51 protein-coding genes (1 of these 51 only partly in view) are annotated in these 56,493 nt (G+C 70.0%); 26 read left to right on the top strand and 25 right to left on the bottom strand.

Annotation, left to right across the window (positions count from 1 at the left end):
• Together H5398_RS12580 and glsA are read left to right on the top strand one after the other, a co-directional pair.
• Positions 1-1,399: the 3' portion of an AbgT family transporter gene (locus H5398_RS12580; RefSeq protein ID WP_182800228.1), read on the top strand. It extends 251 nt beyond the left edge of the window; 1,399 of the gene's 1,650 nt are visible here — the last part of the coding sequence; its start codon lies beyond the left edge, outside the window; the stop codon is at positions 1,397-1,399.
• Positions 1,396-2,442 (top strand): glutaminase A, encoded by a 1,047-nt coding sequence (gene glsA, locus H5398_RS12575; RefSeq protein ID WP_182800227.1) that lies wholly within the window; start codon positions 1,396-1,398, stop codon positions 2,440-2,442. The genes H5398_RS12580 and glsA overlap by 4 nt, the downstream gene beginning before the upstream one ends.
• 19 nt (positions 2,443-2,461) lie before the next feature.
• Here the strand turns inward: glsA and H5398_RS17840 are convergent, their stop codons facing one another.
• From H5398_RS17840 to H5398_RS12560, 3 genes are all read right to left on the bottom strand, one after another.
• Positions 2,462-5,134 (bottom strand): LuxR C-terminal-related transcriptional regulator, encoded by a 2,673-nt coding sequence (locus H5398_RS17840; RefSeq protein ID WP_182781253.1) that lies wholly within the window; start codon positions 5,132-5,134, stop codon positions 2,462-2,464.
• A gap of 74 nt (positions 5,135-5,208) precedes the next feature.
• Positions 5,209-5,697: a hypothetical protein gene (locus tag H5398_RS12565; protein ID WP_182781254.1), complete on the bottom strand. Its 489-nt coding sequence runs from the start codon at positions 5,695-5,697 to the stop codon at positions 5,209-5,211.
• A complete protein-coding gene (locus H5398_RS12560; protein ID WP_182781255.1) occupies positions 5,667-5,891 on the bottom strand; it encodes a lipopolysaccharide assembly protein LapA domain-containing protein in 225 nt (74 codons plus the stop codon). The genes H5398_RS12565 and H5398_RS12560 overlap by 31 nt, the downstream gene beginning before the upstream one ends.
• Positions 5,892-6,054: 163 nt before the next feature.
• Here H5398_RS12560 and H5398_RS12555 point away from each other — a divergent pair, with 163 nt between their 5' ends.
• The 5 genes from H5398_RS12555 to H5398_RS12535 all read left to right on the top strand — a co-directional run bounded on the left by H5398_RS12555 (position 6,055) and on the right by H5398_RS12535 (position 12,868).
• Positions 6,055-6,546, top strand: a complete 492-nt coding sequence (locus tag H5398_RS12555) for a DUF1269 domain-containing protein (RefSeq protein ID WP_182781256.1) — start codon at positions 6,055-6,057, stop codon at positions 6,544-6,546.
• 78 nt (positions 6,547-6,624) lie between these two features.
• Positions 6,625-8,187: an SLC13 family permease gene (locus tag H5398_RS12550; protein ID WP_182781257.1), complete on the top strand. Its 1,563-nt coding sequence runs from the start codon at positions 6,625-6,627 to the stop codon at positions 8,185-8,187.
• 187 nt (positions 8,188-8,374) lie between these two features.
• Complete coding sequence (locus H5398_RS12545; protein ID WP_182800226.1) at positions 8,375-9,583, top strand: hypothetical protein; 1,209 nt, start codon at positions 8,375-8,377, stop codon at positions 9,581-9,583.
• 64 nt (positions 9,584-9,647) lie between these two features.
• Positions 9,648-10,007 (top strand): SHOCT domain-containing protein, encoded by a 360-nt coding sequence (locus H5398_RS12540; RefSeq protein WP_182800225.1) that lies wholly within the window; start codon positions 9,648-9,650, stop codon positions 10,005-10,007.
• 404 nt (positions 10,008-10,411) lie between these two features.
• Positions 10,412-12,868: a glycoside hydrolase family 3 protein gene (locus tag H5398_RS12535; protein WP_220489425.1), complete on the top strand. Its 2,457-nt coding sequence runs from the start codon at positions 10,412-10,414 to the stop codon at positions 12,866-12,868.
• Positions 12,869-13,200: 332 nt separating this feature from the next.
• On the opposite strand, the gene H5398_RS12530 is transcribed toward H5398_RS12535, so the two are convergent.
• The 7 genes from H5398_RS12530 to H5398_RS12500 form a co-directional block, all read right to left on the bottom strand.
• Positions 13,201-13,935 (bottom strand): FMN-binding negative transcriptional regulator, encoded by a 735-nt coding sequence (locus H5398_RS12530; RefSeq protein ID WP_182800224.1) that lies wholly within the window; start codon positions 13,933-13,935, stop codon positions 13,201-13,203.
• Between the two features lie 70 nt (positions 13,936-14,005).
• The gene (locus H5398_RS12525) at positions 14,006-14,461 is read right to left on the bottom strand and encodes a GyrI-like domain-containing protein (protein WP_182800223.1); all 456 of its coding nucleotides are present in this window, start codon (positions 14,459-14,461) and stop codon (positions 14,006-14,008) included.
• 59 nt (positions 14,462-14,520) lie between these two features.
• Positions 14,521-14,760 (bottom strand): helix-turn-helix transcriptional regulator, encoded by a 240-nt coding sequence (locus tag H5398_RS12520; RefSeq protein WP_182800222.1) that lies wholly within the window; start codon positions 14,758-14,760, stop codon positions 14,521-14,523.
• Positions 14,760-15,500: a hypothetical protein gene (locus H5398_RS12515; RefSeq protein WP_182800221.1), complete on the bottom strand. Its 741-nt coding sequence runs from the start codon at positions 15,498-15,500 to the stop codon at positions 14,760-14,762. Before H5398_RS12515 ends, H5398_RS12520 begins: the two co-directional genes overlap by 1 nt.
• Positions 15,501-15,666: 166 nt before the next feature.
• Positions 15,667-16,581: an alpha/beta hydrolase gene (locus H5398_RS12510; RefSeq protein WP_220489424.1), complete on the bottom strand. Its 915-nt coding sequence runs from the start codon at positions 16,579-16,581 to the stop codon at positions 15,667-15,669.
• A gap of 5 nt (positions 16,582-16,586) precedes the next feature.
• Entirely contained in the window at positions 16,587-17,576 is a 990-nt protein-coding gene (locus H5398_RS12505) for an alpha/beta hydrolase (protein ID WP_182800220.1), read from the bottom strand.
• Positions 17,577-17,656: 80 nt separating this feature from the next.
• Entirely contained in the window at positions 17,657-18,118 is a 462-nt protein-coding gene (locus tag H5398_RS12500; protein ID WP_182781264.1) for an Lrp/AsnC family transcriptional regulator, read from the bottom strand.
• 98 nt (positions 18,119-18,216) lie between these two features.
• Here H5398_RS12500 and H5398_RS12495 point away from each other — a divergent pair, with 98 nt between their 5' ends.
• From H5398_RS12495 to H5398_RS12485, 3 genes are all read left to right on the top strand, one after another.
• Positions 18,217-18,837: a LysE family translocator gene (locus H5398_RS12495; RefSeq protein ID WP_182800219.1), complete on the top strand. Its 621-nt coding sequence runs from the start codon at positions 18,217-18,219 to the stop codon at positions 18,835-18,837.
• A 128-nt stretch (positions 18,838-18,965) separates the two neighbouring features.
• Positions 18,966-19,940, top strand: coding sequence for a squalene cyclase (locus H5398_RS12490; RefSeq protein ID WP_182800218.1), 975 nt, complete (start codon positions 18,966-18,968; stop codon positions 19,938-19,940).
• Positions 19,941-20,092: 152 nt separating this feature from the next.
• Positions 20,093-20,968: a hypothetical protein gene (locus H5398_RS12485; RefSeq protein ID WP_182800217.1), complete on the top strand. Its 876-nt coding sequence runs from the start codon at positions 20,093-20,095 to the stop codon at positions 20,966-20,968.
• 25 nt (positions 20,969-20,993) lie between these two features.
• Here H5398_RS12485 and H5398_RS12480 read toward each other — a convergent pair whose 3' ends face one another.
• Both H5398_RS12480 and H5398_RS12475 read right to left on the bottom strand, forming a co-directional pair.
• On the bottom strand, positions 20,994-21,713 hold the full coding sequence (locus H5398_RS12480) for an NYN domain-containing protein (RefSeq protein ID WP_182781268.1): 720 nt from the start codon (positions 21,711-21,713) through the stop codon (positions 20,994-20,996).
• A gap of 48 nt (positions 21,714-21,761) precedes the next feature.
• Positions 21,762-22,805: a LacI family DNA-binding transcriptional regulator gene (locus H5398_RS12475; protein WP_182781269.1), complete on the bottom strand. Its 1,044-nt coding sequence runs from the start codon at positions 22,803-22,805 to the stop codon at positions 21,762-21,764.
• Between the two features lie 224 nt (positions 22,806-23,029).
• On the opposite strand from H5398_RS12475, the gene H5398_RS12470 reads away from it, so the two are divergent.
• The 4 genes from H5398_RS12470 (at position 23,030) to H5398_RS12455 (ending at position 29,174) form a co-directional block, all read left to right on the top strand.
• Complete coding sequence (locus H5398_RS12470; protein ID WP_182800216.1) at positions 23,030-24,334, top strand: ABC transporter substrate-binding protein; 1,305 nt, start codon at positions 23,030-23,032, stop codon at positions 24,332-24,334.
• A gap of 70 nt (positions 24,335-24,404) precedes the next feature.
• On the top strand, positions 24,405-25,364 hold the full coding sequence (locus H5398_RS12465) for a carbohydrate ABC transporter permease (protein ID WP_182800215.1): 960 nt from the start codon (positions 24,405-24,407) through the stop codon (positions 25,362-25,364).
• Positions 25,357-26,169, top strand: a complete 813-nt coding sequence (locus H5398_RS12460) for a carbohydrate ABC transporter permease (RefSeq protein ID WP_220489422.1) — start codon at positions 25,357-25,359, stop codon at positions 26,167-26,169. Before H5398_RS12465 ends, H5398_RS12460 begins: the two co-directional genes overlap by 8 nt.
• Positions 26,166-29,174, top strand: a complete 3,009-nt coding sequence (locus H5398_RS12455; protein WP_182800214.1) for a glycoside hydrolase family 2 TIM barrel-domain containing protein — start codon at positions 26,166-26,168, stop codon at positions 29,172-29,174. Before H5398_RS12460 ends, H5398_RS12455 begins: the two co-directional genes overlap by 4 nt.
• Positions 29,175-29,515: 341 nt before the next feature.
• On the opposite strand, the gene H5398_RS12450 is transcribed toward H5398_RS12455, so the two are convergent.
• The gene (locus H5398_RS12450; RefSeq protein WP_182800213.1) at positions 29,516-30,913 is read right to left on the bottom strand and encodes a nucleoside kinase; all 1,398 of its coding nucleotides are present in this window, start codon (positions 30,911-30,913) and stop codon (positions 29,516-29,518) included.
• A gap of 129 nt (positions 30,914-31,042) precedes the next feature.
• A complete protein-coding gene (locus H5398_RS12445) occupies positions 31,043-31,945 on the bottom strand; it encodes a right-handed parallel beta-helix repeat-containing protein (protein ID WP_182800212.1) in 903 nt (300 codons plus the stop codon).
• A gap of 212 nt (positions 31,946-32,157) precedes the next feature.
• Between H5398_RS12445 and H5398_RS12440 the strand changes: the two genes are divergently transcribed.
• Entirely contained in the window at positions 32,158-33,045 is an 888-nt protein-coding gene (locus H5398_RS12440) for a VOC family protein (protein ID WP_182800211.1), read from the top strand.
• Positions 33,046-33,255: 210 nt separating this feature from the next.
• Here the strand turns inward: H5398_RS12440 and panB are convergent, their stop codons facing one another.
• The 4 genes from panB to H5398_RS12420 are packed head-to-tail and all read right to left on the bottom strand — an operon-like array spanning position 33,256 to position 36,142.
• Positions 33,256-34,155, bottom strand: coding sequence for a 3-methyl-2-oxobutanoate hydroxymethyltransferase (gene panB / locus H5398_RS12435; RefSeq protein WP_370586121.1), 900 nt, complete (start codon positions 34,153-34,155; stop codon positions 33,256-33,258).
• Between the two features lie 9 nt (positions 34,156-34,164).
• Positions 34,165-34,554 (bottom strand): aspartate 1-decarboxylase, encoded by a 390-nt coding sequence (panD, locus tag H5398_RS12430; RefSeq protein ID WP_182800210.1) that lies wholly within the window; start codon positions 34,552-34,554, stop codon positions 34,165-34,167.
• Positions 34,554-35,408, bottom strand: a complete 855-nt coding sequence (panC, locus tag H5398_RS12425; RefSeq protein ID WP_182800209.1) for a pantoate--beta-alanine ligase — start codon at positions 35,406-35,408, stop codon at positions 34,554-34,556. Before panC ends, panD begins: the two co-directional genes overlap by 1 nt.
• Positions 35,408-36,142: a Rossmann-like and DUF2520 domain-containing protein gene (locus H5398_RS12420; protein ID WP_182800208.1), complete on the bottom strand. Its 735-nt coding sequence runs from the start codon at positions 36,140-36,142 to the stop codon at positions 35,408-35,410. Before H5398_RS12420 ends, panC begins: the two co-directional genes overlap by 1 nt.
• Positions 36,143-36,327: 185 nt before the next feature.
• Between H5398_RS12420 and H5398_RS12415 the strand changes: the two genes are divergently transcribed.
• Positions 36,328-38,055 (top strand): hypothetical protein, encoded by a 1,728-nt coding sequence (locus tag H5398_RS12415; protein WP_182800207.1) that lies wholly within the window; start codon positions 36,328-36,330, stop codon positions 38,053-38,055.
• Positions 38,056-38,073: 18 nt separating this feature from the next.
• Here H5398_RS12415 and H5398_RS12410 read toward each other — a convergent pair whose 3' ends face one another.
• Positions 38,074-38,598 carry a DUF6328 family protein gene (locus H5398_RS12410; RefSeq protein ID WP_182800206.1) on the bottom strand — a complete coding sequence of 175 codons (525 nt, stop codon included), beginning with the start codon at positions 38,596-38,598 and terminating at the stop codon, positions 38,074-38,076.
• 326 nt (positions 38,599-38,924) lie between these two features.
• Between H5398_RS12410 and H5398_RS12405 the strand changes: the two genes are divergently transcribed.
• The 4 genes from H5398_RS12405 to H5398_RS12390 all read left to right on the top strand — a co-directional run bounded on the left by H5398_RS12405 (position 38,925) and on the right by H5398_RS12390 (position 44,422).
• On the top strand, positions 38,925-40,340 hold the full coding sequence (locus tag H5398_RS12405) for a phage tail sheath subtilisin-like domain-containing protein (RefSeq protein ID WP_182800205.1): 1,416 nt from the start codon (positions 38,925-38,927) through the stop codon (positions 40,338-40,340).
• Positions 40,341-40,348: 8 nt separating this feature from the next.
• Positions 40,349-41,239: a hypothetical protein gene (locus tag H5398_RS12400; protein ID WP_182781282.1), complete on the top strand. Its 891-nt coding sequence runs from the start codon at positions 40,349-40,351 to the stop codon at positions 41,237-41,239.
• Between the two features lie 95 nt (positions 41,240-41,334).
• Positions 41,335-43,275 (top strand): acyl-CoA dehydrogenase family protein, encoded by a 1,941-nt coding sequence (locus H5398_RS12395; protein WP_182800204.1) that lies wholly within the window; start codon positions 41,335-41,337, stop codon positions 43,273-43,275.
• Between the two features lie 268 nt (positions 43,276-43,543).
• Positions 43,544-44,422: a DUF4389 domain-containing protein gene (locus H5398_RS12390; RefSeq protein WP_255443719.1), complete on the top strand. Its 879-nt coding sequence runs from the start codon at positions 43,544-43,546 to the stop codon at positions 44,420-44,422.
• A 9-nt stretch (positions 44,423-44,431) separates the two neighbouring features.
• Here the strand turns inward: H5398_RS12390 and H5398_RS12385 are convergent, their stop codons facing one another.
• Both H5398_RS12385 and H5398_RS12380 read right to left on the bottom strand, forming a co-directional pair.
• Complete coding sequence (locus H5398_RS12385; protein ID WP_182800203.1) at positions 44,432-45,154, bottom strand: DNA alkylation repair protein; 723 nt, start codon at positions 45,152-45,154, stop codon at positions 44,432-44,434.
• Complete coding sequence (locus tag H5398_RS12380; RefSeq protein WP_182800202.1) at positions 45,147-46,229, bottom strand: hypothetical protein; 1,083 nt, start codon at positions 46,227-46,229, stop codon at positions 45,147-45,149. The genes H5398_RS12385 and H5398_RS12380 overlap by 8 nt, the downstream gene beginning before the upstream one ends.
• Positions 46,230-46,392: 163 nt before the next feature.
• Here H5398_RS12380 and H5398_RS12375 point away from each other — a divergent pair, with 163 nt between their 5' ends.
• Positions 46,393-46,827 (top strand): SRPBCC family protein, encoded by a 435-nt coding sequence (locus H5398_RS12375; protein WP_182800201.1) that lies wholly within the window; start codon positions 46,393-46,395, stop codon positions 46,825-46,827.
• 220 nt (positions 46,828-47,047) lie between these two features.
• Here the strand turns inward: H5398_RS12375 and H5398_RS12370 are convergent, their stop codons facing one another.
• The 4 genes from H5398_RS12370 to H5398_RS12350 form a co-directional block, all read right to left on the bottom strand.
• Positions 47,048-48,106: an alpha/beta fold hydrolase gene (locus H5398_RS12370; protein ID WP_182800200.1), complete on the bottom strand. Its 1,059-nt coding sequence runs from the start codon at positions 48,104-48,106 to the stop codon at positions 47,048-47,050.
• A complete protein-coding gene (locus H5398_RS12365; RefSeq protein ID WP_182800199.1) occupies positions 48,103-48,432 on the bottom strand; it encodes a hypothetical protein in 330 nt (109 codons plus the stop codon). The genes H5398_RS12370 and H5398_RS12365 overlap by 4 nt, the downstream gene beginning before the upstream one ends.
• An 18-nt stretch (positions 48,433-48,450) precedes the next feature.
• Complete coding sequence (locus H5398_RS12360) at positions 48,451-48,948, bottom strand: GMC oxidoreductase (RefSeq protein ID WP_182800198.1); 498 nt, start codon at positions 48,946-48,948, stop codon at positions 48,451-48,453.
• Positions 48,949-49,328: 380 nt separating this feature from the next.
• A complete protein-coding gene (locus H5398_RS12350) occupies positions 49,329-50,153 on the bottom strand; it encodes a tryptophan-rich sensory protein (RefSeq protein ID WP_182800197.1) in 825 nt (274 codons plus the stop codon).
• Between the two features lie 208 nt (positions 50,154-50,361).
• Between H5398_RS12350 and H5398_RS12345 the strand changes: the two genes are divergently transcribed.
• The 5 genes from H5398_RS12345 to H5398_RS12325 all read left to right on the top strand — a co-directional run bounded on the left by H5398_RS12345 (position 50,362) and on the right by H5398_RS12325 (position 56,256).
• On the top strand, positions 50,362-50,571 hold the full coding sequence (locus H5398_RS12345) for a hypothetical protein (RefSeq protein WP_182800196.1): 210 nt from the start codon (positions 50,362-50,364) through the stop codon (positions 50,569-50,571).
• Positions 50,572-50,636: 65 nt separating this feature from the next.
• Positions 50,637-53,576 carry a LuxR family transcriptional regulator gene (locus H5398_RS12340; RefSeq protein WP_182800195.1) on the top strand — a complete coding sequence of 980 codons (2,940 nt, stop codon included), beginning with the start codon at positions 50,637-50,639 and terminating at the stop codon, positions 53,574-53,576.
• 110 nt (positions 53,577-53,686) lie between these two features.
• On the top strand, positions 53,687-55,057 hold the full coding sequence (locus H5398_RS12335) for an FAD-binding oxidoreductase (RefSeq protein WP_182800194.1): 1,371 nt from the start codon (positions 53,687-53,689) through the stop codon (positions 55,055-55,057).
• 105 nt (positions 55,058-55,162) lie between these two features.
• Positions 55,163-55,747: a DUF4956 domain-containing protein gene (locus H5398_RS12330; RefSeq protein WP_182800193.1), complete on the top strand. Its 585-nt coding sequence runs from the start codon at positions 55,163-55,165 to the stop codon at positions 55,745-55,747.
• Positions 55,744-56,256, top strand: coding sequence for a VTC domain-containing protein (locus tag H5398_RS12325; protein WP_182800192.1), 513 nt, complete (start codon positions 55,744-55,746; stop codon positions 56,254-56,256). The genes H5398_RS12330 and H5398_RS12325 overlap by 4 nt, the downstream gene beginning before the upstream one ends.
• Positions 56,257-56,493: the final 237 nt, after the last annotated feature.

Genomic DNA, 56,493 nt, shown 5'->3' with positions numbered 1-56,493 from the left:
CACGCCCCCCTATGACGAGGACTGGACCATCGTCGAGGAGACGATTCCCATCAAGAGCCTGCTCTCGGTGGAGGGCATCCGGTTCATCTTCTCCTCCTTCGTGAGCAACTTCGCCGGGTTCGGCGTCGTCGCGGTGACGTTCATCGCCATGATGGGCGCAGGCGTCGCGGAGGAGTCAGGGCTCCTGGGGTCACTGATCCGCAAGCTGGTGGGCGCCGCCCCGAAGTGGGCGCTGACGTTCATCCTCATCCTGGTGGGCGTGGTGTCGTCGGTGGCCTCGGACGCCGGGTACCTCATCCTCATCCCGTTGGCGGCGGCGGCGTTCGCCAGCGTCGGTCGACATCCCCTGGCGGGCTTGGCCTCGGGGTTCGCGGGTGTCGCGGCCATCTTCATGGTCAACATCTCGTTGACCCCCACCGATGCGATGATCACCGAGATCGCCAACGAGTCACTTGCGCTGGCAGGCGGCGAGCCCATCACCATCGTGGCCAACTATTACTTCATGGTGGCGTCGTCCCTTGTCATGGCCATGGTGGCCGCGGTCATCACCGAGAAGATCGTCGAGCCGAGGCTGGGGCCCTGGACGCCCGAGCCTGGGGCCGTCGTCCACTCCGACGCGGGCGACATCCCGGCGGACGCGGACAAGCGGGGCAGCCGGTTCGCCCTCATCGGATTCCTGATCGTGATGGCCATCGTGTCCCTGGCCACGTTCCTGCCCGGTGCCCCCCTGCGGGACCCCGAGACCGGAAACATCATCGGCAACACGCCGTTCATGGACAGCCTGCTGTTCATCATCATGCTGGCCTTCCTCGTCTCCGGCGTCGCCTACGGGGCGGGTGCAGGCACCATCAAGGGCAGCACGGACGTGATCAAGGCCATCACCAAGACGTTCGCCGGCCTCGGCGGCATGGTGCTGATGCTGCTGATGATCAGCCAGTTCATCGCCTACTTCAACTGGACCAACCTGCCGCGCGTCATCGCCGGCTCGCTGGCGGAGCTGCTGGAACAGGCCAACATCGGCGCCATCCCGCTGCTCATCGGGTTCGTGCTGGTGATCGTCCTGCTGGACTTCATCATGCCGGGGTCGCTGCCCAAGTGGGCCATCTTCGCGCCCATCTTCGTGCCGCTCTTCATGCGTCTCGGTGTGGCACCGCAGACCCTGCTCGCCGCCTACCGTGTCGCGGATTCGCCCGTCAACGCGCTCACGCCGCTCATGGTCTACCTGCCCTTCATCGTCACCATCGCCCAGCGCTACACGAAGAAGGCCGGCATCGGCACGGTGGTGGCGCTCATGCTGCCGTACTCGGTGATCCTCCTGGTGGTCTGGACCGTCATGTTCATCGCGTGGTTCGCGCTGGGCATCCCGCTCGGGCCGGGCTACCCGCCGAGCGTCCCATGACCCGCGCCCGGGAGGCGTCCCTCATTCCCTCCCATGTCTCGACGGGAAGCCTCCCGGGTGCGTCCACCGTCTCGGCCCTGGTGGCCGAGGCCCACCGGAGTTACCGCGACACCGTCGAGGGTCGGCCCTCCCAGGTGTACCCGGCGCTCGCCGCCGCGGACCCGGAGCTGTTCGGCGTGTGCGTCGTGGGCGTCAACGGCGCGGTCTTCACGGCGGGGGACGCGGACCATCCGTTCACCATCATGAGCGTGGCCAAGCCCTTCGTCTTCGCGCTCGTGTGCCGCGCGCTGGGGGCCTCGGAGGCCCGTCGACGGGTGGGCGCCAACGCCACCGGCCTGCCGTTCAACTCCGCCGCCGCCGTCGAACGCTCACCCGACGGCCGGACCAACCCGATGGTCAACCCAGGGGCCATGACCGCCACCAGCCTGGTGCCCGGCGATGGCGAGGCGAAGTGGACCGCCATCGTCGACGGGCTGTCAGCCTTCGCGGGGCGTGAGCTGGAGGTGGACGAGGAGACCTACGCGTCGGCCTCGGCCACCAATCACGTCAACCGGGCGGCGGCCAACCTGCTGCACAGCCGGGGCGTGCTGGGCGCAGACCCGGACCTCGCCCTGGACCTGTACACCCGCCAGAGCTGCCTCCGGGTTACGGCTAGGGATCTGGCCACCATGGGCGCCACGCTGGCCGACGGCGGGGTCAACCCGGTCACGGGCGTCCGGGTGCTCGACGAGGACCTCTGCCACCCGGTGCTCGCGGTGATGCTCACGGCGGGGCTCTACGAGACCTCAGGGGATTGGCTCTACGAGGTGGGCCTGCCCGGCAAGAGCGGCATCGGGGGCGGGATCGTCACCATCTCCCCCGGCAAGGGCGGCCTCGCCACGTTCGCGCCGCCGCTCGACGAGGCGGGCAACAGCGTCAAGGGCCAACTGGTGGCGCGCCACCTCGCCAGGGGGCTGGGGCTGGATCTGCTGCAGTCGCGGGCCGAGCCCGCACCCGCCCCCGCCCCCGCCCGGCCCCGCCACGGGAGCCTGGAGATCAGATGAGCCCCGGCCCCGCGGCCGGTCAGGGAGACGTGGGGCGCGTCAGCCCGTCGAGCAGCCCGGCGTCGCGTGCCACCCGCACGGCCTCCCGGCGGCTGCTGACCGTCAGCTTCCGGTAGATGGACTTGAGGTGCTGCTTGACCGTGTTCTCCGACACGCTGAGTGCCGCGGCGATCTCGGCGTTGGACCCCATCGTCGGCAGGTAGGACAGCACCGCCCGCTCGCGTTCGGTGAGTGGCACGAGGGCCCTTGGCCCGGGCGGGGGAGCTGAGCCCTCGGCGATCACCAGGGCGCGATCCACCAGCGCCCGGTGAGTGCCCACCACGTCGCGATGGCGGCGCAGCGCGGAGGCCAGTTGGCGCGACTGGCGCAGGAGGAACAGCTCGGCGCCCTCGCTCTCGGCGAGGTCCAGCGCCCGGCCCATCGCCTCGATGGCGAGCGAGTCGTGCCGCAGCCGGTCCTCGGCCGCCGCGACGGACAACCACGCCTGCACCGCCTCGGCGCCCTCGATGTCGAGCAGGTGGGCGACGGCGGCCCGCACCCGCTCCGGCTTCCCGGTTGCCAGGAGGAACCGGGCGCGGCAATTGGAGACGGCGTCGGGCCGGGGGGCGGGGGCATCGCCACGGCCGATGGGTGGGGCGTCGTACTCGGCCAGGGCTGCGCGGGCCGCCTCGGGGTCCCCCTCGGCGAGCGCGAGATCGACGCGCAGCGACGTGAGCAGGGCGGTGGGCGAAAGCATTCCGGGACGTCTCGTCACGGCGGCCCGGGCGGCGGCGGCCCCACGCCGCGCCCCGGGGAGATCCCCGGTGCCCAGGCACTGACGCGCCGCGATGATCTGCAGGGTCACCGCGACGAAGGGGTTGATGGCCTCCCCGCCGGCCTCGGCGCACTGGCTCCGAGCCGCGGCCGAGCCCTTTGCGTCCCCCGCGTAGAGCAGGGTGACGGCGAGGGCGAGCCAGGCCCACTGGCTTTCGTAGGAGCGCGACCGGCCGTGCGTGCGGGCCACCTCCAGCGCTGCCTCAGCGGTGCGGCGCGCCAGCGACAGCCGGCCACCGCCTGCCTGGGCCAGCGCGAGGATCCCGCCGTAGTAGACGGCCCCGTAGGCATTGAACGGGCCCGCCGGGTAGTTTTCGACCGCCTGCGCCAGCAGTCCGGCGGCCAGATCCGGGCGTCCGGCCCACAGCTCCGCCACGCCGCGCAGCGCGTGGGAGACGCCGCCGTAGGCCGCCCAGCCGGGGGCGTCCGCCGCGCTGATCCCCGAGAGCAGCTCGTCGGCTCGGGTGGAGGCCTCCCGCATGACCAGGGCGTCGCCGTCGCGGTGGGCCTGAGCGGCCCTCAGAGATTCGATCGTGATGGTGGCCAGGTCCCTGCGGCGCTCGGGCAGCGTCGTGAGGTCCGCCCTGGCCAGAAGCGCCTCGACGGCGCCGCGGTCCCCGCGACAGTAGGCTGCCACAGCGTGCGCGACGGCCAGCTCGGGGTGGTCCGTCGTCACCGCCGCCGGGACCCGAGACACGGCCTCGACGTAGGGCTGCCGGTCCGTGGTGAACAGGGCCACCGCGCCGGAGCGCATCGCCATCCGGCCCGCGAAGTCCCAGTCCCCGGATGCCGTGGCGTGGGCCAGCGCCTTGGTCCACGCGCCGTTGTCCTCGAACCAGCGCGCGGCGCGGCGATGCAGCTCCTGCGCCAGCTCGGGGCTGGTGGACATCAGCCGTGCCCGCAGCACCTCGGTGAGCAGCGAGTGGGTCCGGTACCAGCCGGTGCCCTCCACTTCGTGGGCGAGAAGCTGCTCCCTGGCCAGCGTCCGCAGCATCTCGTCGGCGCGCGGTTCGTCGGTGAGCGCCACGGCCAGCGGCGCGCACAGCCGGCCGGTGATGGAGGTCTTGAGGAGGAACTCGCTGTAGGCAGTCGGTAGCAGCCGGAGCACCTCATCCCACAGATACTCGGAGACCAGGAACGTGACCCCCCCGAAGCGCTCGATGGCCTGGGCTGGATCCTCGGCGACCTGCAGGGTCAGGGCTGCCATCCGGAGCGCTGCGGCCCACCCGGCCGTGGTCTCCATGAGCCGTCCCAGCGCGGCGGGGGTCAGCGTCACCCCGGACCCTGCCATCAGCTCCTCGGACTCGGCAAGGGTGAAGGCCAGATCGGCCAGGCGCAGCTCGCCCACCTTGCCCTCCAGACGCAGGCGATGCAGCGACACCGGGGGATCGTGGCGAGCCACCAGCACGAACCGGATCCCGGCGGGCGGCCAGCGCAGTACCCGGTCCAGCCAGTCCAGGGCCGTGCCGCCGTCGAGCTCCTGCACGTCGTCGAGCACCAGGACGAGGCCGCCCGCGTTGCCGGCCAGCGACTCCAGGAAGCTCTGGTCCGGCGCGTCGGGGATCTCCAGTCCGCTCAGGGCCGCGGGGGCGGCCACGGCCAGCGCCGCCGTTACGGAGGCCCAGAACCGGGCGAGGCCGGCGTCGCCCCGGTCGAGCGACAGCCAGGCCACCACGCCGCGGGGGTGGCCAGTCATCGTCCAGTCGGCCACGGCGAGGGTCTTTCCCGTGCCGGCCGGGCCCGTGACGAGCGTGACGGGGCGGGAGACGTGTGAGTTGAGAAGGGCCGTGATGCGGGGGCGGCGGACGAACCGGTCCGAGGGGACCGGGACGCCGAAACGCGTCTCGTTGAAGGGACGGATCTCTTGACCTGCACTCACGCTGGCCTCGCTCCTGTCAGGTGGCGTCTTTGCGGTCATCCTAAACGACGCCACGTAGCACAACGGACCAGAACTCAGCCGTCGACGTGGATCCCCCGCAGGGTGAGCGCCAGGTCTTCGAGGGTGTCCAGGACCTCGAAGAGAGCGTCCTCGGTGCCGAGCCGGAAGACCAAGGTGGTCGACGGCGGATTCTGGTAGACGTCCGCGGCGCCGAGGATCACCGACACGACGCCCGCGGCGTGGCCGTCCACCTCGACGCGGGCCAGCAACGGTTCGCCGGGCGGCTCGCTGTCCGGGCCCGCATGGTCCGGCGCCGGGCCGGCGCAGGGCCTCTCCAGCGAGCGCAGCCGCAGCCCCGCCCGGTGGAGGCGGTGCAGAACCCCCCACAGCTCGGCCGCGTCCACCACCGTGCCCCGCAGGAGCGTGCCGTCCGCCAGAGGTGTCGCCACCAGTCCGCCCAGCTCCGCGGTGAGGTCCGCGCCCACCTCGCCGTCCGCGTGGATGCGGATCTCCAGGGGCGCCGCCCGGCCGCCTACCGCCGACGACGGCTGATCAGCCAGCATGTTGCGAACCCTGCGAGGAAGACACCGCTCAACGTGATCCAGAGGGGAGCCTGGAACGTGAAGGCTAGCAGCTCGATGCCGACGATCTGACGGTTCTGGACGATGAACGCGATCGCCAGGACCGCGATGGCCACGCCCACCCAGGTGCGGGGCGAGCGGAGGAGACTGCTGCCGGTTTGCTGGGCGTCGCTCATCGTGCGTCCTCTCCGGCCCGGCGGTCGCCTGGGCACACCCCATCCTCCCGCGCCGCGGCCCCGCGCGGATTACCCGTGAAGGGTGATGCCCGGGTGAGGGGCCGGGGGGAGGGTGGGCCCTGACGTTCCGCGCGCCCGCGCGGTCAAGGTTCAAGGAGCCACCATGTCCGAACTCATCATCATCGGCTACGACGATCACGCCACCGCCGAGCGCGCCCAGTCCAAGGTCATCGAACTTCAGCGGGACTTCGTCCTGAACCTCTCGGGGCTCGCCGTCGTGCGCGTCGACGAGGACGGCAAGAAGCACATCGACACCCCCGGATCCATCGTCGGGGTCTCCGCCACGGGCGGAGCGTTGTGGGGCATGATCATCGGCCTGCTGTTCCTCGTCCCCGGGCTGGGCATGCTGGTCGGCGGCGCGTGGGGCGCCCTCGCCGGCGTGGCGAGCAAGGCGGGCGTGAACCGCAGCCTGCGTGACCGCGTCGACGGCCTCCTCGAGCCCGGCAAGGCCGCCCTCGTGGTGATGGCCACCAAGATCACCGAGGACAAGTTCTCGGCCGCCATGGGCGAGTTCGGCGGCACCGTCCTGAAGACCTCGCTGTCCGACGCCGACGAGTCCGCCCTGGCCGAGGAGCTCTCCGGCTCGGAGGCCTGATCCCCCCTGGCCACCTCATCCCGCCCGGCTCATCCCCGCCGGGACCAGCAGCGATCAGCGAAGTCCTAGGAGCCCCCAGTGACCGACAGCGTCATCACACTCGTCGTCCTGGGGGCCACCGTCGTCCTCTTCGTCCTGGATCGCCTCCCCGTCGCCGTCGTGGCGTTGCTGGTCCCGCTGACCCTGTGGGCCACGGGCGTCCTCGAGCTGGGGGAGGCCACGGCCGGATTCGGCGATCCCACGGTCCTGTTCATCGCGGCCCTGTTCGTGGTGAGCGAGGCGCTGGACAAGACCGGGGTCACGGCCTGGGTGGGCAACTTCGCGATGAAGCACGGCGGGGACAGCCCCACCCGGCTGATGGTCACCGTGATGCTGGTGGTCGCGGTTCTGACGGCGCTGATCAGCCCCAACGGGGCGGTGGCGGCGCTGACCCCCGTGGTGGTGGTGATCGCCATCCGGGCGAAGCGGTCGCCGTCGGAGATGCTGCTGCCCACGGCCTTCGCCGCGCACGCGGGGTCCCTGCTAATGCTCACCGGGTCGCCGGTGACGGTCCTCGTGGCGGACTACGTCGAGGAGGTCACCGGCCAGCGGATGGGCCTGTTCACCATCGCCGCCGTCGGCGTCCCGCTGGTGCTCATCACCATCCTCATGGTCATCGGCTTCGGCTCGAAACTGATTCCGAGGCGCACCCCCGCCCGGGCATTGCGCGACTTCGGTGCCCACGGAGACACCCTGGCCGCGCACTACTCGGTTGCGGGCTCGCACGCCACGCTCATGGAGCGCGGCAGCGGCGCGGCCGAGTTCATCATCCCGCCCCGCTCGCAGTTCATCGGAGACGTGGTCCACCGGGGGATGGTGACCGAGAGCGGCGAGCTGGTGGTCGCCGCGATGCACCACCGGGGCCAGGACGTGCACGAGGAACTGACCCTGTCGGCAGGGGACACGCTGCTGCTCCAGGGGTCGTGGGAGGCGCTCGACAACGCCGCCAAGGACCCCGACATCATGGCCGTTGACGACCCCGACGCCGTCCGTCGGCAGGCCGTGCCCCTCGGCCTCGGAGCCAAGCGCGCCATCGGCGTCCTCGCGGCCATGGTGATCCTCCTGACGACGGGGCTCGTTCCGGCCTCCGTGGTGGGCATCGCCGCGGCCCTGGCGATGATCCTGCTTCGCGTCCTGACGGTCGAGGAGGGATACCGCGGGATCTCCTGGACCACCGTGATCCTCGTGGGCGGGATGATGTCGCTGTCGGCCGCCATGGTGAGCAGCGGCGCGGCCCAGACGCTGGCCGAGCGGCTCGTGGCGCTCATCGGCGACGCCGGCCCCTACGCGCTGCTCGCCGGCCTGTTCGTCATCACCGCGGTGCTCGGGCAGTTGATCAGCAACACGGCCACCGCGCTGATCGTCATCCCGGTCGGCATTTCGGCCGCGGCCCAGCTGGACGTGTCCGCGGTGCCGGTGCTCATCTCCGTGGCGGTGTTCGCGGCCGGCGCTCTGCTGACCCCCGTCGCCACCCCAGCCAACCTCATGGTCATGGAGGCCGCGGGCTACCGGTTCGGCGACTACTGGAAGCTGGGCCTCCCCCTGCTGATCGCCTATGGGCTGGTGGGCATCTTCCTGGTCCCGCTCATCTGGGGATTCTGACCCGACGGTTGTCCGGCGCGTCCGGCTCGTGTCGCGGCCGGGTCCGCCCCCAGGGTGGCACTCGCCGCCGTGACCGCGACGGCGGCCAGGGCAGCCCCGGACTCACCCGCTGCGGGGGATGCCGGGGGGTGCCGATGGGGCAAGTGTTGCGGTGTTCGGTTGTGCCCAACGGGAGGAAGACACTCATATGAACGCGGTTCTCGCCTTCGCCATCGTCATGGCGGTGTGGACGGTCAGCGACTGGGTGGCGAAGAAGACCCAGTCGCTGCTGTCGTCGCTGTTCGTGGCCTCGATCATCTTCTTCATCGGCTTCCTCACCGACATCTTCCCCGACGACCTGCTGGCCAGCTCCTCGCTGCTGGGCCTGGGTGGCGTCGTCGTGGGGTTCATCATCGTCCACCTGGGGACGTTGATCAGCATCGACGAGTTCAAGCGCCAGTGGAAGACGCTGGTGGTGGGCATCTCCACGGTCGTCGGCATCGGCGTCCTGCTGTGGATCGCCGGCTTCGTCTTCGGCGGTGGCCGGCGCCAGGGTGCTTATGATGGTGTGTCGCAGGCGATGGACTACGTGGTGGCCGGCATCGGATCGCTCAGCGGCGGCACCATCTCGGTCCTGATCATTCAGGAGGCGGCGTTGGGCGTCGGCCTCACCTCGGTGGCGATCTTCCCGGTGCTGATCGCCGCCCTGCAGGGGCTGATCGGATTCCCGCTCACGTCGATCATCCTGCGCCAGGAGGCCACCCGGCTGAAGGGCGAGTACCGCGCCGGACGGCTGGAGGCCCCGGCTGCGGCCACCTCGACGGCCGAGGCCGCACCGTCGAAGATGCCCGCGTTCCTCAGCACCACGCCCGGCACGCTGCTCGTGGTGGGCGCCGTGGTGCTGGTGTCGATCCTCATCAACAACCTCACCAGCGGCATCCTCAACACGTTCGTGGTGGCGCTGATCTTCGGCATCGCGCTGCGCGCGTTCGGAATCTTCAAGCCCGGCATCCTCAACGGCATCGACGCCTACGGCCTCATGATGCTGTCGATCATGATCCTGGTGTTCGGCCCGCTCGCCACCGTCGAGCCGGCCGATGTCGCTGCGCTGGCGGTTCCGCTGCTTCTCGCCTTCCTGTTCGGAGTGATCGGCATCGCGCTGTTCGCCGGGATCACGGGGAAGCTGCTCGGGTACACCATCCCGATGTCGATCGCCATCGGCCTCACCTCGCTGTACGGCTTCCCGGGAACCATGATCCTGTCGCAGGAAGCGGCCAAGGGCGCGGGCGAGAGCCCGGAGGAGGTCGCGGCCATCGAGGGCGCGATCCTTCCCAAGATGATCATCGCCGGCTTCTCGACAGTCACCATTACATCCGTGGTCGTCACCGGGCTCATCGCGGCCCGCATCGGAAGCTGACCCAGGTCGGCACCACCGGGCCTCGGCGCCGCCGAGTGACCGTCTGCATAGAGGGAGGAAAGACATGATTCGACGCAACAGGCGCCCCGGGCTCCTCGGCACCGCGGCCCGCACGGCCGTCATCGCGGGCACCGCCACGAAGGTCTCCGGAAACGTGGTCGCCAAGCAGCAGGCGGCCGCCGCCCAGGAGCAGGAGCTCGCGTTCGCGCGGGCCCAGGCTCAGGATGCCGCGATCAACGACGCGGCGGCTCGCGCGGTCGCGGCGCAGCAGGCCGCCGTCGCACCTGCTCCGGCGGCCCCGGTCGCAGCTGAGGCCCCTGCGGATCCGCTGGCCCAGCTCGAGCGTTTGGCTGCCCTGCACGAGAAGGGTCTGCTGTCGGCTGAGGAGTTCACCGCGGCGAAGGCGAAGCTGCTCGGCCTCTGACTCGTTGCCGAACCGGTGCGCCGCGGCCAGGACATGACTGATCAGTGATTGCCTACGTTCGCACGGCGACGGCACCACCGCGACCCACCCCGGCCTGACGGCCCGGGTGGGTCGCCGGCGTTGCGTTCCGACGCCGGCGTTGCGTTCCGACGCCTGCGGAGTCGCCTGCCCTCGATTCGGCGGCCCGCACTGGGTATAGCGCGGGCCGCGCGAGCTAACACAGGCGCCGAGCCCCAGCCTGGCAGGAGTTGCGCAACCCGGGTGCGCTGGTCGGACGCTCGCAGCGAGACCCCCCTGGCGGCGTCGAAGCGTTTCGCCTAGGATGGGGGCTCCACACAGTGGTGGCTCAGGGTCGGTCTACCGTCTGAGAACCCACACTCTGAACAGCCCTCCCAGGAGCCCCCATGCCGCAGGAACTCTGGCGCCTCTACCGCAAGGCGATGCACACCGTCGTCAACGGCCTGACCCAACAATCGGCGGACCTCGTCGACACGGACCCGACCCTCTCAGACGCGCTCGTCAAGCTGTGCCGTCGCTCGGCCGCCGAGGGTCTGGTGTTGCTGCGCAACGAGCGCGGGGTGCTGCCGCTGTCGGCGGGCGCGGAGGTCGCGGTGTTCGGGCGCGTGCAGTGCGACTGGTTCGCCGTCGGCTACGGCTCCGGCGGCGACGTGAAGCCGCCCTACAGCGTGTCCCTGCTGGAGGCGCTGCGGGAGGCGGGTGTCGCGGTGAGCGGCGAGCTGGCCGCCGCCTACGAGGCCTGGTCCGCCGCCAACCCGCCCGACGAGGGGTACTGGGGCAACTGGCCGCGACACTTCGAGGAGATGCCGCTGGATCCCGGGCTGGTGTCGCGGGTGGCGAACACGGCGGAGGTGGCCGTCGTGGTGATCGGACGCGCCGCCGGTGAGGACCGCGAAAACGTCCTGGAGAAGGGCTCCTACTACCTCACCGACGCCGAGCGCTCCATGCTGGACGCCGTCGTCGCACGGTTCGAGCGGGTGGTGGCCGTCGTCAACACTGGCAACGTGATGGACCTGTCCTGGGTGGAGGAGTACGGGGATCGTCTTGCGGGCCTGGTCCTCGCGTGGCAGGGCGGAATGGAGGGGGCGCGGGCGGTGGCCGACGTGCTCGCCGGGGCGGTGTCGCCATCGGGGCGCCTCACCGACACCATCGCGCGCCACTACGAGGACTACCCCACGTCGGGCAACTTCGGCGCCAAGGACTTCAACAATTACGCCGAGGACGTGTTCGTCGGCTACCGCTACTTCGAGACCTTCGCCCGCGACACCGTGCAGTTCCCGTTCGGCTTCGGCCTGTCGTATGCCACGTTCGGGTTCTCGAGGGCCGAGCTCGTAGCCGACGACGAGGTGCGGGTCGCCGTCGATGTCACCAACACAGGGTCGCGGGCGGGGCGCGAGGTGGTGCAGCTCTACGTGCAGGCGCCCGACGGCGCGCTGGGGAAGCCCGCCCGGGCGCTCGTGGGGTACGCGAAGACGCGCGAGCTGTCGCCCGGGGAGTCGGAGCGGGTGCAGCTGACCGTGCCGGTGGACGCGCTGTCGTCCTACGACGACGGCGGGGCCACTGGTCACCGCTCGGCGTGGGTGCTTGAGCCCGGGGCTTACCGCTTCTTCCTCGGCGCGGACGTGAGGTCCGCCGTCGCGGTGGGGGAGTTCACGGTGCGTGAGCTGCGGGTCGTGGAGCAGTTGGCCGAGGCGTGTGCCGTCGATCCGGCGGCCGCATTCCGCCGGATGACGGTCTTTCGCGCCGGCGACGTGACGCGGCCGGGATGGGAGGACGTGCCGGTGCGCACCGTCGACCTCCGGACCCGGATCGCGGAGCACCTTCCGACCGAGGTGCCGGTGACGGGGGACCAGGGCATCGCGCTGGGCGATGTCGCGGCGGGGCGGAAGTCGATGGAGGAGTTCGTCGCGCAGCTCAGCGACGAGGAGCTCGAGGCGCTGACCCGCGGGCACGGCCGCATGAACAGCCCGCTCGGCGCCGCCGGCAACGCCGGCGTGTTCGGCGGGATTCTGGAGACGCTCCGCGCCAAGGGGGTGCCGCCGGTCACCTGCACCGACGGGCCCTCGGGGATCCGGCTGAGCGCCTACGCGTCGCTGCTCCCCTGCGGGACCGCGCTGGCCTCCACCTGGGACCCGGCGCTGGTGCGGGAGCTCGCCGCCGAGCACGGGCGCGAGATGGTCCGCAAGGGCTCCGACGTGCTGCTCAGCCCCGGCATGAACATCCACCGCGACCCGCTGTGCGGGCGCAACTTCGAGTACTTCTCCGAGGACCCGCTGGTCACCGGGCGGACGGGGGCCGCGGTGGTGGCCGGGGTGCAGTCGCAGGGGGTGGCGGCGTGCCCGAAGCACTTCGCCGCCAACAACCAGGAGACCAACCGCAGCAGGCACGATTCCCGGGTCTCCGAGCGGGCGCTGCGCGAGATCTACCTCAAGGGCTTCGAGATCTGCGTCAAGGAGGCGCGGCCGCAGACCATCATGACCTCCTACAACAAGATCAACGGCGTGTGGGCGCACTACAACTACGAACTCATCACCACCATTCTGCGGGAGCAGTGGGGCTACGACGGCATGGTGATGACCGACTGGTGGATGCAGCACTCCCGCGACCCCCACTTCCCGGAGGTGTGGGACTCCGCCTACCGGGTGCGGGCGGGGGCGGACGTGCTGATGCCGGGCTCCACCGTCGACTGGCTGCGCAAGGGGAAGGACCGCTCGCTACTGCGGTCGCTGGCGAAGGCCGACGGCGTGCGCCGGGCGGAGATCCAGGCGGTCGCGGGGCGGGTGCTGCGCTTCGCGATGGGGTCGAGGCCGGGGACACCGCGTATTGCCCCCACCGCTGGCTGAGGTGCCGCGTAGCGGCCTCGAAGCCTCAAAAACGTGAGCTGACAAGGAGCGTTTCTCAGGCTTCGAGGCTCGTCGCTGCGCTCCTCGCACCTCAGCCCGCGGGAATGGTCCGGTGGCCTTCGCTCCTCGCACCTCAGCCGGCGAAGGAGATCCGACTCGCACCAAGGTGCTCACGGCGCTCCTGGACACTGGGGGGGGGATCGACGAGGACGACCTCATCGCCGTGGGCACGCGGGCCATCAGCCAGGGCAAGACGGCGGCAAGGGGTTTCGTGAGTGGTGATCCGGGGAGGGTAGACCGTCCGCCATGCCACACTCTGGAAGGGGTCCGCTTCAGGCCCCGCCGCGGGGCAGCGGTTCCACCGCCTCGACGGCGTCCGCCACGCGGAGATCACGTTCCCGACCGCGCTCCCGCAGCCCCTCGACGACGCCCGCACGGTCGGCGTCGGTGCGGTTGCGCGAGAGCTTGAACCGCCCCACCACCTCGGTGATCTCGAGCTCCACCCCGACGATCCCCTGCAACATGGCCTTCATGAAGTCCTTCGGCGCCTCGGCGCGCGACCACGGGCCCCGATGCGCGTCCGCCGCGTGGGGCATGTCCAGGAGGCGGTCGGCGTCGAGGGCGGTGGCCTGGGCCATCACCTCGGCGCGCAGGCGGTCAGGGTCGCGGTGGACGCTCAGCCACCCGGCGACCTGGACCTGCTCGTAGTCCCACGTGCCGACGGCGCGGCCCTCGGCGCGCCCGCGCGCCACACCGCCGTGCTCGGCGGGCTGGATGTTCGGGTACCAGCGCGGGCTCACGTAAGCATGGGCCCCCTGGATCACCACCCGGCAGGGCACGAGCGCCCCGACGGGCAGGTCGAACTGCGGGTTGCTAGCCGACGCGTGGGCGATCAGGCGCCCCTGCCCCCAGACGGTGGGCAGCAGAGTGGCCGACGGGGCGCCGTCGCCCCCGGTGATCCACAGCCCGGCTCCCACCTCAGCAAGCAGCGCCTGACAACGCGCGATGTCGTCCACCCGCTGGCTACTGGGGACGTAGACCCCGCTCCGGGGCGGCTCAGGATGCATGTCGGAATGCTACCCCCACCCGGTCTCCCGCCCGCGGGCGACCCCCGCAGCGATCCCGGCCTCGGGGCCGTCAGGCCAGCGGCCAGACGATCAGCGTGCGCCACGTCGCCGGGTCGGGCTCGGCCGAGGGATCGCTGACGTACTGCTCCCACATCCCGTCGGCCAGCGCCAGGCCCTCGAGCTTCACCCAGGTCATCAGCTCGCCGTAGGTGCCCTCCAGCTGGTCGTAGGGCCCCACGTGGGTGCCGACGACCGCCTGCCCGCCGGGCAGCTCGAACGGCTGGACGTCGCCCGCCGAGACCGCCCTCGACACCGGGAACCCGACCGACACGTCGACGGTCTCCCCCGGCATCGAGTGGTAATAGCCGAACGGCGGCCCAGTGACGGTGGCGCCCTGCTCGGTGACTGCCCGCATCACCTGCGAGAAGCCGGTGTCGAACGCCGTCGTGAGCTCCGCCATGGGCACGTTCCGCCGGACGGCCGCCGCCTGCTGCGCATCGATGGTGCTGATGCTGAACTCGGTCATCGAAATCCTCCTCGGCCCCGACGTTGGAGCCCTCGTGTTCAGTATGCGCCGGAACCAGGTCAGCGTCGCGGCTCGGCGAGGACGAGCAGGTCGCCCACCTCGCAGTCCAGCACCCGACAGATGGCTCGCAGGGTGGAGAAGCGGACGGCTCGGGCACGGTCGTTCTTCAGCACGCTGAGGTTGACCACGCTCACCCCCACCAGTTCGCTCAACCGGGTCAGCGTCATGTCGCGGTCTGCGAGGAGCGCGTCGAGGCGACAGTGGATGCCCGTGTCCTCGTCGGGCTCGGCCGGGACCATCAGACGAGTCCTGCCGTGTCGCGCTGGAGTTCCTCGCCGTAGCGGAACGCCGCCGCGACGGCCGCGAGCGCGAGGCCGCTGAAGATCGGCCAGAACGCGATGGTCAGCCTCAGCTGCGGTGTGGGCATGAGCACAGAGGGATCCTCGAGCCCGAGGCTCTCGTCCCAGCCCCACCCAAGCGATCCGAGCACCTCCCTGGCCGCCATGAACTCGCCGACTCCGAAGAGCACCTGCCACAGGAGGCCGCCGCCGATGAGCGCGGCCGCAGCCACCAGGACCGCCTTGCGCACGACGGGGCGGAACGGCTCGCCGGCGAGGAGGCGGTGCGCGATGAGGAACACCGCCCAGGTGACGGCGAGCTGGGTGAGACCCTGGACCAGAGTGCCGGCGGCGAGCAGCGCCCTGGCGGCGATACCGAGGCCGGTCACGGACACCGGGGCCTCGGTGAAGCCGCCGCCCACGAAGCGGGCGTCGCCGCCGGGGAACATCTCCACGCCCTCAGGGAGCACCGGCCAGAACGTCTCGGTGGGGAGGGTCACCTCGACCGTGTCGACCAACAGCTGACTCCCCACCGCCAGGGCGGTGAGGATGAGGACGAGCAGTCCATAGACCACCGCCCCTCCGCGGACCACCCGGAGGGTGGCCGTGTCCCCGCCCAGCCGCTCGCGACCGACGAGCAGCACCGCCGCCGCGAGCATCACCACCGCCACCAGCACCAGAACTGCAGCCCCACCGAACATCACGTGCCCCTAACGATTGTCGATAACAACGATAATCGTTAAGGTACGCGCAGTGGAGGGAAAGCGCAAGGGGTCGTCTGCATCCTGCTATCCAGAGGGCGGGTTCTGTGTATATGCACACAAACCGCTCCCTGGATAGCAGGATGCAGAGCGCCGATGGCCCTGACTACCCCAAGGCGTGGCCGAGCCAGCGTCGCGCCCGCTTGAGGAGGCTCCGCGCGATCCCGCTGCCTGCCGCCCACGCCTCGACTCCGTGCGGGGCCCCGGAGATCACATCAAGCGTGGTGTCCACGCCCGCGGCCCGCAGTCGTTGCGCGTACGCGACGTCCTCATCGTGAAACAGCTCGATGTCGGAGGTGTACAGCCACGCCGGCGGCAGCCCGGAGAGGTCCTCGCGGCGGGCGGCGACGGCGTAGCGCGGCACGTCGTCGGTCCCGAAGGCTGCGCCCAGATAGGAACGCCACCCCACCAGGTTGGAGCGGTTGCTCCAGACGAAGTGGTCCTCGGCGTCGCGCGTGCGATCCCGCGCGGTGCGGTCGTCGAGCATGGGGCAGAACAGCCACTGCGCCGCGACACCCGCGCCCTCGTCGTGCAGGCGCTGGACCAGGCTGGCGGCCAGCCCGCCACCGGCGCTCTGTCCGCCGACGGCCAACCGCGCCGTCGAGATCCCCAACTCCCCGGCGTGGAACGTCAGCCACTCCCAGCCGCGATGCGCGTCGTCGAGGGCCGCGGGGAAGGGGTGTCGCGGGGCGAGGCGGTAGTCGACCGAGACGATCACGACCCCCAGTTGCCGGGCAGTGTCGCCGCAGAAGCGGTCGTCCATGGACGCGGCGCCCAGCACCAGCCCGCCGCCGTGGATCCACAGCAGCCCGGCACCCGACGGGGTCGCGGGTGTGTAGACCCGGAGTCGTGCGCCGTCGCCCAGGCGAACAATCCGTCGGATCACCCCGTCCACCCGCGTGCCCGGGATCGCCCGCGACACCCGCCCTACCGCGGCCAGGACCACACGGTTCTCCAGATGCATGGCGGGCATCCGGCCGAGCCGGGCGCGGAGCTCCGGATCAACCCGAGAGATGTCCACCGCGGTCAGCCGAGCTCGGCGAGCTCGCGCTCCAACGCCGCCAGGGCTTCGGGCGAGACCGCGCCCGGCTGATGCCCGAGCGCCTGGCGGATCGACGCCGACCCGACGAAGGGGTCGGTCTCCATCGCGGCGGCCAGGGCCGGGGCGTGCCGGCGGAGCGAGTCGGCTGCGCGCTCGTCGGCGACGAGGCGTCCGAGCGGCATGTCCAGGCTCACGCGACGGCGGTTGAGCAAGGTCTGGTAGGTCTCGGGCTCGCCCTCCACGGCGAAGTCCCCGAAGACGGTGCGGAGGAAGCGCACGGAATCCGGCAGCCACCCCGCGACCGACGACTCCACCATCGGCCCTTGTCCGCTAGCGGTCAGCGGCTTGGCGAGGCTGATCCCGTGCGGACCCAGGAGATAGATGTGCGACTCGAACGGCACGGCATGCTCGGCCAGCGCAGCGAGGAAGGCGATCGAGTTGCGGATGGGCACGACGGTGTCGTCTGAGGTGCTGAACAGGAAGGTGGGCGGGGTGTCGGCGGAGACGTGGCTGGGCACGTCGACGATCTCCTTGCCCACGGGCGGGCCGAACTCCTCCAGCGTCACTGGGTAGCAGGCCACCAGCGCGTCGGGCTTGTCCTCGGCGGCGGTGGCGAGGCTCGCGGCCAGGTGCCCGCCGGCGGAGAACCCGACGACGGCGACCTTCGCGGGGTCGATGTGCAGCTCGGCGGAGTTGTCGCGGATCCAGGCCAGCGCGGCCTTCGCGTCGTCGAACGACATCTCGAACGGCGACTCGGGCCCGACGGCGTAGCGCAGCACGAAGGCGTTGAAGCCCTCAGCGAGGTACGCGAGCGCGATGGGCTCTGCCTCGCGGTCCGAGGTGATGAAGTAGCCGCCGCCGGGGAGGACGAGGACGGCGGGGCGGACGGCTGCGTTGGCGAGCTCGGCGCTCGGCTCCTGGACGTAGCAGGTGAGGGGGGCGTCGTGGCCGACGGTCTGGGTGAAGATCTGCATGGCCCCATTCTTCCTGCACGCCCGAGCGCGGGGGAGCTGGGACCGTCCGACGCGTGTTCGGGCCTGGACCGGGTGCCCCGTCACCGCCTGCCGAGGGGTGGGGGACGGTTGTCCACCACCGTCTTCATCACCAGGGTCGAGACCAGCTTCTGCACCCCGGGCAGGGTGGAGAGTCCCTCGTCCCAGAGGCGCTGATACTCCGGCAGATCGGCGCAGAGGATGCGGAGCAGGTAATCGGGGTCGCCGAAGAGCCGCTGCGCCTGGACGACGGCGGGGATGGCGTGGACGCTGCGCTCGAAGGCGTCGATCGTCTCGTGATCCGCGCTGCGCATCGTGATGAACAGGAGCGCCTCGAACTCGAGGCCCAGGGCCTTCGGGTCCAGGGAGGCGTGATAGCCGGCGATGACGCCGTCGCTCTCGAGCTTGCGCACCCGTCGATGACAGGGCGACAGGCTGAGCTGCACCCGATCCGCCAGCTCGGTCAGCGAAAGGCGGCCGTCCTCGACGAGCTCAGCAAGAATCTTCCTGTCGATAGCGTCCATGGCGTGAAGTCTTCCACCGTCCAGCCGGTTCGACGAAGAAGTGGCAAATATTTCGGACGCTCGCGTGAGTAGCGTCGAGGCGACGGAGAGGCAACAAGATGGATCTGAGTGCGGCGGTGGCGTTCGCGGGCGTGTCGATGCTGTTCGTGCTGACGCCGGGGGCGGACTGGGCCTACGCCATCGCCGCGGGCCTGAGGCACCGCAGCGTGGCGCCCGCCGTCGTGGGGATGCTGGCGGGGCATCTCCTCGCGACGCTCATCGTCGCCGCGGGAGTGGGGGCGCTGGTGGCCCGGCTCCCGCTCGCGCTGGCGCTGCTCACCGGCGTCGGGGCGGCCTACCTGCTGTGGCTGGGCTACCGGACGTGGGCGGCGCCGTCGACGATCCGTGCGGGCGATGCAGACGGCGACGCCGGCGCCCTGCGCAACGCCGTCGCCGGGTTCGCCGTGAGCGGCCTCAATCCGAAGGTGGTGCTGCTGTTCCTCGCCCTGCTGCCGCAGTTCGCCCGAGAGGACGCCGCGCTGCCGATGTGGGCGCAGCTGCTCGCGCTCGGCGGGGTCCACCTCGTCAACACAGCCGTCGTCTACTTCGCGGTGGCCGCCTCAGCCAAGGCGATGCTGCGTAGCCGCCCCGCCGTCGCGCTGGCGGTCAGCAGGGCCAGCGGCGTGATCATGATGGCGCTCGGCGGGTTCCTCCTCCTCGAGCAGCTCCACCTGGCGTGACCTCCCCCTCCGCCGCGGCTTCTCCCGGGCACGACACGCCGTGCGAGTGCGCCCGCGATGCCGCAGTTGTCGTCGAGGTTCCTTCGCGACGGCGTGTCGTGCACGCGCGCGGCGCCTAGGCTCATCGCATGCCTGAGGACCCCGAACTCATCGATTGGCTGCTCGACACGGACCCGGCACTGCGCTGGCAGGTCCAACGCGACCTTCTCGGCGAACCCGACGCCGTCTGGCAGGCCACGCGCGCCCAGATCGCCACCAGCGGGATGGGCGCTCGCCTCCTCGCTCTCCAGGACGACGACGGGCAGTGGGCGGGCGGGGCGTACTTCCCCACCCGGGCGGACCCGCGAGCGCTCAACCACCCCGACAACGACGAGGGCCAGCCCTACACCGCCACCACCTGGACCCTGAACACGCTGCGGGAGTGGGGCCTGGACGCCTCGGCGCTGTCCGGGACCGCCGAGAAGCTGGCGGCCAACAGTCGCTGGGAGTACGACGACCTGCCCTACTGGGGCGGCGAGGTGGACTGCTGCATCAACGCGTTCACCCTGGCCAACGGCGCCTGGCTAGGGGCCGACGTGAGCGGGATCGCCGACTGGTTCCCGGCCCACCAGCAGGCCGACGGGGGCTGGAACTGCGAGTGGGTGGAGGGGTCGACGCGGTCCTCCTTCCACTCCACCCTGAACTCGCTGCGGGGGATCCTCTCGTACGAGCGGGCGGTCGGCGGCCACGACGGGCTCAAGGCCGCACGCCATCGGGCGCAGGAGTACCTGCTGGAACGCCGGCTGATGTACAGGCTGAGCACCGGCGAGGTGGTGGGTGAGTGGGTGGGCTACTTTGCCTACCCGTTCCGGTGGTTCTACAGCGCCCTCAACGTGCTGGACCACCTGCGGGAGGCATCGGAGTTCGACGGCGTGCCTCCGGACCCCAGGGCCGCCGAGGCGATCGAGCTGGTCCGGGCGGCACGGCTTGATGACGGCCGTTGGCCGCAGGGAGGGCGCTACAAGGGCCAGGTGTGGTTCGACATCGACGTCCCGAAGGGTGAGCCGTCACCGTGGCTGACCTTCCACGCCATCAGGGTGCTCCGCTGGTGGGACGAACTGTGAACAACCTCACGCAAGGGGAGCGAGGTTGTGGATAACCCCCCTATGGCCGAGAAATGGACCGACGTCACGGCTACGGTCAGTGCATGAGACCACTTGGGGGGCCCGCCCGGGCGCTTGTTCTTCTGCCATTGCTCCTCGTTGTCACCGGTTGCGTGAAGCTGGACGCCGACATCGAGATCACCGCGCGGGACACCGTGAACATGACCATGCTGCTCGCCATCCAGGACGAGTACGCGGACTCGCTGGACGGGTCCTGTGAGGCGGAGCCCGGCGTCACGGTCACGCCCTACAACGAGGGGGGCTTCATCGGCTGCGTGCAGGAGGCCAGCAACGCACCGCTCGATGCCATGGCCGGCTCGTCCGACACGCTCACCATCGTCCACCAGGACGGCGAATACACCTTCGTCATGGCTGGGAGTGAGCTGAGTGGGGAATCGGGCGCAGACTCGACGATGGCGGCTGCGATGTTCACGGACTTCAGGGTCGCGGTGACGTTTCCGGGTGAGGTGATCTCGCACAGCGGATCGAGCACGGTGGACGGCACCACCGTCACGTGGACAAACGCCACGGACCTGATGTCCGCCGAAGGGCTGAGGGCGACGGCGAAGGAGGCGAATGCGCTCCTCACGCTGCTGCCGTGGCTGGGGGCAGGGCTCCTGGTGGCGGCCGGGATCGTCGTGGGGCTTCTTCTGTGGAAGCGCACGACTGCCGGCGCGCCGCCTCCGCCTGGGCCCGCGCCGTGGTCTGGCCCGGCGCAGCCCGGTCCGGGCTATCCGCCACCGCCCGGGGGCTACCCGCCACCGCCCGGGGGCTATCCGGCTGCTCCCGCGTATCCACCCCCAGCTGATCCGGCAGGCGGCTATGCGCCCCCTCCGCCGACGGGTGGGTCAGCCGCCCAGCCGCCACAGCGCGATGTGCGCGACTATGCCGACACGTCCTACATGGACTCGCCGCAGCCGGAGTCGCCGCCCGCCCACGAGCCGCCACCCAACGAGCCACCACGCAATCCGTGGGGCCCGCCGGGCTGAGCCCGCCGTCGAGCCTCTGGAGCGGTCACTTGGGCTGGACCAGCACCTCGTTCGGCTTGGACTGGATGACGTACCCGGGGTGGGCCGCGAACAGGTCCTTGAGCTTGGCGAAGCCCCAGGTGCGGGAGTCGAAGTCCGACGCCAACCGCGACAGGTTGCTGCCCACCACGCCGAGGTTGGCCCAGTTGTCGTCGCCCGCGGCCGCGTTGACGGCCTCCGCCAGGAGCTTGTCCAGGAAAGCGTCGGTGGTGAGCTTCTGGGTGGTCACCGTCGCAGCCTTGTTGACCGACGGCGCCGCCGTCGTCAGGTTCTCGACGTAGATGAACGTGTCGCACGCGGCCACGAAGGGCTTGGGCGTCTTGCGTTCACCGAAGCCGTAGACCAACCTGCCGTCCTCACGGATCCGGGCGGCCAGGCGGGTGAAGTCGCTGTCGCTGGAGACCAGACAGAAGCCGTCGAGGTTGCCGGCGTGGAGGAGGTCCATGGCGTCGATGATGAGCGAACTGTCCGTGGCGTTCTTGCCGGTGGTGTAGCTGAACTGCTGGATGGGTTGGATCGAGTGCTGGAGCAGCTCGGTCTTCCACGAGGTGAGCTGCGTCGACGTCCAGTCGCCGTAGGCGCGCCGGACGGAGGCGCGGCCGTACTTCGCCACTTCGACGAGTAGCTGGTCGATGTGGGTGGCGCGCGCGTTGTCGGCGTCGATCAGCACGGCCAACCGTGCTTCCCTCGGTGTCTCTTTGCTCATCTGGGTTCCCCTTCGTCGTGCACGAACCTACCGCGTGCGCGTCCTCCGTCAGCGCGCGGGCGGCGGGGCGGTGGTGGCCCGGACGATCAGCTCGGTCGGGACGACGACGCGGTCGTGGCGCGTCATCGCACCCGTCGACCTGATCTGTGACAGCACCAACTTCACCAGCGCGTGGCCGATCTGATCGAAGTTCTGCCGCACCGTCGTCAGCGGCGGATACGCGAACTCGCTCAGCGCGATCGCGTCGAACCCCACCACCGAGACGTCCTCAGGCACCCGCCGCCCCGCCTCGTGGAGGGCGCGGATCAACCCGAACGCCATTTCGTCGTTGGCGACGAACACCGCGGTCACGTCCGGGTCCTGCGCGATCCTCCTCCCCACCGCGTAGCCGGACGCAGGCGTCCAATCCCCCTGCCACACCGGGGGCGCGTGGCTGCCCGCCGCCTCGAGCGCACGCTCCCAGGCTCCGCGTCGCATCAAGGCCGGCTCCGATTCGGCCGGTCCGGACAGGTGGTGGACCATCCGGTGCCCGAGACCCAACAGGTGGCGGGTGGCGTCGCGGGCCCCCTGCACCTGGTCCGCCATCACCGCCGGGTAGTGGCCCACAAGCCGCGAATCCGACACGGCCACCGGCATTCCGGCGGGCAGAGTCAGGGTCTCTGGGGTGGCTTCCTCTGCGCGGATGATGACCAGGCCGTCGATGGCCTGGTTGGAGATGCGGTGCGCCGCGCTCTCCCAGTCCTCGGCGACGGCCGTCTCGTCGTCGATGCTGAGGAGCGTGACGGTGTAGCCCTCCTCGTCGGCCGCCTTCACCACGGCGCCGGTGGTGAGCACCTCGCCGGTGCGCTCGTAGCGGTGGGCCAGGAGGCCGATGGTGCCGAAGGAGCCGTTGCGCAGCGCCCGGGCGGCCCGGTTGGGGGAGTAGCCGAGCTGAGCGATGGCGGCCATCACCTTCGCTTTGGTCTCCGGGCGCACGGGATCCGCGCCCGTCGACACGCGCGACACGGTTTGTGCGGAGACGCCGGCCAGCCGGGCCACGTCTTCGATCGACGGGCCGGTCTTGCGTCGTCCTCGACCCGAGACGGTCCCCATGGCCGGGAGTGTAGCCCGGTTCCGATGTTGACGTCACCATCCCAGCGAATCGCTCCTGCCATGCAGGCGAGCAAGTGTTATCAGACCGTTATCTGACCCCCTATGTCGGCCACTAGGGGACGTGCTACGTTTACGTAAACATTGGTCACCGACGTAGGCGAGGACGCCTTCCGGGACGCACCGACCCGTGCCTCGGTGCAGCCACAACAGACAAGGAAGTTTTCATGAATTCGTGGAAGAAGCTCGCGGCCATGGCCGTCGTGGTGCCTCTGGCGCTCACCGCCTGCGGTGGAGACAACGGCTCCACCGGCAGCAACGGTTCCGACGGGGACGCCGGCGACGGCAAGCTCACCGTCTGGGCCTGGGACCCTGCCTTCAACATCTTCGCCCTCGAAGAAGCGGAAAAGATCTACAAGCAGGAGAACCCCGATTTCGAGCTCGAGGTGATCGAGACCCCCTGGGACGACCTGCAGACCAAGCTCACCACCCTCGCGCAGTCGCAGGAGACCGGCGAGCTGCCGGACATCTTCCTCATGCAGAACAACGCGTTCCAGAAGAACGTCATCAACTACCCGGACCTCTTCAACGACTACACGGACACCGACGTCGACTTCGGCGAGTTCCCCGAGGGCGTGGTGGCCTACTCCACCCTCGACGGCGTCAACTACGGTCTTCCCTTCGACAACGGCACCGCCATCACGGCGCTGCGCACCGACGTGCTCGAGGAGGCCGGCTACACGGTCGCCGATTTCACTGACATCACATGGTCGGACTTCATCACCAAGGGCAAGGACGTGCTGGCCAAGACCGGCCAGCCGCTGCTCTCGGGCCTGGCGGGCCAGTCAGACCTCATCATGATGATCATGCAGTCGGCCGGCGCCAGCCTGTTCGACGACGAGGGCAATCCCACCATCGTGGGCAACGAGGCGCTGATCGCGTCCATCGAGACCTACAAGGAGCTCGTGGACTCGGGCGTCTTCGTGGAGGTCAACTCGTGGGATGAGTACATCGGCACCTTCGTGAACTCCAACGTGGCCGGCACCATCAACGGCGTGTGGATCCTGGGCTCCATCCAGTCCGCGCCCGACCAGAGCGGCTTGTGGGGCATCACCAACCTGCCCAAGCTGGACGGCGTCGACGGCGCCACCAACTACTCCGCCAACGGCGGCTCGTCCTGGGCCATCTCGTCGAACGCTGACAAGGCGCTGGCCGCTGACTTCCTGAACGCCACCTTCGCCGGCTCCAACGAGTTCTACGACACGATCCTCCCCGCCTCGGGCGCTCTGGCCAACTGGCTGCCCGCCGCGGAGAGCGACGTCTACTCCGAGCCCCAGGAGTTCTTCGGCGGCGAGCCGATCTTCACCCAGGTGCTGGACTTCGCCGCCCAGGTGCCGAGCAACAACACCGGCGCCTACTACTACGAGGGCCGTGACTCCGTCAGCGCCGCGATGACCAAGATCGTCGACGGCGGGGACATGACCACCGCGCTCGAGGAGGCCCAGCAGGCCGTCGAATTCGCAATGGAGTGATTCCTCGCTAGCCAGTGAGGTGGGGGCCGGCTGGACCGGCCCCCACCCGCGCGAAAGGTGGACTGTAGACATGACTGAACGTTCCCGGGTGGCCGTCCGCAAGGCCGTCCCATCCGACGATGCGGGTTCCTCGCCCGCGAAGCGCCGTCGCTTCGGCATCGAGGCGCAGCGCAACCTCACGGGCTGGATCTTCCTCCTGCCGGCCGCGATCCTCATCCTCTGGATGAATTTCTGGCCCATGGCGCAGGCCTTCATCCTGTCGATGCAGACAGGGCGAGGCACCAGGCTCGATTTCGCCGATCCCCTCTGGTACAACTACCAGCGCCTGTTCAGCGACGAGATCTTCAAGCTCACCGTCCAGAACACGTTCATCTACCTGATCATCCAGGTGCCGATCATGCTGATCGTCGCGCTCGTGCTGGCCAATCTGCTCAACGACAAGACGCTGCGGTACAAGGGCCTGTGGCGCACCGCGATCTTCCTGCCCTGCGCGGTGTCGCTGGTGTCCTACTCGCTGGTGTTCCGCACCATGTTCGCCAACGACGGCCTGGTCAACGACATCCTGATGGGGCTCAACTTCGTCGATTCGCCCGTCAACTGGCTGGGTGAGACGGACACCGCACGCTTCGTGATCATCCTCGGCCTGCTGTGGCGCTGGACCGGCTACAACATGGTGTTCTACCTCGCGGCCCTGCAGAACATCGACTACTCGTCGCTGGAGGCCGCCAAGATCGACGGCGCCAACTCGTTCAAGACGTTCTGGTACGTGACAATCCCCCAGCTCAAGCCCATGATCCTGCTCACCGCGATCCTCTCGACCAACGGCACCATCCAGCTGTTCGACGAGTCCTGGAACCTGACGCAGGGCGGCCCGGCGTACACGTCGATGACGATGTCGCACTACCTGTACGAGGTGTCCTTCCAGAGGAACCCCAACTTCGGCTACGGCGCCGCGCTGTCCTACGTGATCCTGATCATGGTGGCGGTCCTGGCGTTCATCCAGATGAAGATCGGTGATAAGCGTGACTAAGACCCAGTGGCGCCGCGTGCCTTCCTACGCGTTCCTCGCCGTCTCGGCGATCGTGTCGATCTTCCCGCTGTACTTCATGGTGGTCTCGGCCACCAACACCAGCCAGGACGTCCTCAGCTCGCGGATGATCCCCGGCACGGCCCTGATCGACAACTTCGTCTCGCTGGTGTCCCAGCAGGACGTGGCCTCGGCCATGTGGTACTCCACGATCAACGCCGTCGGCACGACGGTGCTGGCGCTGCTCGTGTGCTCCGTCGCGGGCTACGGCTTCGAGGTGTTCCACTCCAAGGGCAAGGACCGTCTCATGGCGTTCCTGCTCCTGGCCATGATGATTCCGTTCGCGGCCACGATGATCCCGCTGTTCCAGATGTTCGCGGACTTCGGAATGGTCAACTCGGTGGGAGCGGTGATCCTCCCCGCGATCGCAACGCCGTTCCTGGTGCTGTTCTTCCGTCAGGCCTCCCGGTCCTTCCCGCACGAGATCATCGAGGCGGCCAGGATCGACGGGCTGAGCGAGGTCAGCATCTTCTTCCGCATCTTCATCCCCACGATGAAGTCCACCCTGGCGGCCGCGGCCGTCATCACCTTCATGACCGCATGGAACAACTTCCTGTGGCCCAAGGTGATCCTCGTCAACAACTCATTCCAGACCATGCCGATGCTCATCTCGAACCTGCGCGCCGGCTACGTGACCGACTACGGAGTACTGATGCTCGCCGTGCTGATGGCGTCCCTGCCCACGATGGTTGTCTTCCTCGTGCTGCAGCGCGCCTTCGCCGAGGGCATCACAGGAGCCATCAAGTGACATTCGATCCCACCAGAATCGCAGACCCCACCTACTTCGCCGAGAACCGGCTGGCTGCGCACTCGGACCACCGCTGGTTCGCGGAGCCCGCCGAGGCGGCGCTCGGCGTGAGCAGCTTCGAACAGTGCCTCAACGGGGTGTGGAAGTTCCACTACGCCAAGAACCTCGCGCTCGCGCCGTCGGGCTTCGAGGCAGCTGACTACGACGTGGACGCCTGGGACGACATCCGCGTCCACGGCCACATCCAGCTGCAGGGCTACGACCGGCCGCAGTACGCCAACGTCCAGCACCCGTGGGACGGGCTCGAGGACATCTGGCCGGGCGAGATCCCGCAGAAGTTCAACCCGGTGGGCAGCTACGTCACCCACTTCACCCTCGACCATGCTCTGGCCGACGGCGAGCGGCTGAGCGTCTCCTTCAAGGGGGCCGAGTCGACGGTTGCGGTGTGGCTGAACGGCGTCTACATCGGCTACGGCGGTGACGCGTTCACGCCGTCGGAGTTCGACCTCACCGAGGCCCTCGTCGCCGGCGAGAACAAGCTCGCGGCGCAGGTGTACAAGTGGAGCGGCGCGGCATGGATCGAGGACCAGGACTTCTACCGGTTCTCCGGCCTGTTCCGTGACGTGATGCTCTACCGCCGCCCCCGGGTGCACGCCGAGGATCTGCGGATCACCACGCCGGTGGCCGAGGATCTGGCGTCGGCCGAGGTTCGCCTCGCCGTGTCGCTTCAGGGGGAGGGCTCCGTGCGGGCCAGGCTGGCGGGCGTCGGTGCGCTGACGGTAGGCGACGACGGGGTGCTTGCGGTCGCCGTCGAGGCTCCGCTCCTCTGGAGTGCCGAGGATCCGCAGCTGTACGACCTGACCGTCGAGGTGCTCGACACGACCGGCGCCGTCGTCGAGGTGATCCCGCAGCGCGTGGGCATCCGCCGCTTCGGCATCGAGGACGGCGTGATGAAGATCAACGGCCGCCGGGTGGTGTTCAACGGCGTCAACCGGCACGAGTTCGGGCTTCAGGGGCGGGTGATGAGCCGCGAGCAGACCGAGGCGGATCTCCGCCTCATGAAGGCCCACAACATCAATGCGGTGCGCACCAGCCACTACCCCAACAACTCGTTCCTCTACGAGCTCACCGACGAGTACGGCCTCTACGTCATCGACGAGATGAACCTCGAGTCCCACGGCATGTGGGACGCCGTTGTGCGAGGGCGGGTCACGCTGGAGCAGGCGGTGCCGGGCGACCTGCCCGAGTGGCGCGACGCGCTGCTGGACCGCGCCAGCAACATGCTGGAGCGGGACAAGAACCACGCCAGCATCGTGATGTGGTCCTGCGGCAACGAGTCCTTCGGCGGCACCAACCTGCGGGACGTGGCGGATCACTTCCGCGCGCTCGACACCCGCCCGGTGCACTACGAGGGCGTCCACTGGGACCCGCGCTACCCGGAGACCACAGACGTGGTCAGCACCATGTACACCCCGGCGGCCGCCATCGAGGAGTTCCTAGCCACCAACCGGGACAAGCCGTACATCCTGTGCGAATACGCCCACACCATGGGCAACTCGTTCGGGGCCGTGGACAAGTACATCGACCTGGCTTACCGCGAGCCGCTGTACCAGGGCGGCTTCATCTGGGACTTCTCGGACCAGGCCATCGCGCTCACGGACCGCCACGGCAACGCGTACTTCGGCTACGGCGGGGACTGCGGTGAGGCGCCCCACGACGCCGAGTTCAGCGGAAACGGCATCGTGTTCGCCGACCACTCGCCGTCGCCGAAGCTGCAGGAGGTCAAGAAGCTCTACCAGGGCCTCAACATCCAGATCTCGGGCGATTCGTTCGAGGTGGAGAACCGGCTGCTGTTCACGCCGACGTCGAACTACGAGTGCGTGGTGACGCTGGGGCGCGAGGGTCGCGTGCTGGCGGAGGCCACCGTCGAGACATCGGTGGAGCCGGGGGAGGCAGGCAGTTACCCGCTGCCGATCGACCTGCCCGACGCCGGGGGCGAGTACACCGTCGAGGTGTCGTTCCGAGTTCCCCAGGCGTCGTCCTGGGCTCCAGCGGGGCATGAGGTGTCGTGGGAGCAGGCGGTGTTCACTGTCGCGGGGGACCCGGCTCCGGCCGCCCCGCGGCCCGCGCCCCAACTGGTCGACGGGATCCACAACTTCGGCGTCCGGGGCCGGCACTTCACGGCCCTGTTCTCGAAGCTGTACGGCGGGCTCGTCTCGTACCGGTACGGGCTGAGCGCCGACGGCGGCCGCGAACTGGTGCGCGGCATCCCCAAGCCCAACTTCTGGCACGCACCCACCTCCAACGAGCGCGGCTGGAACATGCCGTTCCGGGACGGTCAATGGGCGCTGGCAAGCCGATACGCCGAGGCCAGCGAGGCTGGACCCACCGCCACGGTGGTGGGCGACGCCGTCGAGATCCGCTACACCTACGAGCTGCCCAGCAGCCCGGCGGGGGAGTGCGACGTGGTGTACCTGGTCGACGGCGAGGGTCGCGTGCAGGTGACGCTGACGGTGCGTCCGGGGGATGGGCTGACCGACATGCCGGAGTTCGGGCTCATGCTGGTCACGGACCCGGAGCTGGACACTCTCACCTGGTACGGCGAGGGTCCGGAGGAGAGCTATGTGGACCGTCGTTCCGGCGCGCGCCTGGGCGTGTGGTCGGCGGATGTCACCGAACAGCTCACGCCCTACATCCGGCCGCAGGAGTCGGGCAGCCACACCGGGGTGCGGTGGGCGACGGTGACTGACGGTCGCGGGGCGGGGTTGCGTTTCGACGCCGTCGACGAGCCCATGGAGTTCTCGGCGCTGCCGTGGACGCCGTTCGAGATCGAGAACGCGGCCCACCCGGTGGACCTGCCCCCGATCCAGAAGACGGTGCTGCGCCCGGCGTTGATGCGTCGCGGCGTGGGCGGCGACGACAGCTGGGGCGCGATGACCCATCCGGAATACCGGCTGCCGCAGGGTGAGTTGGTGTTCAGGTTCGCCTTCCAGGGCATCCGCTGACGGCCGCCCCCGCTGGCTGAGGGGTGCCACCCCCGCCGGCGGGGGCCCATCGGTCCTTGAGGAGCCCCGCGTCGCGTCAGCGACTGGCGGGCGTCTCGAAGGGTCGTGGCGCGACCCGGCAGCGGGACTGCTTGTCGGGTGGGGGTCACGACCCTTCGAGACGCCGCCCGCGCCTTCGGCGTTGGCGACCCTCAGGGATCGGGGAGGGGTGTGGGTTCGTCGCTTCGCTCCTCGCGTTACAGCGGGCTGAGGTGCCGCGTAGCGGCCTCGAAGCCTATGAAACGTGAGCTGACTAGGAACGTTTCTGAGGCTTCGAGGCTCGTGGCTGCGCTCCTCGCGCCTCAGCCGGCGGGCGGCGCGTAGAGGCTTCCTCCGATGAACTCCCGCAGGATCGAGTTGAACGGGACCCTCTCGGTGTCGAGCGGCTCGAAGAAGGTCAGCAGGTTCAGCAGCCTGTCCCGCGTGTCCACGGCTGGGCTACCGTCGGGGATCGTCGCCAGCGCCGCCTCCGCGAACGGCCTCAACGCGTTCAACTCGTACAGCATGCTGGAGTTGAACATCACATCCGCGTCCTCCTGGAACAGGAAGACGTGCGCGTACTCCCCGCGACGCACGCTGTCCCACTGGCCGATGGTGAGTTCCGGGGAGATGCCGCGATCCCTGTGATCGCGCACGATCCGGCGCAGCAGCCGGACCTCCGTCGTCGGCACGCGGTTCATCAGGTCGATGTTGAGCCCGCCAAGGGCGCTCACGTACACCTTGAATACCGCGTTGCGCTTGACACCTTCCATCAATCTGGGGTTGAGCGCGTGGATGCCCTCGATCAGGAGGATCTCCGCAGGGCCAACCTGGAGCCAGGTGGTGTCCGGCATCCTGCTGCCGGTGATGAAGTCGAACGTAGGGACCTCGATGGGGTGGCCATCCACCAACTCAGCAATGTGGTGCGTGAGGAGGGTGAGGTCCAGCGCATCGGGGCTCTCGAAGTCGTACCTGCCGTCGGGGTCCACAGGTGTGCGATCGCGATTGAGGAAGTAGTTGTCCAGTGACAAGGACACGGGTTTCAGGCCGTTGACCTCGAGCTGCGTCGCGAGGCGCTGCGTGGTGGTGGTCTTCCCGGACGACGACGGCCCGGAGATCGCCAGCATGCGCAGCGCCCGTCGCTCGGCCAGGATGACGTCGGCGATGTCCGCGAGCCGCTTCTCGTGGAGGGCCTCCGCGATGCTGATCAGCTTCGTCGAGCGGCCCGAGAGGATGTAGGCGTTGACGTCGGCCACCACCTCGACGTCAATGCGGTCCAGCCATTCCTGGCTCTCCGCATAGGCGGCCGACAACCGCGTGGGCGGAATCAGCGGGACGCCGTTGCCCTTGTCCACATCGCCGAAGTCCACGATGAAGCCGGGGGCGAAAGGGATCACCTGGAACGGCTCCACCTGCGCCGGGTCCATGATCACCGGATACACAACGCGGGCCACGAGGTCGCCCACCTGGTAGACGTGGTAGCCGCCGTCGCGGCCGAGGGAGACGATGCTGCTCGCCGGATCGGCGGCCCACTGCTTGAGTCGTGCGCCGATCAGGCTCACCTCCCGGGTGGACAGCGCCGAGCCCACGAGGTTGCAGAAGACTCCCTCCAAGATGGAGTAGGACGTCTTGAGCCGCTCGTCGGGGAACAGGTCGTGGATCACCTTGATCAAGCCCAGCTTGACCGTCTGCCGTCCCTGGCGGAGGTGGGTCTCGCGCATGGGTGAATCCTCTCGTCGCACATCCTGCGTGGTTGCGGATGCCCTGTACCCGAGGCTCCCACCGAAAGGCCCCGGCCGGAGCCGGGGCCCATCAATCGGGTGGCGGAGAGTGGATATCCTGGGCCGCGATCAGACGTACGGCAGGCACACCACGCCGGTGCACTGCGGATCGACACCGCCATTGTTGCCGGCCGCGAGATTGCCGGATCCGATGACGCCTTCGACCGCCTCGATACCCAGTTCGACGTTGTCGACCACGACGTTCTTGACCAGTGTGGAGTTCACGTTGTTCACCAGGATGCCTGCAAGTCGGCTGGTGGAGACAGTGTTCTTCTCAAGGTAGGACCCAGACACGTCGCCGCCGACGACGATGCCGTTGTCGCGCGTCCCACTGACGATGTTCTTGATGAAGCTGGTCCCAGTGGCCCCGCTGAAGGCGCCAAGTCCATGGTGTCGATTCCCTGTGGCTACGTTCTTCTCCACCAGGGTGACGCTGGACCAGTCAGCGATGCTGATGCCCCACACGTTGCCGGTGACCGTGTTCTTCGCGATCACGTTCCCGGTGGAGACGGCCACCCTGATTCCGTCACCGCCGGCGCCGTGGATGATGTTCTTCTCGATCAGGTGCGTGCCGCCACCACCGATGTTGATCCCGCGAGTCACGGGGGTGATGTCGAGGGAGTAAACGTGAGCGCGCTGGGACTGCTGCACCTCAACGCCGGCCGAGAATCCCGCGATGCTCCCGTTGCGGACCGTGACATCGTGGTCGTTGTCGATTCGCACGCCAGCTACTGACACGCCCCCGCCGTCGATCGAGTGGCCACCCAGATCGAGCACGATGCCGTTCGCTCCGATTTTGAGCCCGTCGCCCCCGTTGCAGACGAGGTCCTGGGTGAGGGTGGTGGAGGTGGTGATGGTGTCGCCGCAGGCGACGGGATCGGCCGCCGAGGCCGGGAGACCCGCCGAAGCAAGGGCCAGGACGCCGACACTGGCGCCGATAGAGAGCAGGAAGCGGTGTGTGGTGGTTCCCATGGTTCCCCCTAGGTTCGAGTCCGCTCATGCCAACACGAGCCTGTCATCGGGTCAATGGCTTGTGAACAGCCGCGCCCCCTGGCGGCGTCGCATTTGTTTCTTGGCGAACACTTATGGATCTGCTCGACCAGTCGGCGTATTATCGCGAGCCTCTAGTGATCTCGGGCGTCGGGGCTCGGACTTCGGCCTTCCTTCTTGAAATGGGAGATGCGATGCAGAAGATTGTGCCGAACCTCTGGTTCGACCACTCCGCCGCGAGCGCCGCCGCCTTCTACTGTTCCGTTCTACCGGACGCCCGGGTAACCGTCACTCAGCACTACCCGACGGAGGGACTGGCCGACTTCCAGCAGGACTTCGCCGGAGACGTGCTCTACGTCGAGTTCGAGGTGGGCGGCTACGCGTTCGGGGCGATCAACGCCGGACCGGAGTTCAGGGCGAACCCGTCGGTGTCCTTCTTCTTGTACTTCGACCCGACGCGCGACGACGCCGCCCGCGAGAAGCTGGACCGTGTCTGGGATGCGTTCGCAGACGGCGGCGAGGTGCTGATGCCGCTGGGCGAGTACGCCTACAGCCGCAGATTCGGGTGGGTCCAGGATAAGTTCGGTGTGTCCTGGCAGCTTGTCCTGTCGGATCCTGACGCCGAGCCGAGGCCCTTCATCGTGCCGTGCCTCCTGTTCGCGGGGGCGGCCAAGGGCAGGGGCGGTGAGGCGCTGGAGCGCTACACCTCGGTGTTCCCGGACTCGCAGGTGACTGTCCGCGTGCCTCAGGAGGTTCCGGACGCGGCGTCCCCGGGCCAGGTCGAGTTCGCCGTCGTGCGGCTACTCGGTCAGTCGTTCTCCCTGATGGATTCGGAGGTTGACCACGCCTTCACGTTCACTCCCGGCGTCTCCCTGGAGATCCGCTGCGACGACCAGGCCGAGATCGACCGCTACTGGGCCGCGCTCAGCGAGGTGCCCGAGGCCGAGGCGTGCGGGTGGTGCGCGGACCGGTTCGGGGTCAGCTGGCAGGTGACGCCGTCGAACATGGCCGAACTCATGGAGCGTGCCGGCGCCTTCCAGACGATGATGGGGATGAAGAAGCTGGAGATCGCGGCGTTCTGAGCGCTGACCGTCTCTTCTGGTGTCGACTACGGCACCAGAAGTGACACCGAGGTGCCGCGGAGCGGCCTCGAAGCCTGAGAAACATTGGTTGTCAGCCCACGTTTCATAGGCTTCGAGGCCGCTCCGCGGCACCTCAGCCAGCGGTGGGTGGTCCGGGCTGCTGCGCGGCACCTCAGCCGGCGGTTGGGGTCCGGGCTGCTGCGCGGCACCTCAGCCGGCGGAGTGGGCGGCGGGCCTCCCGCGGAAGGTGGCCAACTCCTCGGCGTTGATGCCGTAACAGTGCTCGGGCGCCGGGTAGGAGCCGTCGCGGACCTCCGCGGCGAACCCGCGGATGCCGTCGACCACCCGGCCGTGCAGGTCCGCGTAGCGCTTGACGAACCGCGCCGACCCGCCCGAGGACATGCCGAGGAGGTCGTGGAACACCATCACCTGCCCGTCCGTGGAGGGGCCCGCGCCGATCCCGATCACCACGGCATCCATCGACGGCATGATCGCCTCCGCCACCGCGGCCGGGATGGCCTCGAACACGATCGAGAAGCAGCCCGCGTCCTGCAGTGCGAGGGCCTCCGCGGCCACCCGTCGAGCACCGTCCGCGGTCCGGCCCTGGGCCTTGAATCCGCCCAGCTCCGCCGCGGTCTGGGGGGTCAACCCGACGTGACCCATGACCGGAATCCCCGCCGCGACAATCGCGCGGACCCGCGACACCGACGCCTCCCCGCCGCCCTCCAGCTTCACCGCGTCGCAGCCAGCCTCGTCGACGAAGCGGCGCGCCGTCGCCACGGCTTGCTCGTCGCTGTGCTCGTACGAGCCGTAGGGCAGATCTCCCACCAGCATGGGCGCGCCCAGGCCGCGCCGCACGGCCGCGGTCAGCATCAGCATCTCGTCGACGGTCACCTCGGTGGTGCTGGGGTAGCCGAGCACCGTCATGGCTGCCGAGTCACCCACCAGGACCACGTCGACGCCGGCCTCCTCCGCCGCGAGCGCGCCCGGGTAGTCGTAGGCCGTGACCATGACGATCGCCTCGCCGGCGCGCTTCATGTCCGCCAGGTCCGACGTCGTGACGCGGGATCCGGCGGCGGGGGCGCCTCCGTGGCGGGGCCGGGCTGACACGGCGGCGCCTCAGCGTCCGGTGAGCAGGGTGGCGACCTCGGCGTCGATGTCGATGATGGCGTTGCTCCCCGCCTCGACGTGCACGACGACGGGCTCGTAGGTGGCCAGCTCGGCGCGGTCGTACTGGGCGTAGGAGATGACGATGATGGTGTCGCCGCGGTGGACGAGGCGTGCGGCGGCGCCGTTGACCTTCATCTGGCCGGAGCCGCGCTCGCCCGCGATCGTGTAGGTCTCGAAGCGTGCGCCGTTGTCCACATTCACCACCGCAACCTGCTCGTGCTCGAGGATGTCGGCGGCCTCGAGGAGGTCCGGGTCCACGGTGATCGAGCCGACGTAGTGCAGGTCCGCGTCGGTCACGGTGGCGCGGTGGATCTTGGACTTCAACATGGTGCGGTGCATCAGCGGGCCTCCTGGCTGGGGGTCACGGGCGGGATGGGTTGGTTGTCGATGAGCCGGACGGCGCCCACGCGGGCGGCGACGACGGCGAGGGTGGGACGGGTGAGGTCCTGGGCGGGGGAGAAGGTGTCCGGGTCCACGACGGCGAGGTACTCCGGCTCGACGCCCCGGCTGAGCATGGCCTCCGCCCCGTCGCGCTCGGCTGCGCGCGGGTCGGCGCCGCCTGCCACTGCCGCGGAAGCTGCCTCGAGCCCGGCCTTCAGCGCCAGCGCCCGCGGCCTGTCGTCGGGGCCGAGCCGGAGGTTGCGGCTGGACATCGCCAGGCCGTCTGGTTCGCGCACCGTGGCGCAGACGGCGATCTCGACCGGCAGCCCGAGGTCCGTCACGAGGCGCCGGACCACGGCCACCTGCTGCGCGTCCTTCTGCCCGAAGTAGGCCACGTCCGGCGCGACGGCGATGAGCAGCTTCGCCACCACGGTGGCCACGCCGTCGAAGTGCGCGGCGCCGCGGTGGGCGCCCTCAAGCGGCTCGCTCACCCCGCGCACGCTCACGGTGGTGGCGTAGCCCTGCGGGTACATCTCCTCGACGGCGGGGACGAACAGCAGGTCCGTGCCGGCGCTGTCGGCGAGGTGGGCGTCGCGGGCCTCGTCGCGCGGGTAGGCGGCCAGATCGATCTGGTCGTTGAACTGGGTGGGGTTGACGAAGACGGAGGTGACCACCGTGTCGCAGTCGTCGCGGGCGGCGGAGATCAGCGTCAGGTGCCCCTCGTGCAGCGCGCCCATGGTGGGCACGAACCCCACGCGCCCGGCGTCGGCGAGGGCCTCGCGCAGCCCCGCGACAGTCCGCACAATCCTCATCAGCGTCCCCTTTCAGCGAGCCGTGAGGTGGCCGCGACCATGGCGTCGAACAGGTCCAGATCCGCCGGGCTCAGCTGCTCGACGGCGGCGCGCTGACGGGCGACGGTGGCGTGGTCGCCGCGTGCCACCGGCCCGGTCAGCACCGGGGCCGCTCCCTCCCGGGCCCAGTTCTCGACGGTGGCGCGGACCATCGGTACCAGCCGTTCGCGTGGCACCCCGGCCGAGGCCGCGAGTCGCTCGGCCAGGTCCTCGAGGGTGAGGAGGAAGTTGGAGGCCACCGAGGCTGCGGCGTGGTAGGCGGGGCGCGCGTCGTCGGCGATCTCCACAGGAGTCATGCCGAGCGACGTGGCCAGCGCAGTGGCGGCTTCGAGTGCCCGCGTGGTGGTCCCCGCGACGGCCGCCGTCGCGCCGGCGAACACGGTGGCGCCGGAGGCCGGGACGGCCATCAGCGGGTGCAGGCCGAGGGCTTCGTGGGGGCCGAGGACGTCGAGCGGCGTGGCCCCGGAGCAGTGCCCGACAAGGAGGTCCGCCCGAGGCGTCAGGCCGGCGGCCGCGTCGGCGATCTGGCCGTCGGGGACGCACAGCAGCACGATGCCGGCTGTGCGGGGGTCGGCGCCGCGCCCGAGCGGCCCCTGGACGTCCCATCCGGATTCCCGGAGCGAGGTGGTCAGCGCGGTCCCGAGCCGACCGCCGCCGACGAGGGCCACGCGCAGGCGCGTGACGGCATCAGGCATGCGAGCTCCTCCAGGAACGGGCGGGTGGGTGGAGCAACTGTAGACGAGGTTGCCGAGAAGCCGATGCCGTGCCCGGGGGGCGGGCGCCGCGGGAGACGCCAAAATGGGCATAACTACGACGAAGTGTAGTACCTGAGCCGCGTCGGATATGTGGCGCCAGGCAACAAGTAGCCGCTCTTTTAGCCGTGGACGACGATCCGGTCACCGATTCCCTGAGCTCGGGAGACCTTGCGGCGGCCCTGTCGCAGGCCAAGTCGGAGTGGGAGTCCGCAGGCGCGGACACCTCCGGCGTCTCTGCGTCGGTGGGCGACCTGTCCGGGACGGGGCTGGGATCTGCGTCCGGCAGCTCGATCACCATCGACGGCGACGCCGCGGGCTGGGGATGGTCGCGGATGAGCCTGATCACAGTGGTCCGCCACGAGGTGGGCCACGCGATCGGGCTGGGTCACAGCTCCGCTCTGATGGACGACACGCTTGAGCCGGGCGAAAGCCACGGCGTGAGCTCGTCGTTCCTGCCTGAGCCGGAGCCCGCCCCAGCGCCGGAGCCCGCCCCCGAACCTGAGCCTGCACCTGACCCCGCCCCCGAGCCTGCACCCGCACCCGCACCCGAACCGGCACCCGAGCCGGCGCCGGCGGCCGAGGCTGCACCGGAGGCCCCTGCCGACCCGGCAGCCGAGGCTCTCGCCACCGGCCCCGAGGCCACGACCGCTGAGCAGCCGGCCGCCGAGGGTGAGCCCGTGGAGGGCGCCGCGGAGACCTCCGATCCCGGAGTCGATCCGGTCGCGGCCGACCCGGCTTCGGCGGACCCAGCTTCGGCAGACCCGGCCGACCCCCTCATGCCCGCCGCGGACCCGTCGAGCGATCTCGCCGTCGAACCTGGCGCCGACACGGCGGCCGACGGCGCTGAGTCCGGCGAGCCCCTGGGCCTGAGCTCCGATGCTCCGGCCTCCGACGATCCGCCCGCCTTCCTCGCCGCCCCTGATCCCGCAGCATCCTGGGCGGTCGACGGCAACACAGCCACCTTCGACGGCACCGGCGGAACGCTGGGCGTCGACGCCGAGACCGGCCACCTGGTCTTCATCGCCGAGGACGGCGTCGTGCACGCGGTCCCGACCGCCGGGCTCGTCACCATCGTCGTCAACGCCGCCGGCGGCACAGTCCTGATCACGGGCGAGATTCGCCTGACCGACTCCGGTGCGGCGCTGACCATCCCCGCCCGGCAGATCACCGTGACCCCGGGTACCGTCCTGAACACCGGCTCCGGGATGATCACCCTGAGCGCATCCGACGAACGCGAATCCGGCGCCACTGCCTCCGTCCTGGTCACGGACGCGACGCTCGCCGGCGGCGCCATCATGCTCGAGGCACACGCCAGGGCTCTCGGTGCCTTGGTGGCGTCGTCGTCGGCCGCGGTTCTCGTCAGGGACTCGCGCCTCCTCGCCGACGGCGCCGTCACGCTGTCGGTCTCCTCCGATGCCCGGGTGCTGTCGGCCACCACTGATGGATCCGGCGGAGAGGTGGACGCTGCCCTCATGGCCGCCTCCAGCTCGGCCCGCGCCGGCATCAACGGCGGCTCGGTGCAGACCCTGGGTGAGCTCGCAGTGCTCGCCCGCAACAACGCATCGCTGGCCGGTGCCGCCGTCGCGGCCGCCGGGCGCATCGACCGCGACACCTCAGCCTGGGTGGCTGGGACCGACGTCACCGCGGCCGGCGTCACGGTGGACGCCGTCGCCACCGGGACCCTCGACCTCGACGCCGTGGCCGGCCTGCCCACCGCCGCAACCTTGACTTCCGCCGGGCTCTCGGCCTCGCAGATCGCCGCCCTCACCCGCGTGGCCCAAGGCCCCGGCGCAGTGGCACTCGCGAGGGGAAGCATCGGCTCCGCGTCGCCGTCGCCCTCCCCCGGGGGGTGAGCCCTCAGCGGACTGCCGTCATGCGTCCCGGCGAGACCTCAGGCTGAATGGGAGGATGATCCACAGGCCGAGGAACACCACGACGGCGGCACCCGCGCCCACCAGGCCCCACTCGGGGCCGAGGACGAAGCCGAACGTCAGCCACGACACCGCCACGATGGTCGCCGCGAGCAGCCCGAGGCCGATCTTCGCCATGACGTGTCCGGCGGCGACGATGGTGTCCTTGCGATGCTCCTGGAACAGGTGCCGGTGCAGCACCACCGGTCCGACGACGAGCGCGGTCGCCAGTGTCGCCGTCGAGACGGCTACCAGGAACACCGTCAGCAGGGTCGGGGACAGGTCGGCGAAACGGTTCTGGAACGGCAGCGTCAACAGGAAGCCCGAGAGGAGTTGGAGGCCCGTCTGGGTGACCCTCAGCTCCTGGAGTAGTTCGTTCCACTGCCTGTCGAGGCGTTCCCCGGGCGTCTCGTCGCGTTCGACCGGATCCGCGCCGTCGGCGTAGCGCGACGGGACGGCGCGAGGGGTGTCGTCGTGGTCACTCATGTCTGTGACGTACCCACTGTCGCGGTGATCCACACATCGCCCTTGTCGTGGCAGTTGCGCCGATGGATGGGTTCGCGGCGTTGGTCGCGTGACGGCTGCGCGGCTGTTGTTCCTCCAGAACGTATGTCAAGCCCTCAGGGGACTCGGAGCCAGTCCTGGAGGAACGTGAGCCGCACGGGCGTCTCGTCACGGCACCATGCTGGACGCGGTCGCGCGGGGCGGTGGACCTATTGGCGAGTGGCGAAGCAATCCGGCGAGAGGGGCAGGCCCTCAGTGAGCGGTCGGATGGTCTTGCCAGGCGCTGATCCGTCAGCCACAGTGGACAGATGCCCTACATCGAGGAAATCCCCGCCGGCACAGCCATCCAGCCGCTGCCCACCTCGGTGACGGGGTTCGTCGGCGCCTGCAGCCAGGGGCCGGTGGACACGCCGGTCACGGTCACCAGCCCGGGCGAGTATCACTCGATCTTCGGCCCCAGTCTCGGCGCGGACCAGCCACTGGGCCACGCCGTCGACCTGTTCTTCGCCAACGGGGGCACCAGCGCGATCGTCGTCCGGGCGGCAGGGCCCGCCCCGGAGCAACTCGTGCCCGTCGACGGCGCCTCGGGCCTCAACGCCCTCGAAGATTCCGGCGTGACCGTCCTCGCGATCCCCGGGCTCACGGCCGCCCATCACCAGCACGTGACCGCCGCGCTCACCTTCTGCGCGGCCCACCGCTCCGTGCTGCTGCTCGACCTCCCCGCAGGCCCTTTCGACGCCGTTGCCAGGGCGACGGTGCAGCAGACGGGACCATACCGTGAGCGAGCAGCCGCCTATCACCCATGGCTCGTCGTCGGCGGGGTGCAGGTCCCGCCCTCGGGAGCCGTCGCGGGCGCGATCTCCCGATCCGACGCCGAGCGCGGGGTGTGGAAGGCCCCCGCCAACATCGCGCTGCACGGCATCGATGGGTTCACCGAGGCGCTCGGCGAGGAGGCGGGCGAGCTGCTGACCCAGGAGGGCGTCAATGCCCTCCGTGAGTTCCCCGGCCGGGGCCGCCTGGTGTGGGGGGCGCGCACCCTTGCCGGCGCCCAGAGCATCGAGCCACCCAAGCGGTACCTGTCGGTCCGCCGGCTCACCGACCACGTCCTTGCCTCCATCGCCGCGGGGTTGGGTTTCGTGGTGTTCGAGCCCAACGACGTGCCCCTCTGGGTGCAGGTGCGGACGACGGTGGAGAACTTCCTCTTCGACCTCTGGCGCCAGGGCGCGCTGCAGGGCACCAAGCCGGAGCATGCCTACGGGGCACGGTGCGGACTGGGCCAGACCATGACCCAGGCGGATGTGGAGGCGGGACGGCTGATCCTCGAGGTGTTCATCGCGACGGTGAGGCCCGCCGAGTTCGACGTCCACCGCCTCACGCTGCAGACCCAGGCGCCAGGAGAGCCCGCGGACGGCGATACCCAGCCGTTCGGTCTCGTGGGACGCAGGCGCATCGACGCGCAGACTGTGCGTACCGTCGACCTGTCGCGCGTGGTCTCGCGCTACATCGGCGAGACGGAGAAGAATCTGGCCGAGGTGTTCGACGCGGCGGAGCGCGCCGGCCAGGTGCTGCTGTTCGACGAGGCAGACGCGCTGTTTGGCGGCCGCTCGGACGTCCGCGACTCCCACGACCGGTACGCCAACCAGGAGGTCAGCTACCTGATCGAGAAGCTGGCGCGCGAGCGGCATGTTGAGGTGCGCTGGCGGCGGCCACGCCCTCCCGCCTAGCATGAACCATGCCTTATCCGTCGCAGCTGGCGGTCGCCGAGGTGGTCGCACTCACAGATCCGGTGACGCGCAACGTGGCCATCACCGCCTGCTACCGCGACCTCGCCCACTCAGTCGCCGAACTCGTCGGCCGTTCTGACGTCAACTGGCTCGCGTTCGGCGCCTGGGCGAGCGCGTCCGCTGGCCGGGTGATCCGTCGCGACGCGCTGCCGTTCGGCCTCGATCCCGGCACCTCGGCCGCGGTCGCTGAGGGCAACCGGACGATCATCGCCGACGTCGCGCCCCGCTTCGTGCGCTGGCTCGACGAGGTGGCGCGGGCGGGTGGGCCCACCCGCCTGGCGCTCGAGGTCGCCGTCGCGGATCCGCTCTTCGGCGAGGCCCCAGATCTGGCTGCGGCGCTGACCGCATACCAGTCGGCCCTTGAGCTGCGGGCTCTGGCGGTGAAGGAGGAGCTCGACGACGAGGCGGACCGGGCCGTCGCGGAGCTGATGCTGCTGGGTAACGTGCGGGTGGCCGCGCACGAGCAGTGGATCGCTGACTCGCTGATCGACGAGGCCATGCCGCTGGGCGGGCTCTTCGGGCGGATCGTGACCCGCTTCGTCGACGTCTACACCCCTGACGGGCCGATCGATGTGTGCCGCGACGTACCCCCGCCGTCCTACCTGGGCGGGCTCCGCTACCCGGAGGTGCTCGACCACCTCGCGCACGCCGACCTGTGTGATTTGGCCGAACGCTTCGAGCATGCGCTGACGGTCGACGTGGCCGGCAGCTCGGCCACCACCTGGGAGTGCTACGAGGAGCGGATGGGCTTCATCTTCGCGTTCTTCCGCGCCTTCGCCCGCGACACCCGCTTCTTCGACGCACCCCCGGAGCCACTCCCCGCCCATCCCGTTGGCTGAGGTGCCGCGGAGGAGGCCATCTCGCTGGGGGTAGCAGTGCCCGCCGCAGGAGCGACCGCCCAGGAGTATCGTGGAATGCGTTCCTGGAGGGCATCATGAGCACCGCGACTCACCCCACATCCACGCCCACCCAAGGTCCCAGCGCCCGCGAGGCCCGCACGGTTGCGGAGGCGGCACGACAGACCGAGTGGACGAAGCCCAGCTTCGGCAAGGAGCTCTTCCTCGGCAGACTGCGGCTCGATCTCATCGAGCCCTGGCCTACGCCCAGCCCGGCGGCCAAGGCCAAGGGTGAGAGCTACCTCACGCGGGTCGAGGAGGTGTGCCGCCGGATCGACGGCGCCCGCATCGAACGCGAGGCCAGCATCCCCGACGAGACCTTCGCGGAGCTCGCCGACATCGGGGCCTTCGGGATGAAGGTCCCCGAGTCGTACGGCGGCCAGGGCCTCAGCCAGTACTACTTCAACAAGGCGCTCACGCTGATCGGGTCGGCCAACCCCGCGGTCTCCGCGACACTCTCGGCCCACCAGTCCATCGGCGTGCCGCAGCCGGTCAAGATGTTCGGCACCACCGCCCAGAAGGACCAGTATCTTCCGAGGGTGGCCGCCGGTGAGGTCTCCGCGTTCCTGCTGACCGAGCCCGACGTCGGATCGGATCCCGCCCGCCTTGCCACCACGGCCACTCCCGACGGCGACTTCTACGTCCTCGACGGGCTCAAGCTGTGGGCCACCAACGGCACCATCGCCAGCCTGTTCGTCGTGCTGGCTCGCGTCCCGGCCACCCCCGGGAGTAAGGGCGGCATCACGGCGTTCATCGTCGAGGCGGACTCGCCCGGCATCACCGTCGAGCGCCGCAACGCGTTCGTCGGCCTCCGCGGGATCGAGAACGCGCTCATCCGGTTCCATCAGGTGCGCGTGCCTGCCGCCAACGTGCTGGGCGCCACCGGCAAGGGCCTCAAGATCGCGCTGGCCACCCTCAACACCGGCAGGTTGTCGCTGCCCGCGATGTGCGTCGGCGCGGCGAAGTGGTCGCTGCACGTCGCGCGCGGCTGGGCCGGGGAGCGGGTCCAATGGGGGCGGCGCGTGGGCGACCATGAGGCCATCGCCACCCGGATCGCGTTCATCGCGGCCACCACCTACGGCATGGAGTCGATGCTGGACCTGGCCGGCATGCTGGCCGACGACGACGCCAACGACATCCGCATCGAGGCAGCCCTGGTCAAGCTCTACGCCTCCGAGATGGGGTGGCGGATCGTCGACGACCTGGTCCAGATCCGCGGCGGGCGAGGATACGAAACGGCAGAGTCGCTGGCCGCCCGGGGCGAGCGCCCGGCCGAAGTCGAGCAGCTCCTGCGCGACATGCGGATCAACCGGATCTTCGAGGGCTCCACCGAGATCATGCACCTCCTCATCGCCCGCGAGGCCGTTGACGTCCACCTCGAGGTGGCCGGCGAGATCATCGATCCCGAGGCGACGACACGTGCGCGGGCGGAGGCTGTGGCGCGGGCGTCGGGCTTCTACGCCAGGTGGCTGCCGATGCTCGCCGTCGGTGCCGGCACCGTGCCCGGCGCGTACCGGGAGCACGGCGCGCTGGCCGAGCATCTGCGCTACGTGGAGCGGGCAGCCAGGCGCCTGGCCCGGGCGATCTTCGCCGGGATGGCGCGCTGGCAGGGCAGGTTGGAGCATCGTCAGGCCTACCTTGGCCGGATCGTCGACATCGGCGCCGAGCTGTTTGCCATGTCGGCCTCCTGCGTGCGCGCCACCGCCGAGCGGGACAGCAACACCGAGGGCGTGGAGCTGGCCGGGGCGTTCTGCGAGCAGGCCAGGATTCGGGTGGATGCCCTGTTCGGCGCGCTGTGGCACAACTCGGACCGCAGCGACCGTCACCTGGCCCGCCGTGTGCTCGACGGGCACCACGCGGGGCTGGAGGACGGGGTCCTGCACATCGCCGACGACCTGCCGTGGGTCGCGGCGTGGGAGCCGGGCCCATCCACGGTGGCCGACGTCCGGCGTCGGATCCCACGCCCACCCGCTGGCTGAGGTGCCGCGCAGCGGCCTCGAAGCCTCGAGAAGGTGACCTTGTCAGCTCACGTTTCTGAGGCTTCGAGGCTCGTCGCTGCGCTCCTCGCTCCTCAGCCCGCGGGAGTGGGTTCGTCGCTGCGCTCCTCGCTCCTCAGCCTGCGGGGGTGGGTTCGTCGCTTCGCTCCTCGCTCCTCAGCCTGCGGGGGTGGGTTCGTCGCTTCGCTCCTCGCTCCTCAGCCTGCGGGGGTGGGTTCGTCGCTTCGCTCCTCGCCCCCACAGCCAGCTGATGGGTGGCACTGCCGAGGGCACCCGCGCTGCTGCGCGTCTCATCACCGTTCCGTCGCCGGACGCCCACATCTGGGACGATTCGGCCATGGACATGGATACGTTCCGCGGTCCCGATTCCCCTGTCACCGTCGAAGGCGCTGAGCGACCCGAGGTGTCGCGAGCGCTCTGGCTGGTGAAGTGGCTCCTGGCCTTCCCTCACTACATCGCGCTCGCCTTCCTCGCGATCGGGGCGGTGTTCGCCTGGTTCTGGGCGCTGCTCGCGATCCTCATCACCGGCCGGTACCCGCGCGGGGCGTTCGACTACCTCGTCGGCGTCATGCGCTGGGGCTGGCGCCTGGCGTATTACCTCTACAGCGTCGGCGCCACGGACCGATATCCGCCGTTCACGCTCGCCGACGTGCCCGACTATCCTGCGCGGCTGGACGTTCGCTACCCCGAGCGGCTCTCCCGCGGGTTGGTCCTGGTGAAGTGGTGGCTGCTGGCCATCCCGCACTACATCATCCTGGCCATCCTCTTCGGCTTCACCCGCCCCCACAACGACGAGGCCGGGCAGGTCACCACGGACACCAACTGGCCGGGCCTCGTGCCGATCCTGGTCCTGATCGCGCTCATCATCGTGCTGGTCTCCGGCGCCTACCCGCAGCAGGTCTACCGCGTGGTCATGGGGTTCAACCGATGGCAGCTGCGCGTCACGGCCTACTCCCTCCTCATGACCGACGAGTACCCACCGTTCCGCCTGGACCAGGGCCCGTACGAGCAGGACGGTCCACGGCTGATGCCGTTGCCGCCCACGTGGGACGACGGCTGGCCCACCGACGAGGCCCCGCCACCGCCACCCCCGCCTGCGCCACCACCCCCTCCACCGCCCGTCGCCTGAGCGCCGTGGTCAGCGGGCGGCCAGGACGGCGTCGCGCTGCTCGGACGCCAGGTACTTCACCGCCTCTCGCAGCGTCACCCCGGAGGCCCGGGCTGCCCGCGGCAGCAGCCACGCAAAGACGAGGTCGGGCCGCCGTCGGGCGGTGTCGCGGAGGATCCACCCGATCGCCTTGCGGATGAAGAACTCCTTCTCCTCCAGCATGGCGTCGGCGTAGCGGGCGAAGCGCGCCCAGTCCCCGCCGCCGGTGCGCAGCGGGATCAGGTGGGCCAGCAGCGCCGAGCGTCTGATCCAGAAGTTGCCGTCGGAGGCCCATCCGTCCAGGACGGGACCCCATAACGGGTCGCCGTCGGAGACCGGGCCGACGACGGATCCGGCCAACGAGTCCACCAGCGCCCAGGTCCGCGACTCCCGCAGCAGCCGCTCGAGCAGGTCGGCATCCGCCACCCCCAGGAGCCCGCGGTGTGTCTCCAGAAGGTCGACGGAGGCCGCGCGACGCTCATGCACCGGCTCGGCCCACAGCGCCTCGACGAGCGCGACCAACTCGTCGTGGCCCAGCGTGACCCCCGCCATGGCCGCGCGGACAGCGGCGCGCATCGCCGGCATCGATGCCCCGTAGTGCGTCAACTCGCTTTTGAGGTAGGCCTTCTCGCCCGCGGCGCGCTCGGGGACCGCCCGCGCGCGAAGCTCGGCGTCGAGCTCCGCGGCCAGACCCGCGGCCCACTCCTCACCCACGGCGGTAGACCCGGAGGGCGTCCGCGTCGACAGCCATCAGCCACGGGCGATCATCCCCGAGCCGGATGCCCAGACGGGCGCCGTCGCCCGGGTCGGCCTCGCTGGTGAGCATGGGAACGGGCTCGACGGTGCCCGCCCCCGCCGCGTCGATGCGCAGCACGGCTGAGGCGTCAACCGCCACGCCGGTCTCCACCTCCGCGATCCCGCTCACCAGGAGCGTGAGAACTCCGTCGGTGCCCGTGGCCGCCTCGATCGAGGGATACACCAGGGCATCGGGGTGGTCCGCCGCCTCAAGCGGGATGGGCAGCGCCAGGTCACCGAGCTGGACCGAGACGCTCCCTGGCTCCGCCTCGACGAAATAGCTCAGCCCACCCTGCCCGACGAAGGAATCCACCTGCGCGAGCAAGCCATCTGCCGGGTCCACCACGACGGGGCGGCCATCCTCGTCGAAGCCGAAGAGGCTGGTGCCGTCGGTGCCTTTGAGCCCCGGGAACCGGTCCAGCTCCACCCGGGAGAACGTGCCGTCCGGGGCCAGCCTCAGCATCCCGGGGCGGTCGGGGGTGGTGCTCTGCAGCACGACGGTGCCGTCGGCCAGCGCCTGCGGGGACTGCCATTGAAGAAACTCTCCCTGGGCGAGGTGCTCCTCGGGGAGGGGGGCGTCGCCGAGGTACGAGCCGCCCTCGTCGAAGTGGGCCAGGCGGAAGTTGGCGGTGTCGAGGAACCACCAGGTGCCGTCGGGCAGCTGCGTGCCGTAGCTGGGGCCCCATTCGAGGCCCTCGCCGCCGGGGGAGGTGCCGAGCCGGTCCTCGCCGTCGCCGTAGGGGAGCGTGAACAGCTCCTCCCAGGGCGGCGCGAGCTCGTGGAATTCGGGGAGGAGAACGGTCTGCGTGGTGAAGTCGAGCAGCGACGGTGAAGATGCGGGGTTTGCCGACTGGGTGGCATCCGGGGTGGGTGCGGCCGTCGACGTCGCCGACCGGCTCGTCTTCGGCGAGGGTGAGGGCAGCGCGGGGGCGCAGCCTGAGACGCCGAGCGCGATGCAAACGGCGCCGACAACGGCAGATACACGGCAGAACATCAAGCAAACCTCATCTCCTCACGATACCCCTGGGCGCTGGCCCGAAGCTGTCTGCAACTTGCTATCCAGAGAGCGGCTTGTGTGTATATACGCAGAAACCGCTCTATGGATAGCAAGTTGCAGACCGGACCTCGCCCGGCCCGGGGCCGCCTAGGATTGGGCGATGATCCGGGCCCACTTCACCGTCGAACTCCCGGCCGCATGCCCGTCCGACCAGGCCCTGCGCCGCCTCCTCGACCTCCGCGCCCATGACCGCCTCATCCCGCTGACCAGGGTGACCCCGGCGGTTTCGGCGGACGAGTTGACGGTGGGGTCGCGGTTCGTCGGCCGCACCGGCGTGGGCCGGTTCGGCTTCGATGACCACATGCGCATCGAGGCACTCACCTTCGCGCCCGACGCGGCGGCGACCATCGTGAAGCGGGGTCGCGTCATCCGCGGTGTCGTGCAGGTCACCGCCAGGCCGTCGGCCGGCGGAAGCGCGGTCCGATGGGAGCAGAGTGTCCATCTCCCGTGGCTGCCGGAACTCCTCCAGCCGACGGCGGCGCGGGTGCTCCGAGCCGGCTACCGGAGGGTGCTGGTCAGGTTGCTCGCCGGCTGAGCTCCGGAACCGCTGGCTGAGGTGCCGCGCAGCGGCCTCGAAGCCCAGGAAACAGGAGCTGACAAGGAACGTTTCTTAGGCTTCGAGGCTCGTCGCTTCGCTCCTCGCGCCTCAGCCAGCGGTAGGGGCGTCGTTCCGCGGTTGTCGCCTCAGCCGCCGGTAGGGACTGCGGCGCTGGGCGCTCAGCCAACGGATAGGCGCCAGGAACGGCCGACGATGGTCAGCGGGCCAACTCGGCCAGCATCCCCGGGAACACGTCTCGCGCCGCGTCGCGGCCAAGAAAAATGTCCAGGTGACCGTACCCGGGCACCACGCGCAGCGCATGCCGCCCCGGCTCCACCCCCTCCAGCCACCGATGAGTGCGCTCCTGGCTCTCGGGCAGGAAGCAGCGGTTGTTGCGCCCGGCGTAGAGCACCCACCGGGCGGCGGTCTGGGGCGCGCTCACTCCGTAGTCGTCCGGGAGCCCCTCCCTCCGCGACACCGACACCAGGTGCCCCGCGCGGACCGAGGCGTCCATCTGCGCAAAGAAGCTCATCGGCACCTTCCCGAACTCGCCGCGGATCCACTCGTGCGTGTCAGCATCCAGGTTGGCGTGCGACCACAGCGCAGGCCTGCCCGCGACGTAGGTGAAGCTCACCTGCCGGCACACGGAGTTGTCGCACTCGCGGTGCGTCAGGTTCACCGCCGCCCTGGTGGCGCGCGCGAACAGCGAGTCCGGCTCGTCGCCCCAGGCCGGGTTCAGGTACGGGCTGAGCGGCTGGAGGAGCGGCCGAAGCCGACGGATCTTGAACACCGACACCGCGGGGATCACGGGGTGGAACGACACCGCGTTGGAGACGATCGTGGTGACCTGCGGCAGCAGCCCCGCCGCGGCAGCCATGGCGAACGAGGTGGACCCCTGGCAGTGGATGACCGCCTTCATGGTCGGTGACCCGGTCGCCTCGGCCACGTACTCGACGGCGGCCGGATGGTCCCAGGCGGCGGCATCGTCGAGGGTCCAGGCAACCGGGTCGAGGTCGATCGACGCCCGCCAGTTGAGCAGCCACACGTCCCACCCGTCGTCGATCAGCGCGTCGACGAACGTCCGCGGCACCGGGGGTCGGAAGATCTCCCCACGGACCCCCGCGCCGTGCACCAGAATCACCGGCTCCCGCGTCGGCTCATGCCTGCCGCGGATCCGCAGCAGGGTGATCGGGTGCCCGTCGCGCGCGGCGATCACGTGGTGGGTGACCCGATGGTCGGCGCGGGTGGTGGGCCGGATCTGTACCGGGGTGCTCATCGGTCCTCCTTGCGAACGGGCCCGTAGGTATCGGTCAAGGTGCGCGCGAAGTGGGTGCCGAACCTGCCCAACGAGCGCAGCGGGGTCCGGCCGTCCGCGCGGAACGTGGTGAGCTGGCGGGCGAAGTCGCGCGGCAGGATGCGGAGGAGCCCGGCGCCGAGGACCGGCCCGTCGCCGCCGGGCGGTACATGCCCCTTGAGCAGCGTGATGTAGAGGGTGGAGGTGTCCCTCCAGATGTCCAACCCCGGGTCGTTGCGCACGGTCTTGAAGCCGTACATCGTCACCGGCGCACCGGCGAGGTCACGGAACCACAGCCGGTAGCGCATCTCCCGCGTGGCGGCGAACTACGTGGCGACGAACAGGTTGAAGAAGCCCCGCTCCACCGGAAGCTTCCCGCCCAACTCCTCGCAGCGAATGTACCCCGACGCGGTCCCGGGGTGCAGGTCGTCGGCGAGGAACCGTTCCACGTCGGGGACGGTGATGGTCAGCTCGAACATGAACCGCTGATTCACCAGCCGCGCCCGCTTCCAGCCGACGACGGGATCCGTCTCGCCGAGCGCCAGGAAGCCTTTCATCTGCTCGGTGAACTCGACGGTGTCGCCGTCGAGGGGAGCGGCCGGCGCGGATCCCGGCAGGTCGTCGTCGTTCTCGTCGGCCCGGCGTCCTGCAGGCGCCGATTCCAGCACCCGCTCCACGATCCGGTCCGCGTTCGCGGCGATGGTGAGCGCCGGATTCGGGCCCACCGGGCCGGGCATCGCCGCGCCGTCGACGACGAAGAGACCGGGGTAGCCGAACACCTCGCCGTGCGCATCGACCAGCCCGTCATGTGGCGAGCGGCCCATCGGCGCAGTGGTGCGGTGGAACGATGCGGAGAAGTCGTGGGACTGCCCGCTGCACGGCTCCAGGTTCGCGGCCGACGGGACCCTGCTCGAGGGCCCCGCGGTGAAGGATCTACCCCCGGTCGCCCCTCCCGCTGGCTGAGGTGCCGCGTTTCGCTGTCCCCGCTGGCTGAGGTGCCGCGTGGCGCTTTCCCCGCTGGCTGAGGTGCCGCGTGGCGCTTTCCCCGCTGGCTGAGGTGCCGCGAAGCGGCCTCGAAGCCTATGAAACGTGAGCTGACAACGTGCGTTTCTTAGGCTTCGAGGCTCGTCGCTGCGCTCCTCGCACCTCAGCCCGCGGTGCGGGCTCGTCGCTTTGCTCCCGCGCCACAGCCGACGTGGTCGGGTCAGGCGGTCGCGTGCGCCGCCCGGGACCTGACGGGCGACGACGTGCGCAGCCGGACGGCCACCGCCGCCGCGACAATCACCGCCGCCGCGACCGCAGCCGCCACCCCGGTGAGCGTGGACGCCGGCGCGTCGGTGAGGCGTCCCACAGCGATCCAGCCCAGGCCCCAGGCCATGGCGGCGGCCACGCCGAACCGGCCGCCGAACGCCTTCGCAAGTATGACGCCCAGCGCAGCGGCCACCGCCAGCACCGCGACAGCCAGGTACTCCGAGACGGGAGCCGCCGGGTTGACGCCGGAATCTACGAGGGTCGCGGTGATGTTGGCGACGGTGGCCACCGACACCCAGCCGAGGTACAGCCCGAAGGTGCCGTCGACGATGAAGCGCTCGGCCCACGTCGTGGCGGGGCGGTCGGCGTCGGCGGGGAGCGCGGTCAGCCGTCGGACCAGCTCGCCGAGCACCAGCGCGAGGGCGACGATCACCGCGACACTCGCCCACAGCCAGCCCACCTGCGTGACCAGGAGCCAGGAGGCGTTGAGCACCATCGACGCCGCGGCCAGCCAGCCGATGGAGCGGGCGCGGGCGCTGGTGGTGTTGGCCGGCAGCCACTGCCAGACCACGTAGGCGATGAGTCCGGCGTAGATGACCGACCAGATCGAGAACGCGTTGACCGCGGGGGCGACGAGTGTCGCGGTGGCGGACAGGCTGCCGCCGGCGGCCTCCTCGACGCGGGTGCCGATCACCCCGATGCCGAAGAGGGTTCCGATGATCATGAAGACCGCGCTGGCGGTGATGACGACTTGCCGGATTCGATCGTTGCGGAGCATGGTTCGCCCTTCCTCAGAGACTAACGTTGAACAAAGCTTATACAAACATTGGTCACGGCGCCAGCCCCCGTCGACTCCGGATGCCTCAGGCCGCAGGATCGGGCCGCCCAAGCAGCGGAACTAAGGCACCTGCCCGATGCCGGCCACCCCCCTTAGAGCGGAGGGTTGACCCATGGCCCCATGGGGGAGAGCCAGAGGAGAGGCAGCCATGTCACAGCTCGAGATCAACCTCGCGTCGTCGGTCTACCGCGACCGCGCCGCAGACGTCGCCTTGGACGCTGAACGTCGTCGGATCATCGCCGAACGCGGCGGACTGACGCCCAGCGACCCGAACCATCACTGGTCCCTCTGGGAGGGCCTGTCCGATCTGCTCAAGGGTTTCCACATCCCCAGGCGTCATGCGCCACTGGGTGCCTGAGGACCCGTCAGTGGCCCCGCTTTCCTGACCCTTGGTGGCGGTCGGTCCGTATGTCACCATGAGGAATGACTGACGCCACGGTCAGCCCTGTCATCGTCGGCAGGGACTGGGAGCTGGCTCATCTGCGCGACCTGTTCCGCGCCTCACTCGGCAACGTGCCGAGGGGCGTGATCATCGCCGGTGAGGCAGGCATCGGGAAGACCAGGCTGCTGCGTGATTTCGCCGCCGGCTTGGGGTCCGACATTGCCGTCGCGGTGGGGCACTGCGTGGGCATGGGCCGGTTCGCCACCCCGTTCGAGCCCGTGCGCGAGGCGCTGCGGGACCTGGTCGCGGCCTTCGGTGCCGACACTGTCAGCGCGGTGGCGGGGCCCGTCCGTCTCGCCACACTGGCCGCCCTCGTCCCGGAATTGGACGGCGGCGAAACAGAGCGCGCAGACCGCGAGCAGCTCCACGAGGCCGTCCGCGACCTCCTCGTCGGCCTGTCCAGGATCACCCCGGTCCTGGTGGTGCTTGAGGACCTGCAGTGGGCCGACGCCGCGACCCTCGACCTGCTGCGCGCCGTGATGGGGCGATTCCGGGGCGGCCGCCTCATGCTCGCCCTCAGCTACCGGACCGACGAGGTGGGCAGGACCGATCCGCTGCGGCCGTTCCTGGTTGAGCTGGAGCGGATGCGGCACGTGTTCCGCATCGACCTCCGACGGCTCTCCCGGGAGGAAATTGAGGCGCAGGTGGCCCACCTCCGCGGCCCGGACCACGGCGTCGATGTTGCCAGCCTGTCGCGAAGAAGCGACGGCGTCCCGTTCCTGGTGGAGGAGCTCGTCGCCCTCGACGGCCACGCCCTCCCGGAGTCCCTGCGCGATGTGGTGCTCGCCCGCTACCACGGGGTCGGCCGGCCCACCCAGGCCGTGTTGCGGATGCTGGCGGCAGGCGGGGTGTCCGTGCCGCACGACCTCGTCGAGGCAGTCCATGACGGCGACCCGTCTGAGTTGGAGGCCGCGCTGCGGGAGGCGGTTGAGGCGCACATCCTCTCCGCGCGGGACACCAGCTACGCCTTCCGCCACGCGCTCAGCCACGAGGCGATCGAGGGCGAACTCTTGCCGGGGGAGAGCGCACGCTTCCACGCCCGGTACGCGGAGGAGTTGGAGCAGGCCGGCGAGGCCGGGAGCGCCGCCCAGGTCGCCCACCACTGGACCAAGGTCCGCAACTGGCCGCGCGCCTTCCAGGCCCTGCTCCGGGCCACCCGCGAGGCCAGGGCGACGGGGGCGCTGGTGAGCGCGGCCTCGTTCGGCGAGCAGGCGCTGGAGCTGTGGTCCGCGGTGCCCGACGCGCCGACGGTCGCGGGTTGCACCCGCACCGACTTCGTCCTGGACGTTGCGGCCCTGTTCATGGAGACCGCGGACCCGCGGTCGCTGGCGCTTCTGCAGCGTGAGCTGGCGCGGTGCGCGGCCGACGATCACCGCAGTCGCGCGCTGCTCCTGCACGAGCAGACGATCTTCGCCCAAGGACTGGGGCAGCCCGGGATCTGCGAGCTGGCCGAGGCCGCGTACGCGGAGCTGCCGCCGGACGGCGACGACCTGGACCGGTTGGCGCGCGTCCGGGTGACCTGTGGGCTCGGGATCGCCCAGGCCTTCTACGGCGACCCGGAGGTCGGATGGGGCAGGCTCCAGGAGGCGCTGGAGGGTGCGAGAGTGCTGATGGAGGGTGACGCATCAGACCGCGTCAAGGGGAAGGCTCGGGCCGAGTTCGCACGCGCACTCACCTCGATCTCCTCGATCCGCGGATACTCCGGCGATGTCGACGGCGCCCTCGAGGGCCTGGCCGAGGTACAGGCCATGAACGCGGACCCCGATGCCTTCCTGCGCGCCTCCGGCCTGCGGCTGGACCTGCTGCGCCTCGTCGGACGGCATCGTGAAGCGCTCGAGGAAGGCCTTGCCGCGTTGACGTTGGCGCGCGAGACGTGGCGGCAGCGCAGCTGGGGGAGCGCCATCTCGCTGCACGTGATGAACGTCCACCTCGATCTGGGGGACCTGCCCGCCGCCGAGCGGATGGGGCAGGAACTGATCGGGTTGGGGCCGTGGACCTTCGCCGGCGGCTACTGCAGGTTGGCCCAGATGGACATCCTGCGCCTCCGGGACCGGGCCGGCCAGGCCCGGGACCTGATGCGGCAGCACGCCCAGGCGATCGACGGCGCCCGCCGGAGCGCAACCGGAAGGCTGACGGTTGCGCGGGCGGTCGGTGCGGTTGCGCTCGCCGTCGACGATCTGCCGGCCGCGTGGGAGCAGGTCGAGCGCCTGTGGGACGGCCATCAGTCGGTGGCGAGCCGCGCTGCCCTGAGGCTCACGGTGCTCGGCGCGGAGGTGGTGGCCGCTCTGCGGAGCTCCCATGCCGACGGCATCCTTTCCGGCGAGGGTTATCCCTTCGCCGCCGCCGAGCAGCGGCTCCGCTCCACCCTCGACAGCCTCGCCCTGTGGGAGGTGGTGGCCGACTGGCGCGCCCTCGTGGAGGCCCGGCTGGGGGGCGCCGACGGCGCGGGCACCGACGTCGGCGCCTGGCACGAGGCCGTGGCCGCCGCGGAGCGGGGACGGGTCCCGATCCAGTGCCACTCGGATGCCCTCTTCCGGCTCGGTGAGGTACAGATCATGTCGGGAGACCGGCTTGCGGCCGAGGAGACGCTGGACCAGGCGGCGCACCTGTCGGGGCGGATCCATGACCTGCTGACCCTGCGGAAGGTCACCGAGCTGAGAAGCCGGGCGCATCTGTTGGCGGCGGTGCCCCACTCCACCCAAGCCCCTGCGCATCTCACGGACCGCGAGCGGCAGGTCCTCCACCTGGTGGCTGAGGGCCTCACCAACCGCGAGATCGGGAAGCACCTGTTCATCAGCGACAAGACTGCCAGCGTCCACGTGTCCGCCATCCTGCGCAAGCTCGGCGTCGGCTCGCGCACTGAGGCCGCCGTCATCGCGGCCAGACTCCAAGGGGCCGAGACCGGCCGGGACCGCCCATAAAGGGGTGCGGCGAGCCGAACGCCGCAGCGTCGTCGCTGGTGAGGCGCGCGCCGCCAGTGATCGCCCTCGTCAGCGTCGGATTTCGGCGGGCGAGCAGGCACACTCCGGAGATGGACAGGGACGCTCTCCTTCAGCTCGCGGCCGGCGTCCACGGCTCGGTGCTCTCAGCCGCGGACGACCAGTATGACACCGCACGCCGCGTGTGGAACGGCACCATCGACAAGAGGCCCGCGGCCATCGTGAGCTGCCAAGGGACGGACGACGTCGTCGAGGCGGTCAGGTTCGCCAGGTCTCACGACCTGGGGATCTCCGTGCGCAGCGGAGGCCACCACGTGGCCGGCTCCTCAGTCATCGACGGCGGCCTGGTGATCGATCTGGGGCGGATGCGGGCCGTGAGGGTGGACCCCGTCCAGCGGTTGGTGCGCGCCGAGGGCGGGGCGCAGATCGGCGACGTCGACGCGGCCACCCAGGAGCACGGGCTGGCGGTGCCGCTGGGCGTGGTGTCCGAGACAGGGGTCGCGGGGCTGACGTTGGGTGGCGGCTACGGCTGGATGCGCCGCAAGCACGGCCTGAGCTGCGACAACGTGACCGGCGCCGACGTCGTGACGGCCGACGGTCGCCTGGTCCACGCGTCCATCGAGGAGCACTCGGAGTTGTACTGGGCCCTCTGCGGCGGCGGGTGGGACCTCGGCGTGGTGACGGCCCTCGAGTACGAGGCGCACCCCGTCGGCCCTGACGTGTACCTGCCGTTCCTGACCTACCCGCTGAGCGAGGGGAAGAAGGTGCTGGCCAACCTGCGCGAGTTCGTGGGGTCCGCACCGGACGAGTTCGGCTCCATCGCTGTGTGTTGGAGTTTCCCGGAGGCGGAACCGTTCCCCCGCGAGCTGTGGGGACAGCCGTTCGTCGGGATCGCCGGCCCCTACATCGGGGACGTCGACGAAGGGGAGCGCGTCTGCGCACCGCTGCGCGACCTCGGCACCGTCCTCACCGACATGAGCGGCGTCGTGCCCTGGGTGGAGGCGCAGAAGTTCTTCGACGAGGACTATCCGCGCGGCCGGCGCTACTACTGGCGCTCGTCGCACCTGGTGGATCTCACCCCTGACGCCTCTGAGGTGATCCTCGACCTGGCTGCCCGGCGGCCCTCGCCCCTGACCTCGCTGGACATCTGGATCAACGGCGGCGCCATCGCGGTGGTTCCCGCCGACGGCACGCCGATCGCCAACCGGACCTCGCCGTACATGATCGGGCTGGAATCCAACTGGGACGACCCCGCCGACGACCGAGCCAACATCGGCTGGGCGCGCGACGCGACGTCGGCCCTGCAGCCCTTCTCGAGCGCGGGCTCCTACCTCAACTTCGACGACCTCACCGACCCGTCGGCGGTCAGGCGTGCACACGGGGAGAACTTCGAACGGCTGGCGTCGGTCAAGAGCCTCTACGACCCCTCGAACCTTTTCCGTTCCCGGGGCCTCCCGCTCTGACGGCTGAGCGGACTCATAGCGGCGGGGCAGGGCGCCCACAGTAACCCCACAGTCTTGGCTGGCCGAATAGGTACATCACCGAAACCGCCACCGAGGAGAACCCCTGTGTCCACCACCGCCATCCTGTACCTCGCCAACATCGTCGGCATCCTGATCCTGACGCTCGGCCTGTACTTCCCCCGCCATGGCCGCCGCGACCTCGTCGTGGCCTACCTCGGCGTCAACATCGGCATCATGGCGGTCAGCTCCGTCCTGCTCTCCACCGCGGTGGGCGCCGGCCTGGGCCTCGGGCTCTTCGGCGTGCTGTCGATCATCCGGCTCCGCTCCGACGAGCTGGCCCAGCACGAGATCGCCTACTACTTCAGCGCCCTGGCGCTCGGCCTGCTCAGCGGACTCGGCGCCGAGCCCGTGATGGCGCTCAGCCTGATGGCGGTGGTCCTCGCCGGCATGTTCGTCGCGGACCACGGGATGCTGCTGCGCGGCCACAAGCGTGAGGTGGTGGTGGTGGACCGCGCCATCACCGACGAGGCGACGCTGATCGGCTACCTGCAGGACCGCCTCGGCGGCACCGTCAAGCACCTCAGCGTCCAGCGGCTGGACCTGGTCAACGACACCACCACCGTCGACGTCCGCTACCGCTCCACCACCCCGTCCGTCACGCGCCGCGTCGCCTGGGCGGACGCACGATGACCGCCGCGACACTCCCGCTCCGCGGCCTCGCCGCCCGCGAACCGGTCTCCCTCGACGAGCTCAACCGGACCGCTGCCCTGCTCACCCGGGTGGACCGCAAGTACGTGCTCACCTCAGCCGAGGCCGACGCGTTCGTCCTCGGTCTCCCGCGTGAGGCCCGGGTCCTCGAGATCGACGGGCGCCGTCGATTCGGCTACCTCTCCACCTACTTCGACACCGCGGGTCTCGACTGCTTCCTCGGCACGGCCCACAGGCGCCGTCACCGCTTCAAGGTGCGCACCCGCCGATATGTGGACACGGACCAGCAGTTCCTCGAGGTCAAGACCCGCCGCGGCGGCTGCACGGTCAAGCGCCGGGTGGCGTGGGAGCAGCCGATCCGCCACCTCGACGGAGGCGCCCGCGAGTTCGTCGCCGAGGCCCTCGGGGGGGACCGGATCCGGCTCGACGAGGAACTGGAGCCCGTCCTGGACGTCACCTACACCCAATACCGTTCAGTTAGTGTGGTGTGACTGTATAGGTTGGTATCTGCTCGGGTTGCGGCCAGGTGGCGTGGTGGGCGCGTTTGACGTGCCACTTGACGTATTTGCGTTTGATGACGCGGGGTGCTGAGCGTCGTCGCCGGGCCGGGTTGAGCCGGGCGAGTAGTCGCCTCAGGAATGCGAGCCAGCCGGGACTGTTGCGGGCGTGCTGGTCAGGGGGGGAAAGCGCCCGGGTGGGCGAGGGTCTGGCGGGTGATCCGCAGCGCG

It is taken from the genome of Tessaracoccus sp. MC1679, assembly GCF_014164775.1.
Classification (GTDB): Bacteria; Actinomycetota; Actinomycetes; order Propionibacteriales; family Propionibacteriaceae; genus Arachnia.
The sequence above is the reverse complement of the archived record's forward strand: the minus strand, read 5'-3'. Positions and strand labels throughout refer to the sequence as shown.

Excerpts from the sequence above, each read along its gene's own strand:
- glsA (WP_182800227.1), top strand. The coding sequence starts at position 1,396 with ATGACCCGCGCCCGGGAGGCGTCCCTCATTCCCTCCCATGTCTCGACG.
- H5398_RS12565 (WP_182781254.1), bottom strand. The coding sequence starts at position 5,697 with ATGCTGGCTGATCAGCCGTCGTCGGCGGTAGGCGGCCGGGCGGCGCCC.
- H5398_RS12560 (WP_182781255.1), bottom strand. The coding sequence starts at position 5,891 with ATGAGCGACGCCCAGCAAACCGGCAGCAGTCTCCTCCGCTCGCCCCGC.
- H5398_RS12555 (WP_182781256.1), top strand. The coding sequence starts at position 6,055 with ATGTCCGAACTCATCATCATCGGCTACGACGATCACGCCACCGCCGAG.
- H5398_RS12545 (WP_182800226.1), top strand. The coding sequence starts at position 8,375 with ATGAACGCGGTTCTCGCCTTCGCCATCGTCATGGCGGTGTGGACGGTC.
- H5398_RS12540 (WP_182800225.1), top strand. The coding sequence starts at position 9,648 with ATGATTCGACGCAACAGGCGCCCCGGGCTCCTCGGCACCGCGGCCCGC.
- H5398_RS12535 (WP_220489425.1), top strand. The coding sequence starts at position 10,412 with ATGCCGCAGGAACTCTGGCGCCTCTACCGCAAGGCGATGCACACCGTC.
- H5398_RS12530 (WP_182800224.1), bottom strand. The coding sequence starts at position 13,935 with ATGCATCCTGAGCCGCCCCGGAGCGGGGTCTACGTCCCCAGTAGCCAG.
- H5398_RS12525 (WP_182800223.1), bottom strand. The coding sequence starts at position 14,461 with ATGACCGAGTTCAGCATCAGCACCATCGATGCGCAGCAGGCGGCGGCC.
- H5398_RS12520 (WP_182800222.1), bottom strand. The coding sequence starts at position 14,760 with ATGGTCCCGGCCGAGCCCGACGAGGACACGGGCATCCACTGTCGCCTC.
- H5398_RS12515 (WP_182800221.1), bottom strand. The coding sequence starts at position 15,500 with ATGTTCGGTGGGGCTGCAGTTCTGGTGCTGGTGGCGGTGGTGATGCTC.
- H5398_RS12505 (WP_182800220.1), bottom strand. The coding sequence starts at position 17,576 with ATGCAGATCTTCACCCAGACCGTCGGCCACGACGCCCCCCTCACCTGC.
- H5398_RS12500 (WP_182781264.1), bottom strand. The coding sequence starts at position 18,118 with ATGGACGCTATCGACAGGAAGATTCTTGCTGAGCTCGTCGAGGACGGC.
- H5398_RS12495 (WP_182800219.1), top strand. The coding sequence starts at position 18,217 with ATGGATCTGAGTGCGGCGGTGGCGTTCGCGGGCGTGTCGATGCTGTTC.
- H5398_RS12490 (WP_182800218.1), top strand. The coding sequence starts at position 18,966 with ATGCCTGAGGACCCCGAACTCATCGATTGGCTGCTCGACACGGACCCG.
- H5398_RS12480 (WP_182781268.1), bottom strand. The coding sequence starts at position 21,713 with ATGAGCAAAGAGACACCGAGGGAAGCACGGTTGGCCGTGCTGATCGAC.
- H5398_RS12475 (WP_182781269.1), bottom strand. The coding sequence starts at position 22,805 with ATGGGGACCGTCTCGGGTCGAGGACGACGCAAGACCGGCCCGTCGATC.
- H5398_RS12470 (WP_182800216.1), top strand. The coding sequence starts at position 23,030 with ATGAATTCGTGGAAGAAGCTCGCGGCCATGGCCGTCGTGGTGCCTCTG.
- H5398_RS12465 (WP_182800215.1), top strand. The coding sequence starts at position 24,405 with ATGACTGAACGTTCCCGGGTGGCCGTCCGCAAGGCCGTCCCATCCGAC.
- H5398_RS12450 (WP_182800213.1), bottom strand. The coding sequence starts at position 30,913 with ATGCGCGAGACCCACCTCCGCCAGGGACGGCAGACGGTCAAGCTGGGC.
- H5398_RS12445 (WP_182800212.1), bottom strand. The coding sequence starts at position 31,945 with ATGGGAACCACCACACACCGCTTCCTGCTCTCTATCGGCGCCAGTGTC.
- H5398_RS12440 (WP_182800211.1), top strand. The coding sequence starts at position 32,158 with ATGCAGAAGATTGTGCCGAACCTCTGGTTCGACCACTCCGCCGCGAGC.
- panD (WP_182800210.1), bottom strand. The coding sequence starts at position 34,554 with ATGCACCGCACCATGTTGAAGTCCAAGATCCACCGCGCCACCGTGACC.
- panC (WP_182800209.1), bottom strand. The coding sequence starts at position 35,408 with ATGAGGATTGTGCGGACTGTCGCGGGGCTGCGCGAGGCCCTCGCCGAC.
- H5398_RS12420 (WP_182800208.1), bottom strand. The coding sequence starts at position 36,142 with ATGCCTGATGCCGTCACGCGCCTGCGCGTGGCCCTCGTCGGCGGCGGT.
- H5398_RS12410 (WP_182800206.1), bottom strand. The coding sequence starts at position 38,598 with ATGAGTGACCACGACGACACCCCTCGCGCCGTCCCGTCGCGCTACGCC.
- H5398_RS12405 (WP_182800205.1), top strand. The coding sequence starts at position 38,925 with ATGCCCTACATCGAGGAAATCCCCGCCGGCACAGCCATCCAGCCGCTG.
- H5398_RS12400 (WP_182781282.1), top strand. The coding sequence starts at position 40,349 with ATGCCTTATCCGTCGCAGCTGGCGGTCGCCGAGGTGGTCGCACTCACA.
- H5398_RS12395 (WP_182800204.1), top strand. The coding sequence starts at position 41,335 with ATGAGCACCGCGACTCACCCCACATCCACGCCCACCCAAGGTCCCAGC.
- H5398_RS12390 (WP_255443719.1), top strand. The coding sequence starts at position 43,544 with ATGGGTGGCACTGCCGAGGGCACCCGCGCTGCTGCGCGTCTCATCACC.
- H5398_RS12380 (WP_182800202.1), bottom strand. The coding sequence starts at position 46,229 with ATGTTCTGCCGTGTATCTGCCGTTGTCGGCGCCGTTTGCATCGCGCTC.
- H5398_RS12375 (WP_182800201.1), top strand. The coding sequence starts at position 46,393 with ATGATCCGGGCCCACTTCACCGTCGAACTCCCGGCCGCATGCCCGTCC.
- H5398_RS12370 (WP_182800200.1), bottom strand. The coding sequence starts at position 48,106 with ATGAGCACCCCGGTACAGATCCGGCCCACCACCCGCGCCGACCATCGG.
- H5398_RS12365 (WP_182800199.1), bottom strand. The coding sequence starts at position 48,432 with ATGCGCTACCGGCTGTGGTTCCGTGACCTCGCCGGTGCGCCGGTGACG.
- H5398_RS12360 (WP_182800198.1), bottom strand. The coding sequence starts at position 48,948 with ATGGGCCGCTCGCCACATGACGGGCTGGTCGATGCGCACGGCGAGGTG.
- H5398_RS12350 (WP_182800197.1), bottom strand. The coding sequence starts at position 50,153 with ATGCTCCGCAACGATCGAATCCGGCAAGTCGTCATCACCGCCAGCGCG.
- H5398_RS12345 (WP_182800196.1), top strand. The coding sequence starts at position 50,362 with ATGTCACAGCTCGAGATCAACCTCGCGTCGTCGGTCTACCGCGACCGC.
- H5398_RS12340 (WP_182800195.1), top strand. The coding sequence starts at position 50,637 with ATGACTGACGCCACGGTCAGCCCTGTCATCGTCGGCAGGGACTGGGAG.
- H5398_RS12335 (WP_182800194.1), top strand. The coding sequence starts at position 53,687 with ATGGACAGGGACGCTCTCCTTCAGCTCGCGGCCGGCGTCCACGGCTCG.
- H5398_RS12325 (WP_182800192.1), top strand. The coding sequence starts at position 55,744 with ATGACCGCCGCGACACTCCCGCTCCGCGGCCTCGCCGCCCGCGAACCG.